At 57.9% G+C, this 57671-nt stretch carries 56 protein-coding genes and 2 rRNA genes (1 of these 58 running past the window's edge); 24 read left to right on the top strand and 34 right to left on the bottom strand.

Translation table 11 applies throughout. The features are described 5' to 3' along the window. Positions 1–765: the 3' portion of a carboxylating nicotinate-nucleotide diphosphorylase gene (gene nadC, locus ACQUWM_RS17880; RefSeq protein WP_428923013.1), read on the top strand. Its footprint begins 75 nt before the window's first position; the window shows 765 of its 840 coding nt (coding positions 76–840); its start codon lies beyond the left edge, outside the window; its stop codon occupies positions 763–765. A 7-nt stretch (positions 766–772) separates the two neighbouring features. Here nadC and ACQUWM_RS17875 read toward each other — a convergent pair whose 3' ends face one another. The 5 genes from ACQUWM_RS17875 to ACQUWM_RS17855 all read right to left on the bottom strand — a co-directional run bounded on the left by ACQUWM_RS17875 (position 773) and on the right by ACQUWM_RS17855 (position 4535). After that, complete coding sequence (locus ACQUWM_RS17875; protein ID WP_428923012.1) at positions 773–1117, bottom strand: YqcC family protein; 345 nt, start codon at positions 1115–1117, stop codon at positions 773–775. A gap of 13 nt (positions 1118–1130) precedes the next feature. Next, positions 1131–1928: a ParA family protein gene (locus ACQUWM_RS17870; protein ID WP_428923011.1), complete on the bottom strand. Its 798-nt coding sequence runs from the start codon at positions 1926–1928 to the stop codon at positions 1131–1133. Positions 1929–2013: 85 nt separating this feature from the next. After that, positions 2014–2730, bottom strand: a complete 717-nt coding sequence (gene hda / locus ACQUWM_RS17865; RefSeq protein ID WP_428923026.1) for a DnaA regulatory inactivator Hda — start codon at positions 2728–2730, stop codon at positions 2014–2016. After that, entirely contained in the window at positions 2709–3272 is a 564-nt protein-coding gene (locus tag ACQUWM_RS17860; protein ID WP_428923010.1) for a CDP-alcohol phosphatidyltransferase family protein, read from the bottom strand. The genes hda and ACQUWM_RS17860 overlap by 22 nt, the downstream gene beginning before the upstream one ends. 24 nt (positions 3273–3296) lie before the next feature. Then, positions 3297–4535 carry a DUF2066 domain-containing protein gene (locus tag ACQUWM_RS17855; protein WP_428923009.1) on the bottom strand — a complete coding sequence of 413 codons (1239 nt, stop codon included), beginning with the start codon at positions 4533–4535 and terminating at the stop codon, positions 3297–3299. 194 nt (positions 4536–4729) lie between these two features. Here ACQUWM_RS17855 and purM point away from each other — a divergent pair, with 194 nt between their 5' ends. From purM to ACQUWM_RS17840, 3 genes are all read left to right on the top strand, one after another. Beyond that, positions 4730–5794 (top strand): phosphoribosylformylglycinamidine cyclo-ligase, encoded by a 1065-nt coding sequence (purM, locus tag ACQUWM_RS17850; RefSeq protein ID WP_428923008.1) that lies wholly within the window; start codon positions 4730–4732, stop codon positions 5792–5794. Further along, on the top strand, positions 5791–6465 hold the full coding sequence (purN, locus tag ACQUWM_RS17845) for a phosphoribosylglycinamide formyltransferase (RefSeq protein WP_428923007.1): 675 nt from the start codon (positions 5791–5793) through the stop codon (positions 6463–6465). Before purM ends, purN begins: the two co-directional genes overlap by 4 nt. Before the next feature lie 78 nt (positions 6466–6543). Then, on the top strand, positions 6544–7332 hold the full coding sequence (locus ACQUWM_RS17840; RefSeq protein WP_428923006.1) for a DUF3108 domain-containing protein: 789 nt from the start codon (positions 6544–6546) through the stop codon (positions 7330–7332). Here ACQUWM_RS17840 and ACQUWM_RS17835 read toward each other — a convergent pair. The 4 genes from ACQUWM_RS17835 to apbC all read right to left on the bottom strand — a co-directional run bounded on the left by ACQUWM_RS17835 (position 7329) and on the right by apbC (position 11215). After that, the gene (locus ACQUWM_RS17835) at positions 7329–8600 is read right to left on the bottom strand and encodes a valine--pyruvate transaminase (protein WP_428923005.1); all 1272 of its coding nucleotides are present in this window, start codon (positions 8598–8600) and stop codon (positions 7329–7331) included. The genes ACQUWM_RS17840 and ACQUWM_RS17835 overlap by 4 nt on opposite strands. 65 nt (positions 8601–8665) lie before the next feature. Continuing rightward, entirely contained in the window at positions 8666–9265 is a 600-nt protein-coding gene (locus tag ACQUWM_RS17830) for a YjaG family protein (RefSeq protein WP_407000958.1), read from the bottom strand. Between the two features lie 40 nt (positions 9266–9305). Then, positions 9306–9872 carry a dCTP deaminase gene (gene dcd / locus ACQUWM_RS17825; protein WP_127331840.1) on the bottom strand — a complete coding sequence of 189 codons (567 nt, stop codon included), beginning with the start codon at positions 9870–9872 and terminating at the stop codon, positions 9306–9308. A 242-nt stretch (positions 9873–10114) separates the two neighbouring features. Next, positions 10115–11215 carry an iron-sulfur cluster carrier protein ApbC gene (gene apbC / locus ACQUWM_RS17820; protein ID WP_407000959.1) on the bottom strand — a complete coding sequence of 367 codons (1101 nt, stop codon included), beginning with the start codon at positions 11213–11215 and terminating at the stop codon, positions 10115–10117. A gap of 189 nt (positions 11216–11404) precedes the next feature. On the opposite strand from apbC, the gene metG reads away from it, so the two are divergent. The 8 genes from metG to nth are packed head-to-tail and all read left to right on the top strand — an operon-like array spanning position 11405 to position 19625. Continuing rightward, complete coding sequence (metG, locus tag ACQUWM_RS17815; RefSeq protein WP_428923004.1) at positions 11405–13438, top strand: methionine--tRNA ligase; 2034 nt, start codon at positions 11405–11407, stop codon at positions 13436–13438. 37 nt (positions 13439–13475) lie between these two features. Next, positions 13476–14057, top strand: coding sequence for an electron transport complex subunit RsxA (gene rsxA / locus ACQUWM_RS17810; RefSeq protein WP_127331834.1), 582 nt, complete (start codon positions 13476–13478; stop codon positions 14055–14057). A 27-nt stretch (positions 14058–14084) separates the two neighbouring features. Beyond that, the gene (gene rsxB, locus ACQUWM_RS17805; RefSeq protein WP_407000961.1) at positions 14085–14663 is read left to right on the top strand and encodes an electron transport complex subunit RsxB; all 579 of its coding nucleotides are present in this window, start codon (positions 14085–14087) and stop codon (positions 14661–14663) included. Continuing rightward, positions 14663–16486, top strand: coding sequence for an electron transport complex subunit RsxC (gene rsxC, locus ACQUWM_RS17800; RefSeq protein WP_428923003.1), 1824 nt, complete (start codon positions 14663–14665; stop codon positions 16484–16486). Before rsxB ends, rsxC begins: the two co-directional genes overlap by 1 nt. Before the next feature lie 22 nt (positions 16487–16508). Further along, positions 16509–17561, top strand: coding sequence for an electron transport complex subunit RsxD (gene rsxD / locus ACQUWM_RS17795; protein WP_407000963.1), 1053 nt, complete (start codon positions 16509–16511; stop codon positions 17559–17561). Positions 17562–17564: 3 nt separating this feature from the next. After that, positions 17565–18266, top strand: coding sequence for an electron transport complex subunit RsxG (gene rsxG / locus ACQUWM_RS17790; protein WP_428923002.1), 702 nt, complete (start codon positions 17565–17567; stop codon positions 18264–18266). A gap of 2 nt (positions 18267–18268) precedes the next feature. After that, entirely contained in the window at positions 18269–18985 is a 717-nt protein-coding gene (locus ACQUWM_RS17785; RefSeq protein ID WP_406985370.1) for an electron transport complex subunit E, read from the top strand. A 1-nt stretch (position 18986) separates the two neighbouring features. Continuing rightward, positions 18987–19625: an endonuclease III gene (gene nth, locus ACQUWM_RS17780; RefSeq protein ID WP_428923001.1), complete on the top strand. Its 639-nt coding sequence runs from the start codon at positions 18987–18989 to the stop codon at positions 19623–19625. 79 nt (positions 19626–19704) lie between these two features. On the opposite strand, the gene ACQUWM_RS17775 is transcribed toward nth, so the two are convergent. The 17 genes from ACQUWM_RS17775 to ACQUWM_RS17695 form a co-directional block, all read right to left on the bottom strand. Further along, positions 19705–20280, bottom strand: coding sequence for a chalcone isomerase family protein (locus tag ACQUWM_RS17775; RefSeq protein ID WP_407000966.1), 576 nt, complete (start codon positions 20278–20280; stop codon positions 19705–19707). A 202-nt stretch (positions 20281–20482) separates the two neighbouring features. Further along, entirely contained in the window at positions 20483–21481 is a 999-nt protein-coding gene (gene rpoS, locus ACQUWM_RS17770) for an RNA polymerase sigma factor RpoS (protein ID WP_407000967.1), read from the bottom strand. Between the two features lie 197 nt (positions 21482–21678). Then, a complete protein-coding gene (locus ACQUWM_RS17765; RefSeq protein WP_428923025.1) occupies positions 21679–22461 on the bottom strand; it encodes a peptidoglycan DD-metalloendopeptidase family protein in 783 nt (260 codons plus the stop codon). A 293-nt stretch (positions 22462–22754) separates the two neighbouring features. Continuing rightward, positions 22755–23645, bottom strand: a complete 891-nt coding sequence (locus ACQUWM_RS17760) for a DUF368 domain-containing protein (RefSeq protein WP_428923024.1) — start codon at positions 23643–23645, stop codon at positions 22755–22757. A 47-nt stretch (positions 23646–23692) separates the two neighbouring features. After that, a complete protein-coding gene (locus ACQUWM_RS17755; protein WP_428923000.1) occupies positions 23693–24349 on the bottom strand; it encodes a protein-L-isoaspartate(D-aspartate) O-methyltransferase in 657 nt (218 codons plus the stop codon). Then, positions 24349–25113 carry a 5'/3'-nucleotidase SurE gene (gene surE / locus ACQUWM_RS17750; RefSeq protein WP_428922999.1) on the bottom strand — a complete coding sequence of 255 codons (765 nt, stop codon included), beginning with the start codon at positions 25111–25113 and terminating at the stop codon, positions 24349–24351. The genes ACQUWM_RS17755 and surE overlap by 1 nt, the downstream gene beginning before the upstream one ends. Positions 25114–25180: 67 nt before the next feature. After that, entirely contained in the window at positions 25181–26281 is a 1101-nt protein-coding gene (gene truD / locus ACQUWM_RS17745) for a tRNA pseudouridine(13) synthase TruD (protein ID WP_428922998.1), read from the bottom strand. Then, positions 26278–26757 carry a 2-C-methyl-D-erythritol 2,4-cyclodiphosphate synthase gene (gene ispF / locus ACQUWM_RS17740; protein ID WP_407000972.1) on the bottom strand — a complete coding sequence of 160 codons (480 nt, stop codon included), beginning with the start codon at positions 26755–26757 and terminating at the stop codon, positions 26278–26280. Before ispF ends, truD begins: the two co-directional genes overlap by 4 nt. 30 nt (positions 26758–26787) lie before the next feature. Then, on the bottom strand, positions 26788–27489 hold the full coding sequence (gene ispD, locus ACQUWM_RS17735; protein ID WP_428922997.1) for a 2-C-methyl-D-erythritol 4-phosphate cytidylyltransferase: 702 nt from the start codon (positions 27487–27489) through the stop codon (positions 26788–26790). Between the two features lie 9 nt (positions 27490–27498). Beyond that, entirely contained in the window at positions 27499–27771 is a 273-nt protein-coding gene (locus ACQUWM_RS17730) for a septum formation initiator family protein (protein WP_428922996.1), read from the bottom strand. A gap of 203 nt (positions 27772–27974) precedes the next feature. Further along, positions 27975–29270: a phosphopyruvate hydratase gene (eno, locus tag ACQUWM_RS17725; RefSeq protein WP_428922995.1), complete on the bottom strand. Its 1296-nt coding sequence runs from the start codon at positions 29268–29270 to the stop codon at positions 27975–27977. A 116-nt stretch (positions 29271–29386) separates the two neighbouring features. Continuing rightward, the gene (gene kdsA, locus ACQUWM_RS17720) at positions 29387–30232 is read right to left on the bottom strand and encodes a 3-deoxy-8-phosphooctulonate synthase (protein WP_407000976.1); all 846 of its coding nucleotides are present in this window, start codon (positions 30230–30232) and stop codon (positions 29387–29389) included. A 2-nt stretch (positions 30233–30234) separates the two neighbouring features. Next, positions 30235–31863 (bottom strand): CTP synthase, encoded by a 1629-nt coding sequence (locus ACQUWM_RS17715; RefSeq protein WP_407000977.1) that lies wholly within the window; start codon positions 31861–31863, stop codon positions 30235–30237. Positions 31864–31951: 88 nt separating this feature from the next. Further along, complete coding sequence (gene tilS / locus ACQUWM_RS17710) at positions 31952–33310, bottom strand: tRNA lysidine(34) synthetase TilS (protein WP_428922994.1); 1359 nt, start codon at positions 33308–33310, stop codon at positions 31952–31954. Next, the gene (accA, locus tag ACQUWM_RS17705; RefSeq protein WP_407000979.1) at positions 33294–34247 is read right to left on the bottom strand and encodes an acetyl-CoA carboxylase carboxyl transferase subunit alpha; all 954 of its coding nucleotides are present in this window, start codon (positions 34245–34247) and stop codon (positions 33294–33296) included. The genes tilS and accA overlap by 17 nt, the downstream gene beginning before the upstream one ends. A 149-nt stretch (positions 34248–34396) precedes the next feature. Continuing rightward, positions 34397–37879, bottom strand: a complete 3483-nt coding sequence (gene dnaE / locus ACQUWM_RS17700; protein ID WP_428922993.1) for a DNA polymerase III subunit alpha — start codon at positions 37877–37879, stop codon at positions 34397–34399. Between the two features lie 44 nt (positions 37880–37923). Further along, a complete protein-coding gene (locus ACQUWM_RS17695) occupies positions 37924–38325 on the bottom strand; it encodes a TlpA family protein disulfide reductase (RefSeq protein WP_428922992.1) in 402 nt (133 codons plus the stop codon). Between the two features lie 135 nt (positions 38326–38460). Between ACQUWM_RS17695 and arsC the strand changes: the two genes are divergently transcribed. The 4 genes from arsC to ACQUWM_RS17675 are packed head-to-tail and all read left to right on the top strand — an operon-like array spanning position 38461 to position 41637. After that, a complete protein-coding gene (gene arsC, locus ACQUWM_RS17690; protein ID WP_407000982.1) occupies positions 38461–38814 on the top strand; it encodes an arsenate reductase (glutaredoxin) in 354 nt (117 codons plus the stop codon). Positions 38815–38827: 13 nt separating this feature from the next. After that, entirely contained in the window at positions 38828–39430 is a 603-nt protein-coding gene (gene wrbA / locus ACQUWM_RS17685; protein ID WP_428922991.1) for an NAD(P)H:quinone oxidoreductase, read from the top strand. A gap of 44 nt (positions 39431–39474) precedes the next feature. After that, the gene (locus ACQUWM_RS17680) at positions 39475–39843 is read left to right on the top strand and encodes a DUF2069 domain-containing protein (protein ID WP_428922990.1); all 369 of its coding nucleotides are present in this window, start codon (positions 39475–39477) and stop codon (positions 39841–39843) included. Between the two features lie 12 nt (positions 39844–39855). Further along, positions 39856–41637: a GspE/PulE family protein gene (locus ACQUWM_RS17675; RefSeq protein ID WP_428922989.1), complete on the top strand. Its 1782-nt coding sequence runs from the start codon at positions 39856–39858 to the stop codon at positions 41635–41637. An 8-nt stretch (positions 41638–41645) separates the two neighbouring features. Here the strand turns inward: ACQUWM_RS17675 and ACQUWM_RS17670 are convergent, their stop codons facing one another. The 6 genes from ACQUWM_RS17670 to smrA all read right to left on the bottom strand — a co-directional run bounded on the left by ACQUWM_RS17670 (position 41646) and on the right by smrA (position 45513). Continuing rightward, a complete protein-coding gene (locus ACQUWM_RS17670) occupies positions 41646–42686 on the bottom strand; it encodes a DUF3080 family protein (protein WP_428922988.1) in 1041 nt (346 codons plus the stop codon). Between the two features lie 60 nt (positions 42687–42746). Beyond that, positions 42747–43439, bottom strand: coding sequence for an acireductone synthase (gene mtnC / locus ACQUWM_RS17665; protein WP_428922987.1), 693 nt, complete (start codon positions 43437–43439; stop codon positions 42747–42749). Continuing rightward, positions 43439–43996: a 1,2-dihydroxy-3-keto-5-methylthiopentene dioxygenase gene (locus ACQUWM_RS17660; protein WP_428922986.1), complete on the bottom strand. Its 558-nt coding sequence runs from the start codon at positions 43994–43996 to the stop codon at positions 43439–43441. Before ACQUWM_RS17660 ends, mtnC begins: the two co-directional genes overlap by 1 nt. Beyond that, entirely contained in the window at positions 43993–44625 is a 633-nt protein-coding gene (locus ACQUWM_RS17655; RefSeq protein ID WP_428922985.1) for a methylthioribulose 1-phosphate dehydratase, read from the bottom strand. The genes ACQUWM_RS17660 and ACQUWM_RS17655 overlap by 4 nt, the downstream gene beginning before the upstream one ends. 43 nt (positions 44626–44668) lie before the next feature. Continuing rightward, positions 44669–44863, bottom strand: coding sequence for a hypothetical protein (locus tag ACQUWM_RS17650; RefSeq protein WP_428922984.1), 195 nt, complete (start codon positions 44861–44863; stop codon positions 44669–44671). A 68-nt stretch (positions 44864–44931) separates the two neighbouring features. Beyond that, entirely contained in the window at positions 44932–45513 is a 582-nt protein-coding gene (gene smrA, locus ACQUWM_RS17645; RefSeq protein WP_407000990.1) for a DNA endonuclease SmrA, read from the bottom strand. Positions 45514–45674: 161 nt separating this feature from the next. Here smrA and ACQUWM_RS17640 point away from each other — a divergent pair, with 161 nt between their 5' ends. The 8 genes from ACQUWM_RS17640 to ACQUWM_RS17605 all read left to right on the top strand — a co-directional run bounded on the left by ACQUWM_RS17640 (position 45675) and on the right by ACQUWM_RS17605 (position 57085). After that, positions 45675–47591 carry a putative nucleotidyltransferase substrate binding domain-containing protein gene (locus ACQUWM_RS17640; protein ID WP_407000991.1) on the top strand — a complete coding sequence of 639 codons (1917 nt, stop codon included), beginning with the start codon at positions 45675–45677 and terminating at the stop codon, positions 47589–47591. 17 nt (positions 47592–47608) lie between these two features. After that, positions 47609–48316: a 3'-5' exonuclease gene (locus ACQUWM_RS17635; protein ID WP_428923023.1), complete on the top strand. Its 708-nt coding sequence runs from the start codon at positions 47609–47611 to the stop codon at positions 48314–48316. A 209-nt stretch (positions 48317–48525) separates the two neighbouring features. Then, the gene (locus ACQUWM_RS17630; RefSeq protein WP_407000992.1) at positions 48526–48789 is read left to right on the top strand and encodes a DUF4212 domain-containing protein; all 264 of its coding nucleotides are present in this window, start codon (positions 48526–48528) and stop codon (positions 48787–48789) included. Between the two features lie 6 nt (positions 48790–48795). Further along, positions 48796–50562, top strand: coding sequence for a sodium:solute symporter family protein (locus ACQUWM_RS17625; RefSeq protein WP_428922983.1), 1767 nt, complete (start codon positions 48796–48798; stop codon positions 50560–50562). 98 nt (positions 50563–50660) lie between these two features. Further along, entirely contained in the window at positions 50661–51167 is a 507-nt protein-coding gene (locus ACQUWM_RS17620) for a hypothetical protein (RefSeq protein WP_407000994.1), read from the top strand. A 52-nt stretch (positions 51168–51219) separates the two neighbouring features. After that, positions 51220–54735: a PAS domain-containing hybrid sensor histidine kinase/response regulator gene (locus ACQUWM_RS17615; protein ID WP_428922982.1), complete on the top strand. Its 3516-nt coding sequence runs from the start codon at positions 51220–51222 to the stop codon at positions 54733–54735. Continuing rightward, the gene (locus tag ACQUWM_RS17610; RefSeq protein ID WP_428922981.1) at positions 54732–56375 is read left to right on the top strand and encodes a tetratricopeptide repeat protein; all 1644 of its coding nucleotides are present in this window, start codon (positions 54732–54734) and stop codon (positions 56373–56375) included. The genes ACQUWM_RS17615 and ACQUWM_RS17610 overlap by 4 nt, the downstream gene beginning before the upstream one ends. Positions 56376–56380: 5 nt before the next feature. Continuing rightward, positions 56381–57085 (top strand): sensor histidine kinase, encoded by a 705-nt coding sequence (locus ACQUWM_RS17605; protein ID WP_428923022.1) that lies wholly within the window; start codon positions 56381–56383, stop codon positions 57083–57085. 268 nt (positions 57086–57353) lie between these two features. Here the strand turns inward: ACQUWM_RS17605 and rrf are convergent. After that, positions 57354–57468, bottom strand: a 5S ribosomal RNA gene (gene rrf, locus ACQUWM_RS17600). Between the two features lie 96 nt (positions 57469–57564). Then, positions 57565–57671: ribosomal RNA gene (locus ACQUWM_RS17595) — 23S ribosomal RNA — on the bottom strand; the annotation flags it as partial.

Here is a 57671-nt window from a genome sequence, read left to right as displayed (position 1 = left end):
GGCGATATCACGGCACAACTCATTCCAGCTGACAAAATCAGCGCCGGGCGCGTCATTACCCGTGAATCAGCGGTGATCGCCGGGCGCCAGTGGGTCGACGAGGTGTTCCGCCAGGTGGATCCGACCCTTGAGCTGACATGGAATGTGCAGGACGGCGACCGCGCGGAGCCAGACAGCGTCCTGTTCAGCTTTCAGGGGCCGGCCAGGGGCTTGCTGACCGCAGAGCGGGCGGCTCTGAACTGGCTGCAGACCCTCTCGGGAACGGCAACGGCGTGCGCCTCGTTTGCGGATCAGGTTGCCCACACCGGAGTAAAACTACTGGATACCCGCAAGACGCTGCCCGGCTTGCGCCTGGCACAGAAGTACGCAGTCAGCTGCGGAGGCTGTTATAACCACCGCATTGGCCTGTGGGATGCCTTTCTGATCAAGGAAAACCACATCGCGGCCTGTGGATCCATCGCCCGGGCCGTCAGTGAAGCCCGACGGATTGCCCCCGGACGCCCGGTGGAAGTGGAAACCGAAAATCTGGAAGAACTCCAGCAGGGGCTGGACGCAGGCGCCGATATCATCATGCTTGACGAGTTCTCTATGGAGGACATGATCAAGGCAGTGACCATCACTGCTGGCAGGGCGAAACTCGAAGCATCCGGAGGCATCAACGCCAACACCCTGGTGCCTGTTGCGGAGACCGGCGTGGATTACATCTCGATTGGCGCGCTAACCAAGGACGTCAGGGCCATCGATCTGTCCATGCGCCTGGACTAAGACCTCGTCAGCCCTCCCCGGACAATAACCGGTCCATGGTCTCGAGCTCCCGGATCAGCGCCTCACCGGATTCGGGGCGCCCTCGGAAATGCTCTTCCGCCATGGGCGCAATACCGGATACCGCCGGCAGGGGGTGATCACTCTCGATCAGGATTTTCAGCCTGGCGACAAACACAAACTGCAGCCACTGCGTAAACTCCAGCGTATCGACGCAGAACGGCTGCGTGCTCTGGAATGCCTCCGGGGACGGCGGCTGATTTTCCCATACGCCAATACGCCTAAGCTCTACTTCTATTCTGAGCAGACTGTCCGCGACTTCTCCAATCTGCCCGTGAGCGGTTGATTGTGGCATACCCCCTCCGCGATCAGTCCGCAAGCGGTTCCAGCTCCACGGTCTCTCCGTGAAGGATCCGGAACAGGTCTTCGTACTGTCTGGTCAACGTGTGTTTTGGGGCCATGTGTATCAGTGGCTGCCGGCTCTGGTGTGACTCTTTCATCTTGACGGAACTGGACAGACGCACCGGAAGCACTGGCAGGCCCTCTTCCAACAGCTCACGGACAAGCTGCTTTGGCAGGCTCGCCCGCGGCTGAAACTGATTGGCGATAATACCTTCCACAACCAGATCCTCATTATGGTCTTCCTGCAGATCCTGGATTTCATGAAGGATGTTGTAGAGCGCCTGACGGGAGAAATCATCACAATCGAACGGAATCAGGCACCGCTGGGCGGCAATCAATGCAGAACGCGTGTAGAAGTTCAGGGCCGGCGCGGTATCGATGTATATGGCATCGAAGGACTCATCCAGCTTCTTCAAAGCCTCACGGAGCTTGTATATCTTGTGCTTGGCCTCCAGCTTGCGCTCAAGAAAATCCAGCTCCGGACTGGAAGGCATGACAAACAGGTTGTCGAACGGAGAGGCATGAACGAATTCGTCCGGACGGCGGTTGAATACCGTGAAAGCCACGGTCTGCTCCAGCATGTCCGCGACAGTATCCTTCAGATCCGCCGCCGGCTTACCCAGCAGGTAGTGCGTTGAATTCCCCTGGGGATCCAGGTCCACCACCAGCGTGCGCTTGCCCCGGGCCGCACTGATGGCCGCCAGGTTACAGGTAATACTGGATTTACCGACACCACCCTTCTGATTGAAAACGACTCGTCTCATTTCTCCCCCCCTGACCGTGGCATCCGGGAGCCCGCCATTTGTCTGCCCCGGTACACGTGACGTTATTATGAATACTGTTGCCCCTTCACCAGCCCATGACCGATTTAACGAAGGGTATGGTCAACCTGCGCTGCGCCTGCAGGGAATTCTCATCCAGACGGTCGAGAATTCCCAGCAACTCGCCCAGCCGGCGTGGTGCACGCCGCAGAATAAAGCCGGCCACATCATCACCCATCACCAGCCCGCGCTGTTCCGCCCTGGCCATCAGGATCCTCAGACGATCATCATCCCGGTAGATGCCCAGCTGAAGCAGCAAACCATGGGTAAGCCGCGATACCAGATCCGGCAATACAAACGGCACGGAACCGGGTACTTCCGATAAACTGACAAGCAACAGATGGTTGTTGTCCAACACGCGATTGTACAGGTGAAAAACAGCCTCTTCCCAATCGGCCCGGCCGGCGATGAGATCAACGTCATCAAGACAGATCAGCGCCTGGTTCTCAAGCCCAGACAGGGCTTCTGGCCCAAACGGCAACAATTCCTGGATACTGACGCAAACCGCTGCCTCCTCATGGCTCTCCATGAAATGACAGGCTGCCTGCAACAAATGGCTTTTACCCGTGTCCGCATCACCGCACACCACCACGACAGGCACACGGGCGACCTGACGACAGATCGCCTCCAGGCGGTTTGCCGCCACGGCGTTACGGTCGCCATGAAAGTTGTCAAACCTTGCGTCATCCCGCAGTTTGACTCCCAGAGTCATCTGTGACGAACTCACTGCCGTTTTGCCCTCCAGGCCCGGCCACCCCAGACAACCAGGTAGTGCCCACCACTGACAACCGCTGAAAACGCAACCAGCAGAATGCCAGCTTCCATTACCCATGGAGGTATCGGCATCGGCAGCCCCGCCAACAGTACAATGATAGCAAGTACCACCAGTATCTGGACCAGAGTGTTGAATTTTCCCGGAATGCTGGGCTCCATTTCGAAGCGTCCGACGCCGTAGTGGAAAGCCAGTCCACCAATAACGATCAGCAGATCTCTCCCGAGGACCAGGGCAAAAAGCCATATTGGCAGCACCCCGGTCAATGTGAGCATCAGGTAGGCGGTAATAAGCAAAGCCTTGTCCGCCAGCGGGTCCGCGATGGCCCCCAGCCTGGACTTCCAGTTGAACTGGCGGGCGAGAAAGCCATCAAAAGCATCCGTCGCGGCGGCCAGGAGAAATATTCCCAGAGCCAAGCGGTATTCAATCGCCAACAGCGCGGCGGCGAAAGGAATAATCAGCACGAAGCGCAAAAACGTCAGGGCATTGGGTATCCAGCGCCACCGTTCTGACATTAGCAGGCTCCCTCTCCCCTTGGGTTACTCGGCATCATCCGAACTGATCACCGAGGCTGGCTGCCAGCGATAATGGAGAATTTCGTACAGCGATTCAAAGGCTTCTTCGGATTCTTCTGCGTCCCCCAGCAGCGGCTGGTAGGCAAACAGCGGATCAGACATAGCATCCGGGGATTCCTCCACCGCCTGGTCAGTGGTCGCTTCCGGGACCTGCTCCGGAGAGGGCTCTTCGGAAGGCGCGCTATTCACCACTTCCGACTCGGATAATGGAACAAAGCGCGTATCCAGCGCAATGTATTCACGCAACTGCTCCAGTTCACCCGAAAACGCAACCCTGAGGGTGAGTTGATCACCGGCCACCCGGGATGCGCCGACATCCTGCACCGGGGTCAGATCATCAAGCACGTTGATGATATTGCCGTAATCCTGCAGCGTACCCACACCCCGAACAACAATCTCGACCTGCGGCAAATCCCCCACATCGCCAGCAGCGACGGCGTAGCGGCTGGCAAACGCGTCAGCCCAGAGACCAACCACTTTATCTGCCAACTCCCGCTCACTGGCTGCAGTCACGGACTGCTCACCCTCATCCATGCCCATGCCGTCAAAAATCCAGCCCGCACGCCACTGATTCCCGGAGCGGTTCACCCGAACCAGCGCCATCAGATCGTGATCGAAACGTTCGGACGCGGATTTCACTCTGCCGGTGAATTGCCCCCAGATATCGGACAACAGCTCACGATCGTCCGCCATCGACCGTGGCGGGAAAGTCAGCGGCAAACCCCGGTCCGCGGCAGCCTGCCGGAACGCTTCCGACCAGCGGCTGTCACTGTCTCCATCAAAGGCGGTCAGCAACGAACGGGAGCCCCGCTCTTCCACCGCGACCCAGGCCAGGGTCAGCGGCCTGTTCGCGCCCCATACCGGAGCATCGATTGAAGCCAGGGCGCGGTTGACGCCCACTGCCCCGAAGCTCATCCGCAGGCGATCGCCCTCCTGCCGGCGCAGCACCTGATAGGACTGGAGCAGAGACTCGGCATCCGCAAGAAGCTCCTGCACGCCGTCGTAACTCAGAATATCGCTGCTCCCGGATACCCGAACAAATACCTTTTCGAGGCCGTCGGCATAACCCTGCTTCAGCTGGCCTGGCTGGGATCCGGCCACGGGAACCTCAACGGAATACAATCCGGTCACCGTCACCGCGCCAGCGGGAAAGGCCGCCAGCGCCACCAGTGTGCCGACAATCGGCAGAACCCACCGAATCATTCGCGTTGCCCGTGTCGAAATTCGTCCTGATAATGACATGAAACACCCTGCAATTCGCCTGAATGGCGCATAGGATACACCAAGGCCCGAGTCGTGAGTAGCTAGCGGGGATTTCGGAAAATCAATTTGGAGCGCCACCTCTCACCTGTTAAAATCCGCCGCCTGTCCCACTGGCCAAAACGGTTAAGCACACCATGAGCGAACAGAAGCCCTCCCTTACCTATCGCGATGCCGGCGTTGATATCGACGCAGGTAACGAACTCGTCAATCGCATCAAGGACACGGCAGCCCGTACCCGTCGTCCGGAAGTGCTCGGGGGACTGGGCGGTTTCGGCGCCATGGTTGCCATTCCCGCCGGTTACCGTGAGCCGGTACTGGTATCAGGTACTGATGGCGTAGGCACCAAACTGCGACTGGCCATGCAACTGCAAAAGCACGACAGCATCGGCATCGATCTTGTTGCCATGTGCGTGAACGATCTGGTGGTCGGCGGCGCCGAACCCCTGTTTTTCCTCGATTACTACGCAACCGGCAAGCTGAACGTCGATGTCGCCGCCCAGGTGGTGGCCGGTATCGGTGAAGGCTGTGAACAGGCGGGCTGCGCACTGGTTGGCGGTGAAACCGCTGAAATGCCAGGTATGTACGAAGGGGACGACTATGACCTGGCCGGCTTCTGTGTGGGTGTCGCCGAGCGCAGTGAGATTATTGATGGCAGCCGGGTACAGAAAGGCGATGCACTTATCGCTCTGGGGTCGTCAGGCCCGCACTCCAACGGCTATTCGCTGATTCGCAAGATCATCGAGGTCAGCAAGGTCGACCTGAATCAGACCATGGGTGATGGCACCCTGGCCGAAGCGCTGATGGCCCCGACACGCATTTACGTTAAAAACCTGCTTCAGCTGTTCCGTGAAGTGGATGTCCGGGCCCTGTCACACATTACCGGTGGCGGCCTGCCGGAGAATATTCCCAGGGTGCTGCCGGACGGCTCCATCGCGGCAATTGACACCGCAAGCTGGACCTTGCCGCCCGTTTTCCAGTGGCTGCAGGATGCCGGTGGCGTTGCCAGCGAGGAAATGTACCGCACCTTCAACTGCGGCGTGGGCATGATTGTCTGTGTACCGGCCAACCAGAAGGACCTCGCCCTCGATACGCTCACATCCATGGGCGAAAAGGCCTGGCAGATTGGCGTCATCGAAAGCGCAGACGATGCCTCAGCCAACTCTGTCGTTCGCTACGCTCCGGGAATGCTTGCAGAATGAATGCCGATCCAGCTCCTCAGCCCCGCATCCTGGTTCTCGCCTCTGGCAGCGGCACCAACCTTCAGGCGTTGATTGATGCCAGCCGCGAACGGGACTTCCCGGGACAAATTGTGGCGGTTGGCTGCAACAACCCGCAGGCATTTGCACTGGAGCGGGCTGCCCAGGCCAACATCGACACCTTCGTGGTGAACCACAAGGATTACGGGTCACGGGAAGAGTTTGACGGCGCGCTGATGGCTGAGATCCGTCGCCACAACCCGGATCTTGTCGTCCTGGCCGGCTTCATGCGCATCCTGACCACCGATTTTGTGCGGGCATTGCGGGGCACAATGCTGAACATCCACCCCTCCCTGCTTCCCAAATACACCGGGCTGAATACTCATCAGCGCACACTGGATGCCGGCGACAAGGTTCACGGCGTTTCCATCCACTTCGTCACGGAAGAACTGGATGGCGGCCCGGTGATCGCCCAGGCCGAGGTCACGATCGATCCGGATGACACCGCCGACTCCCTTGCGGAGAAAGTCCAGGAGAAAGAACACCTGTTGTACCCGATCGTGGTTCGCTGGTTCTGCGAAGGGCGTATCCAATTGGGTACAGACTACGTCCTGTTTGACGGCGAACTGCTGAACAAACCCATGCGACTTCCCGACGAAAGGGTCGTACACTAAACAGATTGTCACCCTCCCTTGTGGCCAGGCGGGCTACACTGACTAGATCATGTAGCCTTGCGCAACAGGAGCGACACCATGACTGCGTCCCTTTTGGTCAGATTTCCCGCCGCCATCATTACCTGCGCGGCCCTGACCTTCTCCCAAACCCCCGCCCTGGCAGACGAGCCGCAGGGTGAAACCGAAAGTCCGCAGCAGCAAACCCGCGCCCAGGCATTTGATTACCCCCCTCTCCTGCCGCTGAAAGCCAGCTACAACGCGTCCATGGACAAAGGCATCTCCCTCAACGGCAGCGCCACCCGAAGTCTGACTGAACGGGATGACGGCACCTGGATCTATAGGACCGACGTTGACTCATTCATTGCGGATATTGAGGAATCCCTGATCCTGCGATGGAAAAACAACCGGGTTATCCCTCTCAAGTATCGCTATAAACTGTCGGGTTTTCTGATCAGGGATCGCAAGGAGGCTATCGATTTTGACTGGAACAACCGGGTTGCAAGCGGTCACCACGAAGGGGACAGGTTCTCACTGGAACTGGAGGACGGGACACTGGACCCCATGGGCCATCAACTCCAGCTTCATCAGGATATACGCGCGGGCAAAAGGGAAATGGAGTACCGCGTCATCGACAAGGGCGATTACGACACTGACCGTTTTGCAGTGATTGACGAAGAGACCCTGCAAACCGACCAGGGCGAGATGATGACTCTCAAGGCCGAGAAAGTCCGTGACGACGACAGCAAACGCCAGACCCTTATGTGGTTCGCCCCCGACCAGGAATACCTGCTGGTCCGGCTGCTACAGGTTGAGCCCGACGGCAGCCGTTACGAAATCAGGATTGATGACGCAGAAATCCGCCGCTAGCCGTTGTGGGCGGCCCACACCGCTTTGACCTCATCCGCGATAATACGCAGACCTTCCGCAACCCTGTCATCATCCTGTGAGTAGGTCACCCGCAGGCACTCATGGCGATGCTTCCAGTCTTCATCCGGCAAGCCCGGGAAAAAGTAATGACCGGAAACCACCAACACGCCCCGGGCCTTGAGGCGCTGATAGAGTTCCAGGCTGCTGATCGGCAAATCCGGGAACCACAACCACAGGAACATGGCGCCCTCGGGCTTGTGGACATACCAGTGGCAGCTGTCTTCACCCATGGCTTCCCGGAAAGCGGCCACGGCCTTCTCCATCTTGGCCTTGTAGAACGGGCACACCACATCCCGGCTCAGGGAAAGAATCTCTCCGGATCGCACCAGAGGTTCCGCCAGCATGGCGCCAAAGCTGCCGGTGGCCAGATTCATGATCGCATTGATCCCGGAAAGCGCCTTGATCACCGGTTCAGAGGCAATAACAATACCGGTGCGAGCTGCAGGCAACCCGAGTTTGGACAAGCTCAGGCACAGGATGATCTGGTCGTTCCAGGTCGGCGTAGCGTCGACAAACAGCAGGTTCGGGAACGGGGTGCCATAGGCGCCGTCCACGATGAGCGGCACGTCATGCTGGCGAGCCAGCTGCTCTAGCCTGGCCAGCTCTTCATCGGTAATGACGTTGCCCGTCGGGTTGGTGGGCCTGGACACGCAGATGGCGCCGGTTTCCCCGGTAACCTCGACCGCGTCAAAATCCACCCGGTACTTGAATTCATGGGCATCAGTAAACGAGATTTCCGGCTGCACGGCGTGGAACAGGCCTTGCTCAATGCCGGCGTCCGCGTAACCGATGTACTCCGGCGCCAGCGGCAGCAGGATGTGTTTGCGCTGGCCGTCGCCGTATTCTCCGCCGAACATGTTGAAGAGCATGAAGAAGGCAGCCTGGCTGCCGTTGGTGAGCGCAATGTTCTCGGGCTTGAGCCCCCAGCCATACTCGCGGTTGAGCAATTCCGCCAGGGACGCAATGAACTGCTTTTCGCCCTGGGGTGGATCGTAGATTCCCACCAGGCGACGCATGTCCGCCGGCGTCTGACAGATGTCCGCCAGTATCTCCTGAACCCTCTCCTGAATCTCGGGAATGTGCCCCGGGTTGCCGCCTCCCATCATGATCATGTCGTCACCGGAGGCCAGCGCATTACCCAGGTCATCCATCAATGAGGTAATGCCGGCATCGGCGGTGAATTTCCGACCAAAAGCTGAAAGTTTCATGAGGCTTCCCAAATTCAACAGGGGGTTACGGATTCAGTGTAGGACAGGAGCTGGGCAACCGCCGGCTAGTCTCCGAGGGAGACGCCCAGGTTGCTTACGCCGTCGTTGACGGCTTGCTGGCGCAGTCGCTCGACAAACTGACTGGTGGGTGTACGCTGTCGCTTGAGGTCAAGCACCAGATCCCGCTGGAACGCCTTGTCTTCTTTCATGAGCGGGTGCTGGTCCAACAACCTGACCAGTTCGTCCTCGTCGAGATCTTCGCCTTCGGACATTTCCACGAAGTTCATAACCGTGGTGGTGGCGATTCCGGAAGCTTCGGTTGCCCGGTGTTTTCCGGGGTTGAGCCGGTTCAGCAGTGCCTGCTCCAGCAGCTGGCAGAAATCAAACGCCGGGTAGACTCCGTAGGCATCGTAGGCGTTCACGTCCGGGGACAGGGCTTCCAGCTTCGCCAGTAATTGCGGTATAGCGGCTTCCGAGGCATCCTTCTGAAGCATGTCCCAGGCCAGGTCCATAAGTTGGCGCATTTTGGCACCGGTTTTCAGCTCTACGGCATCCGCAAACAGGGCGTAGTTGGGAAACGAGCGCTCGGCCAGCGCCAGCAGGAAGGCACATTCCCGCCAGCCCTGGAGTTGCGAGACCGCTTTGAGAAACTGATTGGCGTTCAAGTCAGCCTCCGGTAATGCTCAGGAAATCGGCAGGATTTCCTCATGTTTTCGGCAACGTAACGCCGGTTTGGCCAAGGTATTTGCCGCCCCGGTCCTTGTAGCTGGTTTCGCAGATTTCATCGGACTCGAAGAACAGCATCTGGGCCACACCTTCGTTGGCGTAGATTTTGGCTGGCAGGTTGGTGGTGTTGGAGAATTCCAGGGTGACCTGCCCCTCCCACTCGGGTTCCAGCGGTGTGACGTTGACGATGATGCCACAGCGCGCGTAGGTGGATTTGCCCAGGCAGATGGTGAGTACGCTGCGGGGGATGCGGAAGTATTCTACGGTCCGCGCCAGTGCGAAGGAGTTCGGCGGGATGATGCAGACGTCACCGGTGTAGTTCACGAAGCTGTTGTCGTCGAAATTTTTGGGGTCGACGGTGGCTGAGTGGACGTTGGTGAAGATTTTGAATTCGTTGCTGCAGCGTACGTCGTAGCCGTAGCTGGAGGTGCCGTAGGAGATGACTCGGCCTTTTTCGGTTTCACGGACCTGGCCGGCCTCGTAGGGCTCGATCATGCCGTGTTCTGCGGACATCCGGCGAATCCACTTATCGGATTTGATGCTCATGGGTGAAGTCTCGTTTTCGCTGGGAAAAATTGAGGCGTAGTTTACCTGTTCCCTCGGAGTCTGTCGAAGCCCTTCTACCTACTAAACTTGGGGGCTTCGGGGGCAGGAAGGGCGGTCCAAAAACCGCTACGAGCACATCCATGTGCGCTTCTCTCCGGCCGTCCATGGCCTCCGAGATTTTTGGACCGCCCTTCCTGCCCCCTCGATCAAACTGCTTAGCGAGCCATCCGGATTTTGCGGATTTAGTGTTCAGTCACCGATACGCTGGAGATTGATCCGCTCAGGTTACGCTCTCTGGTGGACAGCTCTGCCCCAACACGACGGGCAATATCCCGGTAACGTCGGGCAACCTCGGAATCCGGCTCGGCGACGACGGACGGAGTGCCGCCGTCGGTCTGTTCACGGATGGTCATGTGCAACGGCAGCTGACCGAGGAGTGTGGTGTCGTACTCCTCGGCGATGCGTTCTCCACCACCGTGGCCGAACAGGGGTTCTTCGTGGCCGCAGTTGCTGCAGATGTGGACGCTCATGTTTTCCACCACGCCCAGCACCGGGATGTCGACTTTGCGGAACATTTCGATGCCTTTTTTGCCGTCCAGCAGGGCGATGTCCTGCGGGGTGGTGACGATGACGGCGCCGGTGACGGGGACTTTCTGGGCCAGGGTGAGCTGGATGTCGCCGGTGCCCGGGGGCATGTCAACGATGAGGTAGTCGAGTTCGTTCCATAGAGTCTGTTGCAGTAGTTGCATGACGGCGCCGCTGACCATGGGGCCGCGCCAGACCATGGGGGTTTTGTCGGTGACGACGAAGGCCATGGAGTTGGCTTGCAGGCCGTGGGCGTCCATGGGGACGAAGTATTTGTTTTCGCGGGTGTCGGGGCGTTTGCCTTCGGGGACGCCGAGCATCATGCCGATGCTGGGGCCGTAGATGTCGGCGTCGAGGATGCCGACTCTGGCGCCTTCGGCCTGGAGGGCCAGGGCGAGGTTGACGGCGGTGGTGGATTTGCCGACGCCGCCCTTGCCGGAGGCGACGGCGATGATGTTTTTCACGCCGGGAACCGAAGGCAGGTCTTTCTGGACTTTGTAGGAGTGGATTTTCTGGCCGACGTGGACGTCCGCACTTTCCACACCATCAACATCTTCCAGGGCGTTGGTGACCAGTTGTTTCAAGGCGCCGGCGATGCCTTTTGACGGGTATGGCAGTTCCACCATGAGGGTCACTTTGCCGTTGTCGTCCGCGGTCAGGGACTTGACGGCGCCTAGGTCGTATAGGTCCTGATCACGATACGGGTCGCGGTACTGGCGAACCGCCGCTTGCAGCGCCTGTTCTGAAATCTGGGTCATCGGGTTCTCCGGAATAAGCTCATGCTTGATTTGCAGCACGGAAACAGGTGTTTCGGATGAAAAATATCTGTCCGGAAGGTATCATCTGTGCCCGTTTCTGGCCATACAGAGTCTTTACCCGGATCATCGGCAGACTCTGTGTTACTGATTTACGCCAAATCCTTATTCATTAAAGGTTCGGATATCAACATGACGCAAGCGAGTTCAAAGCAACAGCGCGATATTCTGGTCACCAGCGCCCTGCCTTATGCCAATGGCCCTATTCATCTGGGTCATCTGCTGGAATACATTCAGACGGACATCTGGGTGCGTTACCAGAATATGCGAGGCCAGAACTGTTACTACGTTTGCGCCGACGATGCCCACGGTACTGCGATCATGCTGCGCGCCGAGCGCGAGGACATTACTTCCGAGCAGCTGATTGATCGCATCCGTGACGAGCATCAGCAGGATTTCAGCGGTTTCCATATCCGCTTTGACAACTACTACACCACGCATTCCGAGGAAAACCGCCAGTTCTCGGAATATATCTACCGGCAGCTGCAGGAAAACGGGCATATTGCGACCCGCAAGATTACCCAGTCCTTTGATCCGGAAAAAAACATGTTCCTGGCGGACCGGTTTATCAAGGGCACCTGTCCAAAATGTAAGACCGAAGACCAGTACGGGGACAACTGCGAAGCCTGTGGTGCCACCTACACACCAGCCGAGCTGATTAATCCGCGCTCCGCCGTCTCTGGCGCCACGCCGATTGAGAAGGAGTCCGAGCACTATTTCTTCAAGCTGCCGGATTTTGCCGATTTCCTCGCCAAGTGGACCCGTAGCGGTACGCTTCAGCCGCAGGTGGCCAACAAGCTGGCCGAGTGGCTGGATGCCGGTCTGCAGGAGTGGGATATCAGCCGTGATGCGCCCTACTTCGGTTTCGAGATTCCGGATGCTCCGGGCAAGTATTTCTATGTCTGGCTGGACGCACCGATCGGGTACCTGGCCAGCTTCAAGAACCTGTGCAACCGGGAAGATATCGACTTCGAGCATTTCTGGAAGGCCGATTCCACCGCCGAGGTGTACCACTTCATCGGCAAGGACATTATTAACTTCCACGCACTGTTCTGGCCGTCGATGCTGCACGACGCCGGTTTCCGCACGCCGACAGCGGTCTGGGCCCACGGTTTTGTCACCGTTAACGGCAAGAAGATGTCCAAGTCCCGGGGCACATTCATCATGGCCCGTACTTACCTGGATCACCTGAATCCGGAGTACCTGCGCTATTACTTCGCTGCCAAGCTGACCGGCGGCGTGGATGACATGGACCTGAACCTGGAGGACTTCGCCTCGCGGGTGAATTCGGATCTGGTGGGTAAGGTGGTCAATATCGCCAGCCGCAGTGCAGGGTTCATCACCAAGCGTTTTAATGGCCAGCTTGGTCAGGTCACCGAGCACGACAAGTTGAAAGAGTTTATTGATGCCGGTGAGGAAATCGCCGACTTCTATGAGGCCCGCGAGTTTGGCCGCGCCATGCGTCGTATTATGGAACTGGCGGATATTGCCAACCAGTACGTGAACGACGAACAGCCGTGGGTGATCGCCAAGCAGGAGGGGCAGGAACACAATCTGCAGGCAATCTGCACCAACGCCATCAACATGTTCCACCTGTTGATGACCTATCTGGCTCCGGTGCTACCGGAGACCGCGAAAGCTTCCGAGGCATTCCTGAAGGCCGGGCTCGACTGGAACAATCGCGGCGAGCGCCTGGAAAACCATGGCATCAACAAGTTCAAGCCGCTGATGAGCCGGGTGGATATGGCGCAGATCGAGAAAATGCTGGACGCGTCCAAAGAGGAGCTGCCCGCAGCGACCGGAAAACCGGCTGAAACTGCCAATCTCGAACCGGTGGCCGACGAGATAGAATTCGGGGACTTTGCGAAAGTGGACCTTCGGGTGGCAAAAATTGTCAAAGCCGAACAGGTAGAAGGTGCCGACAAGCTGCTCCGGCTGACGCTGGATATCGGGCATGGTGACCGCAACGTGTTTGCCGGCATCAAATCCGCCTACAAGCCGGAGGAACTGGAAGGCCGGCTGACGGTGATGGTTGCCAACCTGAAGCCCCGTAAGATGAAGTTCGGAATGTCTGAAGGCATGGTTCTGGCAGCGGGCCCCGGCGGCAAGGACATTTTTATCCTGTCACCGGACTCCGGCGCCACCCCGGGCATGCGGATCATGTAAGGCACCTGCGTAAACGCAGTGTGATGGAGCAAGGCGAATGACCGAGTATTTGCTGATTCTGGTCAGCACCATTCTGGTGAACAACTTTGTGCTGGTTCAGTTCCTGGGGCTGTGCCCGTTCATGGGGGTGTCCGGCAAGCTGGAAACCGCCATGGGCATGTCTCTGGCGACGACCTTTGTGCTGACCCTTGCTTCGGTGTGCAGTTATCTGGCCTACACCTACCTGCTGGAGCCCCTGGATCTGGCGTTCCTGAAGACCATCACGTTTATTCTGGTGATTGCGGTGGTGGTTCAGTTCACCGAAATGGTGGTGCGCAAGACCAGCCCCCTGCTCTATCGGGTGCTGGGCATTTTCCTGCCGCTGATCACCACCAACTGCGCGGTGCTCGGCGTGGCGTTGCTGAACCTGAACAAGAACAACAACTTCGTGGAATCTGTCCTGTATGGTTTTGGTGCGGCCGCCGGATTCTCGCTGGTTCTCGTGCTGTTTGCCGCCATGCGTGAGCGTATCGCCGTTGCCGATGTGCCCGTGGCCTTCCGCGGCGCCGCCATTGGCATGGTGACCGCAGGACTGATGTCATTGGCGTTCCTGGGCTTCACCGGCCTGGTCGGCGTTTGACCGGGTAAGGTTTAGGGGTATCGATTTATGTGGACAAGCATCCTCATCGCCGTTGTTGTTCTGTTAGCCCTGGCCGTGGTGTTTGGCGGGCTGCTGGGTTACGCCGCTGAGCGCTTCCGGGTTGAAGGCAATCCCCTGGTGGAACAAATCGATTCCCTGCTGCCGCAAACCCAGTGTGGCCAGTGCGGCTACCCCGGTTGCCGCCCCTATGCGGAATCCATTGCCGAGGGCGGCCCCATCAACAAATGCCCTCCGGGCGGTGAAGGTACGATCAAATCCCTGGCCGACCTACTGGATGTGGAACCCGAGCCCCTGGACGCCGAGCATGGTATCGAGCAGGAGAAGCGGGTGGCGGTCATTCGTGAGGATGAGTGCATTGGCTGTACCAAGTGCATCCAGGCCTGCCCTGTCGACGCCATTCTGGGTTCCGCCAAGCACATGCATACGGTCATCGAAAGCGAATGCACCGGCTGTGACCTGTGCGTGGATCCCTGCCCGGTCGACTGCATCGACATGGTCACTATCGAACCAGACATCCGCGCCTGGACCTGGAATCCGCCAAAGACGGACATCATTGCCACTGATCGCCAGGGGGCCAGCGCCTGATGACACAACTCTGGGATTTCGCCGGCGGTATTCACCCGGCAGAGAACAAGCATCAGTCAACGGGGCGCGCCATCCGCCAGGCCGGCATTCCGCAACGGCTGGTATTGCCACTGCAGCAACACATCGGCGTTCCCGCAGAGGCGATGGTTGCGGTTGGCGACCGCGTACTGAAAGGCCAGCGAATTGCAGAAGTGTCCGGCGGCATGGGCGTGCCCATTCACGCACCGACTTCCGGAACCATTGAGTCCATCGCCCGCCTGCCGGTACCCCATCCCTCCGGCATGGACGACTGGTGCATTACCCTCATACCCGACGGCGAGGACCAATGGTGCCAGCGCCACCCGCTGCCGGATTATCGCAACCTGGACCGCGAGGAGGTTCTGGAAACCATCCGCAATGCCGGCATCTCGGGCATGGGTGGTGCGGGCTTCCCGACCAACATCAAACTCAGGCCGCCCAAGGATCGCAAGGTTGGTACCCTGATCCTCAATGGCGCCGAGTGCGAGCCGTACATCACCGCCGATGATATGACCATGCGCGAACGGGCGGATGAGATCATTGCCGGTCTGAAGATCATGGCCTGGATCCTGCGCCCGGAACGCTGCGTCATCGCCATTGAGGACAACAAGCCGGAAGCGATCGCAGCGATGAAAACGGCGGCCGAAGGCACTCAGATCGAAGTCGTCGTGGTGCCGACCAAGTACCCGTCCGGCGGCGAAAAACAGCTGATCCAGATCCTCACCGGCATGGAGGTGCCCAGTGGCGGCATCCCGGCAGACATTGGCGTTATGTGCCAGAACGTCGGCACCGCCATTGCCGTGGCCCGGGCCATTCTGGAGGGCGAACCACTAATCCGGCGCGTGGTCACCATTACCGGCGAAGCGGTTTCCGGGCCCGGAAACTTCGAAGCGCTTCTGGGCACCCCCATCCATTATCTGCTGAGCCAGGCCGGATTGCGGGAAGCCCAACTGAATCGGCTGGTTCTCGGCGGCCCGATGATGGGGTATACGTTGCATACCCCCGACATACCGGTGGTCAAGACCAGCAACTGCGTGATTGCCGCCAGCGCGCAGGAACTGCCCGAGCCTGAACCGGAACAACCCTGCATCCGTTGCGGCCAGTGCGCCGAAGCCTGCCCCATGGAGCTGCTACCGCAACAGTTGTTCTGGCATGCCAAGGCCGGCGAATTCGAGAAGGCGGAACACCTGAACCTGTTCGACTGCATTGAATGCGGAGCCTGTTCCTATGTCTGCCCCAGCTCCATTCCCCTGGTGCAGTACTACCGGTTTGCCAAGGGCGAAATTCGCATTCAGCAGGCAGAGCAAGTAAAAGCGGATCGCGCCCGGGAGCGTTTCGAGGCACGTCAGGCCCGGCTGGAACGGGAACAACAGGAGAAGGAACTGCGCCGCAAGGAACGCGCCAAAGCCGCAGCGGAAGCCCAGGCAAAGAAGAAAGAGGAAGCGGAACAAGCCGCTGCCAAAGGCGAAGCCGTCGATGAAAAGGCCGCCAAGGCGGCTCTGGTGCAGGAGGCGCTGGCTCGCAAGAAAGCCGGCACGCCAGCTGCGTCCGAACCGCAGGCTACCGGCGCGGAGAACACGGCATCGGCACCCGATATTCCCGCCCTGGAAAAACAGCTGACCCAGGCGAAGTCCAAGCTGGAGACCATGCAGTCAATGCTGGATGACGCCAAGGCACAGCAAGCGGACAACGTCGACAAGCTCGAGCGCGCGGTTGCCAAGAATCACGAACGGGTAAAACGGGCAGAAGAAGCCCTGGCTGAGGCCGGTGTGGACACCACCCCGGCGACCCAATCCACCGAATAACGGACATCAGGGCCAAGTCTTCATGGCATTAGTACAACAGTCTTCTCCCCATGCCCGTAAAGCCCGGTCGACTTCCCGGCTCATGCTCTGGGTGATTCTGGCCGCCGTGCCAGGCTTGCTGGCGCAGACGATCTTCTTCGGCTGGGGTAACCTGATCAATGTGGTGTGGTGTGTTGCCGTCGCCCTGGCTGCGGAAGCCGCCATGCTGTCGCTTCGCAGAAAGCCGCTGGCGTTTTTTCTCAGGGACAACACCGCCGCCGTGACTGGCCTGCTGCTGGGGCTGTCGCTGCCCCAGTTCGTTCCGCTGTGGGTCTCGGCCATCGCCGTGATATCAGCCATTGTCATGGCCAAGCAGCTCTATGGCGGGCTTGGTTCCAACCCCTTCAACCCGGCCATGGTCGGTTATGCACTGGTGCTGATTTCCTTTCCCGTGGCGATGACGACCAACTGGGCCCAGCCCGGCCTGCTCTGGGAGTCCGCACCCGGGTTTGGCGAAACCCTCAACCTGCTGGCATCCGGTCAGCAGGCCGTTGTGGATGGCTACACCATGGCCACACCGCTGGATGAGTACAAGCACAAGATAGCCACCCACACGGCCGCGGAAGTACTGGCACACCCCACCTTTGGCGACGGCATCGCCCACGGCTGGGAGTGGGTGAACGCGGCTTTCCTGCTGGGCGGCCTGGTTCTGATCGGCCTCAAGATCATTACCTGGCACATTCCCGTCAGCATGTTGGCCGCCATTGCCGTGATGAGCCTCGCCTTTGGCAGTAATCCCGACCAGTACGCACCGGTTTCCCTGCACTTGCTGGCCGGTGGGACCATGCTCGGCGCCTTCTTTATTGCCACCGATCCGGTCTCCGCCGCCACCAGCCATCAGGGCAAGCTCATATACGGGGCCGGTATCGGGGTGCTGATATACGTTATCCGCAGCTGGGGCAATTACCCGGACGCGGTTGCATTCAGCGTACTGTTGATGAATTTCGCCGTGCCCTTTATCGATCACTACACGCCGCCCCGCACTTATGGTCACCATAAGGCCCGGCGCGGCGTTCCCGGCAAGACTCAGGGGTAACTTATGGCCGCTATTGCACAGTCCGTCCGTCGCAGCGCCATTGGTCTTGGCCTGTTCGCGGTCATCACCGGCGGCACCATTGCCGTCACCCAGGTTATGACCGCCGATCGCATCGCCGAACAGGCCGCCCGCGCCGAAGCCCAGGCCCTGTTCGAGATTATTCCCGAGAGCCATCACGACAACGATCTGCTCAGGGACACCGTGCAACTGCCGGCAAGTGATCGCCTGGCCCAGCCTGACCCCATAACCGCCTGGGTAGCGCGCAAGGGTGAGCGGCCTGTTGGACTGATCCTTCCCGCAGTGGCGCCGGATGGCTATTCCGGGAACATCCGCCTGCTGGTGGGCATCGACCTTCAGGGCAATGTTCTCGGCGTGCGGGTAACCAGCCACCGGGAAACCCCCGGGCTCGGCGACGGAATTGAAACCAAGAAATCCGACTGGATTTATTCGTTTGACGGTCGTAGCCTCGGCGATCCGGCCCCCGACCGCTGGAACGTAAAAAAGAACGGCGGTGTCTTTGACCAGTTTACCGGGGCTACCATTACCCCAAGGGCCGTGGTCAAAGCGGTTCAGCGGACCCTGGTATACTTTCGCCAGAACCGGGAGGAAGTGCGGGATATTCTCAATGAGCCTCCGGAAAGGCGCAGCAACCCCATCAATCCGGACACTGTCGCTGGCGAACATCAAGACACGGAGCACTCCTGATCATGGCAACCAAGAGCAACCCGGAAATCATTCGTGAGGGCCTCTGGACCAACAACCCTGCCCTGGTCCAGGTACTCGGCCTGTGCCCATTGCTGGCGGTCACCAGCACCGTGGTTAACGCCATCGGACTGGGACTGGCGACCCTTATGGTATTGATGGGGTCCAACCTGGCCGTGTCACTGATCCGGAATTTTGTGAGCGAATCCGTGCGCCTGCCCGCGTTTGTGATGATCATCGCCTCCTTCGTCACCTGTGCCGAGCTACTGATGCAGGCTTTCACCTATGAGCTGTATCAGATCCTCGGCATTTTCATCCCGCTGATCGTCACCAACTGCGCCATTCTGGGGCGGGCGGATGCGTTCGCTTCCAAGAACGGACCGGTACCGGCCCTTCTCGACGGCGTGATGATGGGACTGGGATTCCTTGCGGTGCTGGTTGTGCTCGGCGCCATGCGCGAGCTCATTGGTCAGGGCACCCTGTTTACCGGCATGGATCTGCTGCTTGGCCCCATGGCCGCGGACTGGGGCATTCGCCCGCTGGAAAATTACCCGGACATGCTGTTCATGGTACTGCCGCCAGGTGCGTTCGTGGGGCTGGGGCTATTGATCGCACTGAAGAACGGCATCGACAACCAGATCAAGGAGCGCCGCAGCGCCGGAGTGACCGATCCGGTCAACACTGGCAGCAAGCGGGTTCGGGTTACAGGACAGGTTTCTTGAAATGAATCGGGAAAAACGCACTGAAATATTCACTCGCCTGCGGGACAACAACCCCAATCCCACAACTGAACTGAACTACTCAACGCCATTTGAGTTGCTGGTCGCCGTCACCCTGTCGGCCCAGGCGACCGATGTCGGAGTCAACAAGGCCACGGACAAGCTGTTTCCGGTTGCCAACACGCCGGCCGCCATCCTGGCCCTGGGTGTGGATGGTCTGAAGGAATACATCAAGACCATCGGCCTGTTTAACAGCAAGGCGGAGAATGTCATCAAGACCTGCCGGATACTGCTGGAAAAACACGGGGGCGAGGTACCCGATAATCGTGAGGATCTGGAAGCCCTGCCGGGCGTTGGCCGGAAAACGGCTAATGTGGTGCTTAACACGGCCTTTGGGCAGCCGGCCATGGCGGTAGATACCCACATTTTCAGGGTGTCCAACCGCACCGGAATTGCGCCCGGAAAAAACGTACTGGAAGTGGAAAAGCGCCTGATGCGCCTGGTGCCAAAAGAATTTCTTCTGGACGCCCACCACTGGCTGATTCTTCACGGCCGTTACACCTGCACCGCCAAAAAGCCCAAATGCGGCGCCTGTCTCATTGAGGACCTGTGTGAGTTCAAACAGAAGCGGGACTATCAGTAGTCAGACATAGAGCCCGATGATCACAATGGCAGGCAGCCGCCGGCACAGATTGCCCGGCGGCTGGTAATGGCTGGGCGACTTACCGCTGGCCCAGCATCCTGGCTTTCAGGTCTTTCTGGGCAGGCGTGTCGGACAGCCAGATACCGAACAGGGCCTTTTTGAATTCCAGATCACCCACGGTATCCCGGACCTCACCATTCTTGAGGACACGTACACCTTCAGACGGAAGGTAGACAAGATCGAATACGTCGCCCTCGGTGATCTCTTCTTCAAAGACTGACATGAACCGGTCCACATCGTCCTGGATCGCCGACATATCCCCATCGGTCGCACTGTCGAAACCTTCGAGGGTGGCTTCGGTCATGCGATCACTGGTGATCATGCCGGAAATGATGTGCAAAGTGATTGCCTGGGGTTCGTCGGCATTAATCACCGCCACACCATCATCAATGGTTTCCGGCACGTACAGACCACCCACATACAGGTCCATAAACCATTTTGAACGGGTACCGGCACCGTTGAGCTTGAGTTCGGTGTCCATGGCGGAATAGGTGTCCGGGACATCCACACCTTCCACGGTAAGGGCGGACACCGGAGCCGACAACGCGGCAGACAGTGCCAGTGACACAAAACCTGTTGATAGAGCCTTCTTCATCATCCTTTCCTTTTCAGTCGTTATTATTGAGTCGTTGTAGTTTTTATACCGGGTTTCGACAGCCTATCCCTGCCCGGGAAAAACATTCTAACAGGGGGAATAACGACGATTGCGCAACGTGGTTCTCATTTGGGCGCCTACTGAAACAGAAAAGCCGGCCATTTTCCATGGCCGGCTTTCGAGGATGACAGGACTCTAATGCTTACATGAACAACAGGGAACCTGACAGACCTTCCTTTTCAAGGATCTCCCGGAGACGACGCAGAGCCTCGACCTGAATCTGGCGTACCCGCTCGCGGGTCAGCCCGATTTCCTGGCCAACTTCCTCGAGGGTGCTGACCGGATAACCACGCAGACCAAAACGGCGGGAAAGCACTTCCTGTTGTTTGTCACTCAACTGGTCGATCCACTTCTCGACACAGGAGCACATGTTATTGTCCTGCAGAAGATCGGCGGGATCCGAGGCCCCCTCATCCGCCACGGTATCCAGCAGGGATTTCTCGCCACCAGCGCCGATCGGGGTGTCCATGGAAGCCACGCGCTCATTGAGCCCGAGCATCCGCTTTACATCATTCACCGGCTTGTCGACCATGCGGGCGATTTCATCCGCTGAGGGCTCGTGATCCAGCTTCTGGGTCAACTCACGGGCGGCTCGCAGGTACAGATTCAGTTCCTTGACGACATGAATCGGCAGGCGGATGGTGCGGGTCTGGTTCATGATCGCCCGCTCTATGGTCTGGCGAATCCACCAGGTTGCGTAGGTGGAGAACCGGAATCCACGCTCCGGATCAAACTTTTCCACCGCACGGATCAGACCAAGGTTTCCTTCCTCAATCAGATCAAGCAGCGTCAACCCCCTGTTGACATACCTGCGGGCGATCTTCACGACCAGCCGCAGGTTGCTCTCGATCATACGCTTACGACCGGATTCCTCGCCCTTGCGGGCCAGTCTGGCAAAATACACTTCTTCTTCGGGGGTAAGCAGTGGGGAAAAACCAATTTCGTTCAGGTATAGCTGGGTCGCGTCGAGCTGTTTCTGGCTGGTGAAGTATCGGCCCTGGGCCGGGATACCTTCTTCGACTTCTGCCACTTCGGTGTCAGAAGTGCTCTTGTCGACCTTGTCTTCCGCCAAAATCTGATCTTCGGCGTCTTCAATATCGCTCACACGATCGATGATGAGATCTTCTTGCTCTGCTGACATAACTCTTGCCCCGCCTCTCAATAATCCTGGTTATTCGCTCACGAATTCTTTTTATTGTGAGCTCCTGCTGCGTTCGCGTTCTTGTTCAGGACATTTAGTTGTTGGCTGGCTACAAACGTAACCATTATTTTTATTCTTTGCTGTCGGCTTTCTTGTCAGTGCCGGGACGTCTTCTGTGTCTGGCTGGCTTTTCTCGGTCAGCGTGGCGGCAAATAATGCATCGGATCCACCGGATTGCCATTTTTTCGAATCTCGAAATGCAATTTGGGTCGATCCGAACCGCTACTTCCGAGCTCTGCAATTACCTGCCCGGCTTTTACATCCTCCCCTTCCCGCACCAGAATCTTCCGGTTGTGAGCGTAAGCACTTAAATAGTGCTCATTATGATTCACAATAACCAGATTGCCGTATCCAAGCAATCCGCTTCCGGCGTAGACAACGTTACCGCCTGCGGAAGCTCTAACAGGATCTCCCGGTTTTCCTGCAATATCAACACCTTTATTGACTTTACCGGATGTTGAATAGCCTGCAATTACGGTGCCAACGTGTGGCCAGCGCCAATTGACATTCGACACCGTCTGGGTCTGACTGTTCAGCGGCGACTTTCGGTCCGGGGCCCTGGAAACCTTCGGCCTGGGCTCAGGCTTCGGGGCCGGCGCCTTGCTCGCCTGCCTTGACGGCGGCTTTGCCGTCGATGGCTTGGTACGCCTCTTATTCTCCACCGAAGATGTGACAGTTCCGCGAAGATCCAGGCGCAATACCTGACCGGCTTTCAGGTGCCACGGCTCACTTATACCATTTGCATTCCCCAGTTCCCGGTAATCCCGGCCATACCGCCAGGCTATGCTGTAAAGGGTTTCTCCGGGCTTGACCACATGCCGCCCCCAGTACACCGGAGGGTTATAGCGATCATCCTGATAGATCGCATGGGTGTTACAGCCGCTGATCAGCGGGGGCACACAGAGAAGGAGCAGTAGCAGGGGGAGCCAGGAAAGAGACGGGGCTGGCTTTTGTAGCCATAAGGATACCCGGGTACCGGAGGGGAACCGCAGGGATGCTGCACAATCGGTCTTGGGGGACCCAGGTAAACATCTCACAGGTATAAAAATAGCCCCGTTATAAGCAATCCGTATTAAAAATACGGCAGTTTCTAAAGTTCTTGGAGTAACTTGCTAATATATTGCACATTTTATAACCAAATCCAAGTTACTACACGGCCACATTTGTTACTGCTCGAAACATTCTTATTGCCCCAAAGTAACACCTGCGAACCCTATGGCCTGGTGCGACTTCCCAGCCATTCAACCAACAGCACCATGGCAAAGCCGAGGATAGCCACGCTTAGCGCCACCGGCCATTGGGAATCCAGACCGGTCAGCTCAGCGTAGTAGCCGGGGGTTACGCTGACCTCATTGAGTGGAACCAGCTCGCCCGAGCTGTTGGTGCGCCAGCTCACCGTTTCCTTCCAGGGCCACACCTTGTTAAGCGCACCGATCATAAACCCCGTCAGCAACGCCAGCACCGGATCATGAAACCGGTGAAATGCCCAGGTGATCAATCGAGCAACAGACAACAACCCGATCAGGCAACCGGACGCAAACAGCATCAGGAAACCCGCTTCCAGATTACGAATGGCATCCAGTACCGGCGCATACATACCGATAATAACCAGTATGAAGCTGCCGGAAATACCCGGCAGGATCATGGCGCATATTGCCAGCGCACCGGCGCCAAGGAAAACCAGACCAGAGGGATCCACCTGCCCCGCCGGCAGCGTGGTCACCCACCAGGCAAAAGCGATACCCGCCAGCAGCGGCCCCAACAGGACCGGAGAAAGTTCACGCACCTGACGCCCAACATGCCAGACTGACGCCACGATCAGTCCGAAAAAGAAGCTCCAGATCAGGACCGGGTAGGTTTCCAGACCGTAGCTGATAATGGAGGCCAGTGTCGCAATACTGACCAGGATACCGACCAGCAGGCTGATCAGGAACGTGCCGTCACACCGGCCCCAGAATCCTTTCAGGTCGCCACGAAACAGATACCCTATAACAGCTCCCGGGACGGCATTAATAGCCTCCAGCAGTCGGAAGTAGATACCCGAAATGAACGCAATAGTACCGCCGGAAACGCCAGGGACTATGTCTGCCGCCCCCATTGCCATACCACGGAGAAAAACGGCAAAGGGGTGATGCTGGCGCGAGCTATCCGTCAACGGACCACCCCGCCCAACAATGGCACAAAATTAACCGCTTCGATTTCAGTGGTTTCAAAGCTGTCTCCGTAACGCACCATTTTCACCAGGTTCTGATTCACTTCTCCAACGGGCGCTACAACGACACCACCATCGGCGAGCTGGGCGCGCAATTCCGGCGGAATTTCCTTTGGCGCGGCTGTCAGCATAATGCCATCAAATGGCCCGCGGTCAGGCCATCCCATGCCGCCATCGGCGTGCTTGAGCACGACATTTCGCATGCCCAGCTGGCGCAGCCTGTCCCGCGCCCGGTCCTGTAGTGGCTTGATTCGCTCCACGCTGAACACTTCATCCACCAGCCGCGACAGGATAGCGGTCTGATAGCCTGAACCAGTGCCAAGTTCCAGCACGCGGGACGGCGCATGCTGCATCAGGATCTCGGTCATCCTGGCGACAATGTACGGCTGGGAAAGTGTCTGGCTGTAACCGATCGGCAGGGAGGTATCCTCATAAGCCCGGTGTGACAGGGCCTCGTCCAGAAAAATATGGCGCGGTACCTCGGCCATCACATCCAGTACACGCTGGTCCTCAATGCCTGCGTCCCTCAGACGCTGAATCAGGCGCATGCGGGTTCTGCGGGAGGTCATTCCTATACCCTGGAGCTCTGCGACCATTAGTGCGCCTCCCCGGAAGTTACGTCATCAACCCACTCCCGGAGCGAAGACAACGCTTCGTGTCGGGTCATGTCCACATGAACGGGGGTAATCGAGACGAAGTTTTCACGAACGGCATGAAAATCGGTCCCCGGTCCGGCATCGCTACCCTGACCGGCGGCGCCAATCCAGTACCGCTCTTTGCCACGGGGACACGTCATCGGAACAGCGCCTTCGGCCCGGTCACGATGCCCCAGGCGTGTTACTCGGAATCCCGCGATATCCTCCCAGGGCACATCCGGCACATTCACGTTGAGGATACATCTCGGCCCCAGGGCCAGTGCTTTCCTGCCCTCCAGGAGAACCCGCACCACCCGGGCCGCGGTTTCATAATGGAAGTGTCCGTTATTGACGAGAGATACCGCTATGGCGGGCAGGCCGAGGTTCCGGCCCTCAGTCGCTGCCGCGACGGTACCGGAATAGATGATGTCATCGCCCAGGTTGGCATGGGTATTAATGCCCGAAACAACCCGATCGAATGGCTCACTGAACAAACCATTCACCGCCAGGTGAACGCAGTCCGTCGGCGTTCCGTCCACAGACCTGAAACCGTTCGGATGCTGCTCTACCGTCAGCGGTCGGTTCAGCGTCAGGGCATTGCTGGCTCCGCTGTGATCCCGGTCGGGAGCAACCACCTCCAGCTCTCCGATGCCTTCCAGGCCTTCGTGGAGAGCCTGAAGCCCCGGTGAATGAACACCGTCATCATTGGATAACAGTATGCGCACAATTTTCTCCGCTAGCCTTTATGTTCCGGATCATCACACCTGATAACAGGTTGTCCGCCCGGACATTTTATTGATCGGGGTCTTTTGCCCCTTCATACAATTCAAAGATGTCTGCCAGGATGGTGGTTGCGTATTGCCCCGGCGCGAGCCAGAAACCGATCCGCAGCATGTCCTCCGCCAGCCATTGCCAGCGCAGCTGTTCCGGCCTGGCAATCAGGGGACGACGCTCCGGCTTCATCCGCGTGGCTGAAAACAACCCTTCCAGCCCGGGGTTTCCGGCAACAACTTCACGCTCCAGAGCCCCCTGCTCCGATACCGCTTCGGTACCGCCATCTCCCCACAAGGGACCGGTCGGAACCAGTTCCAGGTCCGGGCCCAAACCGGGTTCTCCGTCCAGAAGCTGCCTCCAGTTGCCAGCCTCGACCCGACGGCCAAGAACCTCATTGAACAGCCATGACCGGGCAGCAGAAAAGTACAATACGTTTTTACTGTCCTGACTGCCAGAGCCTGAATGCCTGCCGCCCCTTTTTTTACCGCCCTTCCGGCCACCCCGGTTAAGTTTCGACGGATCGATGGTGAGGGCACGGTCGAGGTTGGCACCACCATGGCCGAATCGCTGGGGACCAAAATAGTTGGGGGCGCCCGACACAGTCAGCTCAGACAAAGCTTCGTCAATGTCATTTGTAGTGCCAGTCACCCGGCGAAGGGTTATCTCAAAGTGGTTTCCCCGGTGATCTCCCCGGCGAAGTTTACGGGCAGAGCGCGTCCACGCAAGAACCGGCCAGCGCTCCACCACCTGCGCAATGAAGGCATCATCATCGAGCTCCATACCCGGGCGATAGATGCTGAACCATTGCCGGGTTACGGCGTGGCGGTCTTTCAGGCCGCAAAACCCCACATCGAAATGGCGGCACCCGGACAACAACGCCAGCTGGCGCGCGACATATTCGGTATTGTCGCCGGTCTTTTCCAGCAGCAGACAGAGATGCTCGCCACCGGTGGCGTCATCTCCTGGCGGGCCTTCAGCGGGAAATCCGGGCAACCCCAGGTCCTCGAAAACCCTGAAATCCTCCGGCATGTGTTTCAGTTGTGCCCGCGCAATCCGGCCCCCTCGCGACGTGGGCCAATCCAGTGTCCAGTTGCCGGTGTTTACAGGTTGATCACTCATGAGGACGCCGGCTCCAACAGGCAAATAGCCTGGCAGGCAATACCCTCACCACGCCCGGTAAAGCCGAGCTTTTCGGTGGTGGTGGCTTTCACGCTGACCCGGCTGGCCGGGATGGCCAGATCTTCCGAAATATTCAGGCGCATGGCCTCAACGTGGGGAGCCATTTTGGGGGCCTGGGCAATGAGAGTCGCATCCACATTCACGACCGAAAACCCTTCCTCGGCCACCCGGGCCATGACACGACGCAGCAGATCCCGGCTGTCGGCTCCGGCCCACTCATCACTGGTATCGGGAAATAAATGCCCGATATCACCGAGTGCCACCGCCCCCAGAAGCGCATCCGCCAGCGCGTGCAGCAGCACATCGCCATCAGAATGGGCTTTCAGGCCGTGATTATGGGGAATCCGGACACCACCGAGAGTGACATAACTGCCTTCACAGAAGGCATGGACATCAAAGCCCTGACCAATACGCATATAGACTTTCCCGAAACCGTGCAGGCAAATTCAGAGCTGGCTGAGGATAAAACCCGCCAGGGCGAGATCCGCCGGGACAGTCACTTTGATATTGTCCGGGCGCCCTTCCACCAATACCGGCATGTTACCTGAAAATTCCATGGCAGAGGATTCATCCGTCACAGGCTGACCATTTTCCAGGGCCTGCTCGAGGGCATTAACCAGTTTGGCGTACCGGAACATTTGGGGAGTGAGGGCTCGCCACAGGGAACTCCGATCCACTGTCTCCAAGGCTTCCGGAGGGGTGGCGTTGCTCCCCCTTTTCAGAGTATCGGCAACGGGAGAGGCCAGCAGGCCGCCGACATCATGGTTCTGCAGCGAAGTTATCAACCGGGTCAGATCGTCCCGGTGGAGGCATGGACGGGCAGCATCGTGGACCAGCACCCAGTCATCCGCACCCGCATGAGGTGTCAGCGCACGAAGAGCCGAAAGAACCGAGTCTGCCCGTTCGGAGCCACCACGGCAGGTTTGAATCCGGGAATCGCCACTGGCCTCGGTGTCCGGCCACCAGCAGTCGTCCGGATGGAGGGCGACCATGCAACCATCAAACGGAGCAGAATCGAGGGTACGTGACAGGGTGATATCGAGGATATAACGACGATCAATCCTGAGGTACTGCTTGGGGCACTCGGCCTGCATGCGCTGGCCAATACCGGCGGCAGGCACGATCAGCCAGAATCGTGGATTCGTCATCGGCTTGTATCAGTTTTCAACAACCAGGAAGAAGGTTTCATCGTCACGGATAAGCCCCAGATTCATCCTCGCACGCTCTTCCACCGCACCCTGCTCGTTATGCAGGTTACGGACTTCAGCGTATAGGCGTTCGTTGCGGGCGGACAATTCGGCGTTCTCTTCCCGCTGCTCGAAAATGGATTGCTGCAGGGCCCATACCTGCGCGAAGCTGCCCTCCCCGATCCACAGGCGCACCTGCAGCAGGAGTATCAGCACAGCCATGATGGACCAGAGCAACTTCATTGCTAATTCCGTTTAATAAAAGCCGAACAAAAAACCAACACCGAGTGCTGAGTATAGACCTTAGAGTAGATTAACAACAAATTCTTCTAAATGGTTGTGTAAAAAGGCCATCGTGACTGAATGTTCATCCAGATCACGATGGCCTTAACATTTTGTTACCTGGATTGAGCATTAATACAGGTAAAAAATGACTCCGTCAGACCTCAGCCCTGACCCTTGATTTCGGTCAGGCCACGGTAAGGCGCCTTACCGTCCAGGGCTTCCTCGATGCGCAGCAACTGGTTGTACTTGGCAACGCGATCCGAGCGGCACAGGGAACCGGTCTTGATCTGGCCGGCGCAGGTGGCCACCGCCAGGTCGGCAATGGTGGTGTCCTCGGTTTCACCGGAACGGTGGGAGATCACTGCCGTGAAGCCTGCGTCCTGAGCCATTTTGATGGCGTCGAGGGTTTCGCTCAGGCTACCGATCTGGTTGAACTTGATCAGGATGGAGTTACCAACGCCCTTGTCGATACCCTGCTTGAGGATTTTGGTGTTGGTTACGAACAGGTCATCACCCACCAGCTGAACCTTGCTGCCCAGCTTGTCGGTCAGCACTTTCCAGCCGTCCCAGTCGCTCTCGTCCATGCCGTCTTCGATAGAGACGATCGGGTAACGCTCGCTCAGGCCTGCCAGATAATCCGCGAAACCTTCGGAATCGAAGCTCTTGCCTTCACCGGACAACTGGTACTGACCATCCTTGTAGAACTCGGAAGACGCACAGTCCAGAGCCAGGGTCACATCAGAACCCAGCTTGTAACCGGCCTTCTCGACCGCTTCCTGAATTACCGCCAGCGCTGCTTCGTTGGACGGCAGGTTCGGAGCGAAACCACCCTCGTCACCCACTGCAGTGTTCAGGCCCTGGGCCTTCAGCACCTTCTTCAGGCTGTGGAAGATTTCGGCACCAATACGCAGGGCTTCCGCAAAGCTCTTGGCCGCCACCGGCTGAACCATGAACTCCTGGATATCAACGTTGTTGTCGGCGTGTTCGCCACCGTTGAGGATGTTCATCATCGGCACCGGCATGGAGTACTTGCCGGACGTGCCGTTCAGGTCCGCAATGTGCGCGTACAGCGGCTTGCCCAGAGACGTGGCTGCCGCCTTGGCCGCAGCCAGGGAAACCGCCAGAATCGCATTGGCGCCCAGATTGGCCTTGTTTTCGGTGCCATCCAGTTCCAGCATTACATTGTCCAGGGCACGCTGATCAGCTGCGTCCTTGCCGACCAGGGCTTCACGGATTTTGGTGTTTACCGCCTCAACGGCCTTCAGCACGCCTTTACCCAGATAGCGGTTTGCGTCCTTGTCCCGAAGCTCCAGGGCTTCACGGGAACCGGTGGACGCACCGGAGGGCGCACAGGCACTGCCAATGGTGCCGTCTTCAAGAATCACATCCGCTTCAACCGTGGGGTTCCCGCGGGAATCCAGTACTTCACGGCCTTTGATGTTGGCAATTTTTGTCATTCGTCCGAATCTCCGTATTTTCAATGTCTAGAAGGTTATGATTTATAGTTCGATCAAGAGCAGTCGGGGTATGACTGCTCGCTCCCCCCGAGCAATACAAAAACAGAAACCGCCCTTCAGGCGGTGTCGATAGGTTTAAAACTCTTAACGAGATCATCCACGGCCTTGACCCGCTGAAGGAATGGCTCCAACTGGCTCAGACGCAAGGCGCAAGGGCCGTCGCATTTGGCATTATCCGGGTCCGGATGAGCCTCCAGAAACAGGCCGGCCAGGCCCTGGGACATACCCGCAAGCGCGAGATCGGTTACCTGGGCACGGCGACCGCCAGCGGAATCCGCGCGACCACCGGGCATTTGCAGTGAGTGCGTCACATCAAACATCACCGGCACATTCATGGACTTCATGATGCCGAAGCCGAGCATGTCGACCACCAGGTTGTTGTAACCGAAGCTGCTGCCCCGCTCGCACAGGATGACCTTGTCGTTACCGGCTTCTTCGCACTTGGTGATGATGTGTTTCATTTCCTGGGGCGCCAGGAACTGGGCTTTCTTGATGTTGATCACGGCGCCGGTTCTGGCCATGGCGACCACCAGATCGGTCTGGCGGCTCAGGAAAGCGGGCAGCTGGATGATGTCGCACACCTCTGCCGCTGGCGCTGCCTGCGCTGGCTCATGGACATCGGAAATAATGGGGACACCGAATTTGCTCTTGATGTCTGCCAGTATCTGCAACCCTTTGTCCAGGCCAGGGCCACGGAAAGAGTTCACGGAAGAACGGTTTGCCTTGTCGAAGGAAGCCTTGAAGACATACGGAATGCCCAGCTTGCCGGTGGCCTCCACGTATGCCTCGGCCACTTCCATGGCCAGCTCGGGAGATTCCAGCACATTCATGCCGCCAAACAGCACGAACGGTTTGTCGTTGGCGACCTCAATTCCGGAGACGTTGACCGTGCTCTGCGCCATGCTCAGGATTCCTTCTTGTGGGCCAGTGCCGCCTGGACAAAGCCCTTGAACAGGGGATGCCCGTCACGGGGTGTTGACGTGAATTCCGGGTGGAATTGGCACGCCACGAACCAGGGATGATCCGGAGCCTCGACAACTTCCACCAGACGGCCATCGGTCGAGCGACCGGACACCTTCAATCCGGCGCCTTCCAGATTTGGCAGGAAATGGTTGTTCACTTCGTAACGATGGCGATGACGCTCACGGATGGTTTTCTTGCCGTAGCAGTTGGCAATGGTGGAGCCTTCGGTCAGCACGCAGTCCTGTGCGCCGAGGCGCATGGTACCGCCCAGGTCGGATTCCTCGGTGCGTTCCTCACGCTCACCGCTGGCATCCAGCCATTCGGTAATCAGGCCAACTACCGGTTCCGGTGTGTGCTGGCGGAACTCTGTGCTGTGAGCGTCCTTCAGGTTGGCCACGTTGCGCGCATATTCGATAACCGCTACCTGCATGCCAAGGCAGATACCCAGATACGGCACCTTGTTTTCGCGGGCATACTGTACCGTGCGAATCTTGCCTTCCACGCCGCGCTCACCAAAGCCGCCCGGCACCAGGATGGCGTCGGCACTGTCGAGCGCTCCGGTACCGTCACGCTCGATGTCCTCGGAATCGATGTAGTTGATCTTCACCTTGGTACGGGTCTTGATACCGGCGTGCAGCAAGGACTCGATCAGCGACTTGTAGGCATCCAGAAGCTCCATGTATTTGCCCACCATGGCAATGGTCACTTCGTCTTCCGGATTCATCAGGGATTCCACAACCGCGTCCCACTCACTCAGGTCAGCGGCCCGTGCATCCAGGCTGAAGCGTTCGATCACTAATTGATCGAGACCATGTTCATACAGCATTCGTGGAATGGCATAGATGGACTTGGCGTCCTGCAGAGGGATGACCGCCCGCTCCTCCACGTTGGTGAACAGGGCAATCTTGCGGCGGGAGCTGGCATCGACCTCATGCTCCGAGCGGCACAGCAGGATATCCGGCTGCAGACCGATGGAGCGCATTTCCTTCACGGAGTGCTGGGTCGGCTTGGTCTTGATCTCGCCGGCTGTGGCAATGTAAGGCACCAGCGTCAGGTGCATGAACAATGCCCGCTGGGGGCCCACTTCCACCTTCAACTGACGGCAGGCTTCCAGGAACGGCAGCGATTCGATATCACCCACGGTACCGCCGATTTCGATCAGCGCTACGTCGGAACCGGCGGCCCCCTCCACCACACGACGCTTGATTTCGTCGGTGATATGGGGGATGACCTGCACGGTGCCGCCCAGATAGTCTCCGCGACGCTCCTTGCGAATCACCTCTTCGTACACACGGCCGGTGGTGAAGTTGTTGCGACGACTCATGCGGCTACGAATGAATCGCTCGTAGTGTCCCAGGTCGAGGTCGGTTTCCGCGCCATCTTCGGTGACAAATACTTCACCGTGCTGAAACGGGCTCATGGTACCGGGATCCACGTTGATGTACGGGTCCAGCTTGAGGATAGTGACCTTCAGGCCGCGTGCCTCGAGGATCGCAGCCAGTGAAGCGGATGCGATACCTTTCCCCAAGGAGGACACGACACCGCCGGTGACGAAAATATAACGCGTCATGCAGATTCCATGATTGTCTGGTTCGGTGAAGAGAGGGAGATTGTCATCTCAAGATGGGACGCCAGACTACCAGAAACCCCCACCTTACTCAATCAAATTCCCGCTCCACAACAATGCGCCAGCCTGCGGCTGGGGCCTCCCCACAGTATTTACCGGAAAGCCACAGGTCGCCAACGGCGACCAGTTCCTCACCGTCTTCCTGGCCCTCGAAAACCAAGGGGATCCGCGCTCTTTCCCAGGGTGGCACCTTCTGTTCCTGCAACCATTTCTTAAGCGGTTTCGAGGGCCCATCAGGACGGGTCCGTATGCGCTCGCCACCCTGCCTCGTAGATATTCGTATTGGCGGAGGAGCATTATCTGGGGTAACGGTCGCACTCAGAGTGAACCGCCAGGCACCGACCTGAACCGGATGCCCGGGCGCCAGGGACTGCGGCACCGGCAGGTCCCCGGGCTGATCGGGCACCAGGTAGATCCAGCCATGGAAACGGCGCAGTGAAAATCCTTCACCACGGAACTCGGGCTCCCTGTCTGCTGCGGACAGTAACAACTCATCCAATACCTGTTGCCAGTTTGCCACCGCCGGATACCGGTAACCTGACCGGGTGACCCACCAGTGCACAAGGTTTTTCTGCTCCGCAAGACTGAGACCAAGCATCTGGGTGACCCGCAGTCGCCCCTCACCCCCCGCCACCGAAGCGTAATGAATCTGGGCCAGGGACGCCGCCAGCTCGCCCTGATCATGGCAGGCCGAGGCGCTGTGCCCAAGCCGCTTGATCAGTGATGGCCAGCGGGATTTGAGCAGTGGCATGACCGAATGGCGCAGGAAGTTACGATCGTATTTAAGGTCGGTATTGCTGGGGTCTTCCACCCAGATCAGGCCTGCCTGATGCATCCAGTCCTGAATCTGCTGGCGACTGTAGGCCAGGAGCGGCCGATGCAGCTCCCCGTGGCCAAGAGCCCGGCTGGACGGCATACCCGCAAGGCCAGCCACGCCGCTGCCCCGCAGCAGGCGGAACAACACGGTTTCGGCCTGATCGTCACCATGGTGCGCCATCAGCAACAACTGACCAGGCTCCAGAATGCTTTCGAACACATCATAACGGGCTCGGCGCGCGGCTTCCTCGACACCACCGGTCGTCGACTCTTCGGTGGCGCTGGCCTCGACGGTGACACGCCTGACGGTCAGAGGAATCGCCAGGCTTTGACACTGGTTCCTGCAGAATCGTTCGGTCTCTTCAGCGTTGGACTGGAGCTGATGATTGACGTGAATCGCTGCGATCGCCCGATCACTGCCCAGACATCGGGAGACGAGATGAAGAAGAAATACCGAATCGAGCCCGCCGCTAAGGGCAACCCACACACAGGAGGCATCGGGAAGGCGCCTGACCGACTCGCACAATTCCGCCGGCCAGGAAAAGTCCGGGGCGGATTTACCGCCCGGTGTCATATCGGGTCAGCCGCTCGTAACGGCGGGATACCAACTCATCGACGGGAAGACGGCTCAGCTCGGCAACCCCTTTCCGCAGGGTCTCACGGAGCGACTCGGACATCTTCTCGGGATTTCGGTGAGCGCCGCCCAGTGGCTCGTTGATGACATTGTCAGCCAGCCCCAGGTGTTTCAGGCGATCCGCCGTCACACCCATGGCTTCCGCTGCCTGGGCTGCGTACTCGGCGCTCTTCCACAGAATGGACGCACAGCCTTCCGGGGAGATCACGGCGTAGGTTGAGTACTGCAACATGTTCAACTGATCACACACACCAATGGCCAGCGCACCACCGGAGCCGCCCTCGCCGATCACCGTGGAAATGATTGGCGTTTTAAGACGCGACATCACCGCCAGGTTAAACGCGATTGCCTCGCTCTGGCCCCGCTCCTCGGCGCCGATACCGGGATAAGCCCCTGGCGTATCAATGAAGGTGAGGATCGGCATGCGGAAACGTTCGGCCATTTCCATCAGACGCAGCGCCTTGCGATACCCTTCCGGACGCGGCATGCCGAAGTTACGCTTGACCTTGTCACGCACTTCCCGGCCCTTCTGATGACCGATAATCATCACCGGCTTGTCATCCAGGCGGGCTGTCCCACCAACAATTGAGAGGTCATCCGCATACCGACGGTCGCCGTGCAGCTCGTCAAAATCATCGAAGATCATTTCGATGTAGTCGAGCGTATAAGGCCGGCGTGGATGACGCGCCAGACGTGCCACGTCCCAAGGCTGCAGATCGGAAAAGATGCTCTCCGTCAGGCTGACGCTTTTGCTTTTCAGCCGATTGATTTCATCGGAGATGTTGATGTCGGTGTCGTTACCCACCATGCGAAGCTCTTCGATCTTCGCTTCCAGGTCGGCAATAGGCTGTTCGAAATCAAGATAGTTAGGGTTCATGATGTTCCATCATTTGATTGCAGGACGGAAATTTATCCCGTCAAACCAGAATTTTGGACAAAGATAGCAGTGCCCGCTCCGAGGCTAAAGCGGACATTGGTATGAGTCCGCAGTCTGACAAACATTTAACGTTAAACCTGCTGCATCCCTCAATCATAGACCAGTTCCACGGACTGGTCGCCCACAAGGTAGCGTAACTCCAGCAACAGGTCGTCATCTGGCTGGATCCTCCAGGCTTCTCCCAACTCAATGCGTGTTCTCGCTTCCGCGCTACTGTACTCGATCCACACCGGACTACCTTCGCAGCGGAAGGGGTCAAGGGTGTTACCCAGTTTGTCCAGCAGCCCGTTTTGCAACTGGTCGGCATGCAGCGACAATTTCAGCCCGCGGCTGAATTGCTGGCGCGCGGTTCCGACGTCCATGACGGAATTAACCCGCATTTTCATTTGCCCGGAATAATCATCGTGGCTGACCTGACCTTCCACCACGATCACCTGGTCCGATTGCAACAACTCACGGTTCTCGAAGAACGCTTCCGAAAACAGCGTGGCTTCGATGCGGGCACTGCGATCATCCAGGGTTATAAAACACATGGTGGAGCCGGTACGGGTTTTCATGGTGCGCTGGGCAACCACGAGCCCGGCCACCCGCTGGGGTGACTTGTTGGGCTTGAGGTCAGAGATGGACGAACGCACAAACCGACGCACCTCCTTCTCGTATTCATCGAACGGGTGCCCGGTCAGGTACAGACCCAGGGTGTCCTTCTCCCCCTTCAGCCGCTCTTTCTCCGGCCATTCCCGGACATGAGCCACGTCTTCGTAGGGATCGGTGTCGCCGCCCGCTTCCAGGGTTTCCCCAAACATGTCCATCATGCCCACGGCGTCGTTACGGGACTGCTGCCCCGCCTGTTGCACCGCCTTGTCGATGCTGGCCATGAGCTGTGCCCGGCCGGCCCCCATTTTGTCCATGGCACCGGAGCGGATCAGCGCTTCCATGGCCCGCTTGTTGACTTTCTTCGGGTCCACCCGGCGACAGAAATCGAAGATATCCTGATAGGGCTCGCCATCGGCCCGGCCTTCCACAATACTCTGGATCGGCCCTTCCCCCAGCCCCTTGATGGCGCCGAGACCATAAACGATCTGGCCGTCGTCGTTAACGGTAAAGGTATATTCCGAGCGGCTGACGTCCGGCACCAGAAGGTCCAGCTTCATGTTCCGGCACTCTTCCACCAGCGTTACGACCTTGTCGGTGTTCTGCATATCGGCAGTGAGTACCGCGGCCATGAATTCGGCCGGGTAATGGGCCTTCAGCCACAGCGTCTGATAGGACACCAGGGCATAGGCGGCGGAGTGCGATTTGTTAAAGCCGTAACCGGCGAACTTTTCCACCAGGTCGAAGATGTTCTCCGCCAGGACCTTGTCGATGCCATTCTTTTCGCAGCCGTCAAGAAAGAACTGTTTCTGCTTGGCCATCTCCTCGGGTTTTTTCTTACCCATGGCCCGACGCAACATGTCGGCGTTACCGAGACTGTACCCAGCCATCACCTGGGCGATCTGCATGACCTGCTCCTGGTACAGGATAACCCCATAGGTGGGCTCCAGTACCGGTTTCAGGCCATCGTACTGGTAATCCGGGTGAGGAAACGAGACCGGCTGCCGGCCATGCTTACGGTCGATAAAGTCATCCACCATCCCCGACTGCAGCGGGCCCGGACGGAACAGCGCCACCAGGGCGATCATATCCTCCAGGGAATCCGGCTGCAGTCGCCGGATCAGGTCTTTCATACCACGGGATTCCAGCTGGAACACCGCCGTGGTTTCCGCTTTCTTCAGCATGTCGAAAGACGGCACGTCGTCCAGCGGAATCTCGTTGATATCCAGCGGTGGCAATCCACGCTTTTCCCGACGTGGATTGACCATTTTCAGGGCCCAGTCGATGATCGTCAGGGTCCGCAAACCCAGAAAGTCGAACTTCACCAGACCGGCGTCTTCCACGTCGCCCTTGTCGAACTGGGTGACCAGGCTGCCGCCTTCGTCATCGCAATACAGCGGCGAGAAGTCGGTAATCTTGGTGGGCGCGATGACCACGCCCCCGGCGTGCTTACCAGCATTCCGGCACACACCTTCCAGTTTCAGGGCCATATCCCAGATTTCCTGGGCTTCCTCATCCTGCTCGAGGAAATCGGTCAGCTGAGGTTCCTGCTCAAGAGCCTTCTCCAGGGTCATCCCCGGCTCAAACGGAATCATCTTGGACAGTTTGTCCGCCAGGCCGTAGGACTTGCCCTGCACACGGGCCACGTCCCGCACCACCGCCTTGGCGGCCATGGTACCGAACGTGATGATCTGGGATACCGCCTCACGGCCATATTTCTCGGCCACGTAGGCAATCACCCGGTCCCGGCCTTCCATACAGAAGTCGACGTCGAAGTCGGGCATGGATACCCGTTCCGGGTTCAGGAAGCGCTCAAACAGCAGGTCGTATTCCAGCGGGTCCAGATCTGTGATCAGCTGCGCGTAGGCTACCAGGGAGCCGGCGCCGGAACCCCGGCCAGGGCCCACCGGCACGCCGTTGTTCTTCGCCCATTTGATAAAGTCCATTACGATGAGGAAGTACCCGGGGAACCCCATCTGGATGATGATATCCAGCTCAAAGTTGAGACGCGTGTAATAGGCTTCGCGCTTGGTGTCGTATTCGGGATCGTCTTTGCTCAGGGTTTTGGCCAGGCGTTCTTCCAGGCCGTCTTCCGACACCTTGCGGAAGTATTCGTCCATGGTCATCCCGTCGGGGATCGGGTAGTTGGGCAGAAAGTATTCGCCCATGCGAACCTTGACCGAGCAGCGGCGGGCAATCTCGACGGTGTTCTCAACCGCTTCGGGAATGTCCTCGAACAGCTCGATCATCTCTTCCGCACTGCGGAGGAACTGCTGATCACTGAACCGGCGGTCACGGCGGGGATCATCCAGAGTCCGGCTTTCGCCAATACACACCCTGGCTTCATGGGCCTCGAAATCTTCGGTCTCCAGAAAATGAACATCGTTAGTGGCCACCACCGGAATCGCCAGGGATTCCGCCAGCTCGACGTTCAGGTGCAGGCAGTCTTCATCGCCAGCGCGGCCGGTGCGCTGAAGCTCCAGGTAATAGGCATCCGGATAGAGATTCATCCAGTATTCGGCCCGTTCCCGGGCCAGCTCCGGCTTACCCGCCAGCAACGCCCTGCCCACATCACCGAGCTTGCCCCCCGACAGGGCGATCAGGCCTGCTGAACGGGCTTCCAGCCACGCCCGCTGAATGATGGGCTTACCAAAACGCTGGCCTTCCGTGTAGCCCTGACTGATGATTTCAGTCAGGTGAAGGTAACCGTCATTGTTACGGGCCAGCAGCGTCAGACGGAAGGGGTTTTCCGGCTCCTCAGGATTCTCCAGCCACAGATCGGCACCAATAATGGGCTTGACGCCCGCTCCGGTGGCGGCCTTGTAAAAGCGCACAAGCGCGCACATGTTCGACTGATCGGTGAGGCCCACGGCCGGCATGCCGAGCTCCGCAACCCGGCTGACCAGCGGCTTGACCCGCACCAGTCCATCCACCATGGAGTATTCGGAGTGTACGCGGAGGTGTACAAAGGTTTGCGCCATAACGTCAGGCTATTCCTGCTGTTGAATTCCAGTTGCGGGCGATATCAGCCGCCCGTCAGTTCTATCACTTCTGCTTCCGTCACGGGTCCGAAACGGGTCTCGCGCAGCTCACCCTCAGGATTCACCACAAAGGTAGCAGGCAATCCCACCGGGGTTTTCCAGCCAAACTCAGGGCCCGGATCTTCCGCCAGCATGGTATAGCGGATACCCATGGTTTCGCCCAGATCGACCAGCGCCTGCCCCTTGATGCCGTCAAAATTCACGCCCAGCACAGTAATACGGCTACTGCGGTCCAGCTTATTCAATTCGGGTATTTCTTCCAGGCAAGGCTTGCACCACTCGGCCCAATAATTCACCAGGACCCACTGCCCCCGAAGACTGTCCCAGTCGACAGGCTCACCTTGTGCCTGCTCGAACGCCACCTTCCCACAACCAGACAGTGTCAACAGCGAGATCACCACGACCAGAGGTGAAAAGAGAGTTCGACAACGAGACCTTGCAGGGTACTGCACGGGGAGTCCTCCTGTTAGACTACGGGGCATCCGAAATTCAGGAAAGCCATTTAAAACTCAGGCCAGAAGATGACAGAACCGACCCGTATTTTCCACAACCCCCGCTGCTCAAAATCCAGACAAACTCTTGAACTGCTTACCGATCGCGGTATCGAGCCGGAGATTATACGCTACCTTGAAACCCCACCGACAGAGCAGGAACTCATACACATTCTGGATGTGCTCGGTTGTGAACCCCGCCAGCTGATGCGCACCAAGGAAAAGGAGTACCGGGAACTTGGCCTGGATAGCCCGGAACTGGATCGTGATGCATTGGTCAGTGCCATGGTGGCCAATCCCAAACTGATTGAACGCCCTATCGTGATCCGTGGCGACAAGGTCGCTCTGGGTCGTCCGCCGGAAAACGTACTGGCCATTCTCTGACCGGAGCCTGTTGATGTCGTCTGACACCCCATACGTACTGGTGCTCTACTATAGCCGAACCGGTCAGACCGCCGAAATGGCCACCCAGATTGGCCGCGGTGTATCGCGGGTGAACGGTGTGGACGTTCGCATTCGCACGGTGCCACCGGTGTCTCCGGATACCGAGTCAACCCTGCCACCGGTTCCCGACAGCGGCGCCCCCTACGCCAGCAAGGACGACCTTGCTCATTGCGCCGGCCTGGCCATTGGCAGCCCGACCCGTTTCGGCAACATGGCGGCGCCGCTCAAGCACTTTCTGGACAACACCGGGGATCTGTGGCTGAACGGCACCCTGTCTGGCAGGCCCGCCGGAGCGTTTACCTCCACCGGCAGTCTGCACGGCGGCCAGGAAACCACCCTGCTCAGCATGATGCTGCCCCTGTTGCACCATGGCATGGTGTTGTGTGGCGTGCCCTATTCAGAGTCAGCGCTGAATGAAACCTCGTCCGGAGGGACGCCCTATGGCCCTTCTCACTGGGCGGGCACTGGCGAGCAGCAGCCACTGACAAGCCATGAAAAAACCGTTTGCCAGAGCTTTGGTGAACGGCTGGGCACCCTGGCACTGAAACTTTATTGAGCCAGCATTCAAGACACTGACAAGATCATAAACGGAAAGCACCTATGCTCCACAACCCGAAAGCACGCATAACAGCCAGACTGACCATCGGTCTTTATATTGCGGTCCTGGCGACCCTTCTGATTACCACGTTTTATCCAACCCAGGTCGAGGGCGTGTCGGTTCCGCTGATGCTCACAGTCAAACTGCTTCCCCTGCTGGCCTTTGCAGTTCCTGTCTTTCGCGGTCATAACCGGGGATATATCTGGATGGCCTTTGTGGTGATTTTTTACTTCACCCAGGCGGTGGTCTCTGCCTGGCTAAGCGAAGGCGCCGCTGCCCCGCTCCTCCTGACGATTCTGACGTTCCTGCTGTTCACGGTTGCCATGGTGCATCTGAAAGTGAATCGACCGCTTCCGGCCCCGGGCGCATGATGGGATCTTCTTATGGGTAATCTCCGCGCGCCAGCACCGCTCAGAAGCACCCTGACCCTTCGCGACCTGGCAACGGCCCTGGTCTCCAGCGGTGAAATTTCCCAGCAGGATGCTGATCGCATTCTGCAGGCCAATATCGGTGCGGACACCGACCGCCGACACCCCCTTGAGCTGTTTGCCATCGCCAGCCTCAAGAGCCTGAATTCCGGCCGCACGCTGGATCTGGATCGCCTGACCCAGTGGCTGGCGGAGTGGGCGGGCCAACCCTGGTACCACATTGATCCCCTGAAGATTGATACGCCCTCCATCGCCAGGGTAATGTCCTACGCCTTTGCCCAGCGCCACGGCATACTGGCAGTCGAGATACACCCGGACGAGGTGCTGATCGCCAGCGCCGAGCCATTCAAGGGTGACTGGGAAAGCAACCTCCGCCAGGCGGTGCAGAAAGACATTCGCCGGGTTGTGGCCAACCCGGAGGATATCCGCCGCTATACGGTCGAGTTCTACCAGTTGGCCAATTCCGTCAGCAAGGCCAGCGGCCGGCAGGGGGCCGGTTCTGCCGGTAACCAGAATTTCGAGCAGCTGCTGGACCTGGGCGCCAACGAGAACCCCGATGCCAATGATCAGCACGTCGTCAAAATCGTGGACTGGCTATTGCAGTATGCGTTTGACCAGCGTGCATCCGATATTCACATCGAGCCGAGACGCAACGTCACTCAGGTACGCTTCCGGATCGACGGCGTGCTGCACAATGTGTATGAATTCCCGGATCAGGTAGGTGTGGCCGTCACCAGCCGCCTGAAAATCCTGGGACGCCTCAACGTCGCGGAAAAGCGCCGCCCCCAGGACGGCCGCATCAAAACTCGCAAGCCGGACAACAGCGAGGTGGAATTACGCCTTGCCACCATGCCCACGGCGTTTGGCGAAAAAATGGTGATGCGGATTTTCGATCCCGAGGTGCTGCTCAAGTCCTACGAACAGTTAGGCTTCTCCCGCGAAGACCGGGAGCGCTGGCACGATATTACCGATCGCCCCCACGGTATTGTCCTGGTCACCGGCCCCACCGGATCGGGCAAAACCACCACACTCTATTCGACGCTCAAGCAGTTGGCCTCCTCGGAGGTGAACCTCTGCACCATTGAAGACCCGATCGAGATGGTGGAGCCTGCCTTCAACCAGATGCAGGTCCAGACCAACATTGAGCTGACGTTTGCCTCCGGTGTCCGGGCGCTTCTGCGCCAGGATCCGGACATCATCATGATTGGCGAAATCCGCGATCTCGAAACCGCTGAAATGGCGGTACAGGCAGCGCTGACGGGGCATCTTGTGCTCTCTACCCTGCACACCAACGATGCACCCAGCGCAATCACGCGGCTGATGGAGCTGGGCATTCCACCTTACCTGATCCGTGCCACGGTTCTCGGGGTAATGGCACAGCGCCTGGCACGCACCCTCTGTCCTCACTGCAAGGCGCCCGGCCCCGTGGATGACCAGGCCTGGAAAAGCCTGACGCGCCCATGGAAAGCCCCGACGCCAGAGCAGGTGTACCAGCCGGTAGGCTGTCTGGAATGCCGGAACACCGGCTATTATGGCCGTGCCGGGGTTTATGAAATCCTCAAGTTGTCCGGCGACCTGAGCGCCCGGATCACCGATCAGTGCGAACTGGAGCAGTTGCGACTCGAGGCTTACAAGACCGGCATGAAATCCTTGCGATTAAGCGGCGCTCAGAAAGTGGCCGCGGGCCAGACAACAATTGAGGAAATACTGCGGGTTACCCCCGAAAGTCAGCGCTGATCGTCGGCTCAGGCGCCCGGCCTCAGACCACACTGTCCCAACAGTTGCTGCCAGCTCTCCGTGTGCTCTGCCATTGCACGATCCAGCGCCTGCCACAGACTGTCATCCCCGGTTGTGGCCAGGTAGCGGCGAGACCATGCCCTGAAGGAATCCGGCATTATCTCCTCCTGAGCGACGGACAAAGCCGCCAGCGGACGGATCAGGTCGTCCCGGGCGCGACGAACGTCACTCATATAGGGCTGGATCCTGTCGATGTAGACACTGAAAAACATGTTCCGGACGATATCGGACTGGTTGTTGGGCTTGCCATCAATACACAGCGGGCGACTGCCCAGCCGTGACCGGATAATAGCCGTGGCGTCGTCCAGCCTGGCTATCAGCAGGCGCGCACTGTTCAGCAACTGACCAGCCCGGTGCTCTGCCTGCCAGCGCTGATGCACTTCACCCACATAGTCCAGCGAGTGGTCGAGTCGGCCTTCCAGGAGGGATCGCACCGTTGAGTTGAGGCGGCTGACATCAGCGGAAAGGTCCGATACCGGGTTTCCATCGGCAGCAACGGGGAAATACCCCTTGGACAGGGTGAACAGTGTTTCAATTTCTTCCGTCGCCCAGGTTGCGTTCCAGATAGCTACTGGCAACGATTCCAGCTTGCTGTCTATCGCCTGTTCAACGCTCTTTTTCAACTTTTCGCGGCCGATATCCGGCAGGCAGTCACGGGCGGCTTCAATAAAACGGAGTTCGTAACGAAGTCGATTCAGCGGATCCATGACCCGCCCCATCACCGAGTTGCGCTCACCAACGACATACTGCAACTGACAGCCGTAGAGCGACAGGAAATCCAGGATGCCCAACTCCAGATCGGGCATGTCCATACGACGGTCGCGCCGACGCGGCATACGCTGGATCTCGGGCAATTCCGACAGCGCCCCCTCGCCATCGAGCACCCTGGCGACCCGCTCAACGTATTCATCCATCATCGACGGGGCTTCAGAGAAAGGGTTGCAGCCGGCGGTCACCAGAGCCAGGAAAGCAACAATCAGATGACGCACAATCACTGCGCAGATACCCCCTGAATCAGGACGAACGGCCTGCGTAGCGGCAGCAAGTCCTCAACGCTTTCTGAGCAGGTCGTCCACCTCGGCAAAGTTCCGGGCCACCACCCGGTCAGTGTCCGGCAGCTCCCCTTCCCGAACCAGCCAGGCGGTCTGGATACCGGCTTCCTCCGCGGCTTGCAGTTCCGCTTCCACATCGGAGAGAAACAGCACCGTTTCCGGCTCCACACCCAATTGCTCCAGGATATTGCGATAGGACTGGGCTTCCTTCTTGCCCCCTACCCGGGTATCGAAATAACCGGAGAAGAAGGGCGTGAAGTCCCCTGCTTCGCTGAATCCGAAAATCAGCTTCTGGGCCTTCACCGATCCGGAGGAATAGACGAACAACCTCAGCCCCCGGTCATGCCAGCGCTGAAGGTAATCCGCGGCATCCGGGTAGATATGGCCATGGAAGGCACCCTGCTGGTAACCCTGTTCCCAGAGCATGCCCTGCAGAGCCTTCAGGGATGTTTCCTTACGGTCATCGCGGATCCATGACTGGAGAACGGCAATCAACCCTTCGATGTCACCGCGATCAACCCCGGAGCGCTGCGCAACGGCATCAAGCTGCTCGGAAACTGCGGGATTATCCGCCGCCCCCTCACGGACAAAATCCGCGATATGCTCCGCCGCATAGGGAAACAGCACTTCGTGGACAAACGATATGGAGCTGGTGGTACCTTCAATGTCAGTGAGAATCACCCGGATCATCAAGCGACCCCAGCCAGTTTTTCATAGCGCGGCAGTCGGCTGGCGATGTCTTCACCGGTAAAATTCGCAACCCAGCCTTCAGGGTTTGAAAACAGGCGGATACAGGTGAAGCGGGGCTCAGGGCCCATATCGAACCAGTGGCGGGTACCGTCAGGCACACTGATCAGATCGTTTTTCTGGCACAGCACGGCAAATACCTGATCGTCCAGATGCAGATAGAACAAGCCCTGGCCGCGCACGAAGAAACGCACTTCATCTTCACTGTGTACGTGTTCATCCAGAAATTTCTGGCGCAGTGTGTCTTTCTGCGGGTTGTCGGGATTCAGGCTGATCACATCGGCGGTCTGAAACCCACATTCCTGTTTAAGCGCCGCTACCTCCGTCTGATAGGCTTCCAGAATCGCATCCTGGGCGGCGTCCTCTGGCAGATCTCGGGTCGGCCATTGCTCGAATCGAATGCCCTTTTCCCCCAGCAACCGTTGGATCTCGCTGGCGTCTTCCGTCACCGTCTGAGGTTGCTCTGGCTGGTTCTGGTTAAAAATGCTCAGGGTAGTCATGGACGAAGCCTCATGGTTGCAAGTTCACACTCAAACAGGAATTCAAACGCCTCAATATGCCTCAGGCAGTCTGCCATGGTCCTGCCCCAGGTATAAAGACCGTGGCCCCGGATCAGGTAACCGGGCTGTTCCGGATGGTCCCGGAACCATTGTTTTGTCCGCTCGGCCAGGTGCGGGATGTCCTGAGTGTTGTCGAAGACCGGCACGACCAGCGTGTCTTCATGGGTGTCGTGGCCGGGAAAGGCCTTCTGCAGTTCATAACCCTGTAGCTCCAGTGACTGATCCGGAGGCAGGATCCGACTGAGAACCGTCGCATTGACCGAGTGGGTATGAAGCACCGCCCCTACGTCAGGAAACTGATCGTACAGCACCGTGTGCAGCAGGGTCTCCGCAGACGAGCGGGCCTGGCTCTGAACTGCCTGGCCGGCCAGATCCACCACCATGACATCGCCAGCCCCCAGTTCGCCCTTGTGGCGACCGGAAACCGTAATGGCGATATGGTTGGCATCAATACGGGCAGAGTAGTTACTGCTGGTCGCCGGTGACCAGCCACGACCATACAGGAAGCGCCCGGCGTCAATAATGGACTCGGCCGCCCGGGCGTATCGGGTTACATCGAACAAGGGCATTCTCCAGACTCAGCCAACGCTGGGGCAGCGGGCAGTTTCAGACCTATTTTACGACAGCTTCGCCGTCCTGATCATTCCAGATCTTGCGGTCATCACCGTCCATTTTGCCTTTGGTATCCCAGACTTCCCGGTTTTCCGTGGCTTCATCCACCTTGCCATTGTCATTCCAGATCACCCGGTCCTTACAACCGGCCATCGCCAGGGATACACACACTACAAAGAACAGTTTCTTAGCCATAGCTTTCTCCAGAGTCCTGTCTTACCAGGCCGTATGATTGGTTCAGCCTTAGTATACAGGCGGCGCCGTTACCGGCTGCCATGTATTTCGCGATTATGTTGCTTGTCCCGCTCACTCTTGCGAACCATGACATAGACCGCGCCCGTGCCGCCATGGTGTTTCCGGGCCGAATGGAAGGCAAGCACGCTGTCCAGTTCCGGCAGCCATTTCGCGAGGTAACTTTTCAGTTGGGCAATACCATCCGGGTTGCGCTCGCCTTTGCCATGAAGAATGATGACCGAGCGAAGACCGTAGCGGACGCAATCGTTGATGAAACCGAAGACCTCCCGCCGGGCTTCCTCAACGGTCATGCGGTGCAGGTCCAGCCTCGCCTCGATCGGATACTGGCCCAGCCTCAGTTTGCGGAACACGCCATGCTGGACGCCAGGGCGCTGCCAGCTCAGAATATCGTGTGCCGTCAGGGGGTCCACCATATCGGATGTCAGATGATTCGCATCTTTCACGGGCTGGTCCACTGCAGACCGCTGGCGCTCCATATGACCGGGCGTCAATTCCCTCGGCGCTTTAACTTCCGCACGATTGGGCCTGCGGATGCGCCGGACATCCTTCATTTCTTCCAGAAAGCTCAGGCGCTCTTCTTTGGTCGTCATGATAATGTTGTTCAACGTTGGAGTTAACGGAACTGTACCACCCGGCCCTACGGGCATAAAGCCAGACAGTCTCAGTGTAGCTACCTGCGACGAACATCGTAGGGCTGCCCCACAGGGTCTGATCTACACTCGAGATTACAATATACAGGACGGACGATAGTATGGTTGCCGCCTCGACGAACACCCCCCGCCCCCAGAACACCCGTGCGATCATGATGTTTCTCCGGGAACACGCCCCGTTTTCCAGCATGGATGATACTCATCTTGCGCACTTTGCCGAGCATGCCTCACTACGCTTCTATGCCGATGGCGACATAGTGCTGTCTCCCGAGGATGGTCCGGTTCAGCGTTTCTATGTGGTGAAGCAGGGGCGGATTCGCGGCGAGCGCCACAACAGCAAGGAAGACAAGACTGAAACCACCTTCGAGATCAGTCTGGGTGAATGTTTCCCCCTGGCGGCGCTCGTTGGCGAACGCCCCACCAGTACCCTTCACCGTGCCTCGGGCGACACTTTCTGCCTGAGCATCGAACATGATGCCTTTGTCACCCTGCTTTCGGAAAGCGACCCATTCCGCGATTTTTGCCTGCGAGGGGTCAGCAGCCTGCTGGACCAGGTCAACCAGCGAATTCAGTCCGGTGCCATGGCGTCCATCGGTTCCAGCAGCTCCCTGGACACCCCTCTGGAGCGGTACGCCCTCAGGAATCCGATTGTCTGCTCCCCAGACCTCCCGGTTCGCAAGGCCGTCGCCCGGATGCACGAAAACAACGTGGGGAGCATCATCATTACCGATGATGTGCGGCGCCCCACCGGCATTTTTACCCTGAGGGACCTGCGCACCATGGTGGCGGAAGAAAAAGGCCCCCTCAACACCCCGATCAGTCAGTTCATGACCAGGAATCCTATTTGTCTGACCTCCAACGCCGATGCCTTTGAGGCCGCCATGCTGATGGCCGAACACCATTTTGCCCACCTGTGCGTGGTCGATGAGGAGCATCGCCTGATCGGAGTGGTTTCCGAACGTGACCTGTTCTCCCTCCAACGCGTGGACCTGGTCAATCTGGCCAGGACCATCGGAACCGCCGCCCATTTACGAACCCTCGTCAGCCTGCGCTCGGACGTATCCCGCCTGGTGGATGCCATGCTCGCCCATGGCGCCGACTCCGGCCAGGTGGTCAAAATCATTACCACTCTGAATGACGTAACTGTGCGGCGGGTGCTGGAGCTCAACATCAAGAAAAACGACCCCGGCATTCCCTTTACCTGGCTGACCTTCGGCAGTGAAGGAAGGCAGGAGCAAACGCTGCTGACCGACCAGGATAACGGCATTCTGTTTGAAACACCGGAAGGCATGACGGAAGAACAGGTGCGGGAGAAGCTTCTGCCGTTTGCAGAGCAGGTGAACAGGGAACTGGCAGAATGTGGCTTTACCTTGTGCAAAGGCAACATCATGGCCAGCAACCCGAAGCTTTGTCTGAGTAGTAGGGAATGGGACGACTGGTTTATTCGCTTCATCGACGCATCCACACCGCAAAATCTGGTGTATTCCTCCATTTTCCTCGACATGCGCGGGGTATTTGGCCCCACAGGGCCTCTGGAAGATCTGTACGGCAAGGTACTGACACGTATCCAGAAAAATGCCCTGTTCCAGAAAATGCTGGCTGGCAACGCCATGAACCGGCGACCGCCGCTCACTATGTTTCGCAATTTCCGTTACGCGCCAGACGGCAGGAAACACACCATTGACCTCAAGCGTCAGGGACTGGCCCCCTTTGTGGAGGCCGTCCGGGTGTTTGCCCTGGCAAACGGGGTAGAGGAAGCCAACACCCTTGAACGAATGGACCGGCTCGTTGCCAAGGGAGCGTTTGATCCCAAGGATGCCAATGCCTGGAAAGAAGCCTACAGCCTTATCCAGGCCATTCGCATGCGGGCCCACCAGGAAATGCTGAATCGCGATGAACCGCTGTCCAATTATATTGACCCGGATGACCTTAACCCGCTTGACCGTCGGATCCTGAGGGAATCGTTCCGACAGGCCCAGCGTCTCCAGCAAAAGCTGGAAGTCACCTACCAACTATGATGAAAGGGCTTGGCGATATGCTGGAACAGATCCGTCACTGGATTGATCAACGCCGCGCTGGAACGCGCGGGGCATATGACCCCGAGCACCTTCCCTCCCCCAGGGCCGCCGGTGATCAGGCGTTGTCCGACTGCCGGCTGGTTGTGCTGGATCTGGAGACCACCGGCCTTCACCCCGGAAAAGACCAGGTCATCGCCATCGGCGCCGTTGCCATCACGGGGAGCGTCATTCACCTGGAAGACCAGTTCGACCTGATTCTTCGCCGCCCTGAACTTGATATCAGCGAGACCGTGCTCATCCATGGCATCGGCCCCGAAGCCCTGACCCGGGGACATGAAACCGAAGACGCACTGGTTCACCTGCTGGAATGGATGAACGGTGACCCGATCCTGGCTTACCACTCGGCATTCGACCAGAAGTTCCTGGAGAAAACCCTGAGACAAACACTGGGCTACACCCAAAGCCACACCTGGATCGATGTGGCCGATTTGCTACCGGCTTTCTTCCCGGACGCCAAACCCGGCGGCCGCGGCCTGGACAACTGGGCCGATTTCTTCGGCCTGGAAGTCAGCGAACGCCATCACGCTGCTGCAGACGCGCTGGCGACTGCAGAATTGACGCTGATTGCACTCAATAAGGCACAAAAAAATGACGTTTCAACGCTTGGAGAGCTGACCAACAAGCTGCATTACTACCGGCGTCTGAAGAGGATGCAGCGCTTCTGAACCGATTCCCTTCGGGCTATGGAATCGTCCGATTCCGAGGCAAATGACTGAGAATTAGACCTTTTGCCAATATCTATATATCCCTTGACCAGTAAAGTCAGAGAAGACAACAAGTCGGAGAAGCACTTATATGAATAATAAATTCTCTAGCAATCGTATCTCTCCAGTAACACACCCAACCTCCACAACAACAATACAGGAGTGATCCTATGTCAGGTCATAGCTACGACGCTGAAAAGTACTGGAAGGCGAACCTCCGTCTGATATTCGGAAGTCTGATTGTCTGGGCTCTGGTATCCTACGGCTTCGCAATTCTGCTCCGCCCACTGCTCGCCGGTATCCCCATCGGCGGAACCGACCTGGGTTTCTGGTTTGCCCAGCAGGGCTCCATCCTGACGTTCATCGCTTTGATCTTCCACTACGCGTGGCGCATGAACAAGATCGATGAAAAATTCGGCGTGCACGAGGAGTAAGAACGAATGAGCCAATTTGCAATCAACATCATGTTCGTCGGGGGTTCGTTCCTCCTCTATATCGGCATCGCCATCTGGGCGAAGGCCGGAAGCACCAGTGATTTCTACGTTGCCGGTGGCGGCGTTCACCCGGTCACCAATGGTATGGCGATCGGTGCCGACTGGATGTCTGCTGCATCCTTCATTTCCATGGCGGGTCTGATTGCCGCCGGTGGTTACGCCAACTCCTCGTTCCTGATGGGGTGGACTGGCGGCTACGTCCTGCTGGCCATGCTGCTGGCGCCGTATCTGCGTAAATTCGGCAAGTTCACCGTTCCTGAGTTTATCGGTGACCGGTTCTACAGCAAAAATGCGCGGCTGGTGGCGGTTGTCTGTCTCATCGTTGCCTCAGTAACCTACGTCATTGGCCAGATGGCTGGCGCCGGCGTTGCTTTCTCCCGCTTCCTGGAAGTTGATGCAACCCTGGGGCTGATCATTGCCGCTATTGTGGTGTTCGTCTACGCGGTTCTCGGTGGTATGAAAGGCATCACCTACACTCAGGTTGCCCAGTACTGTGTACTGATTACCGCTTACACCATTCCGGCCGTATTTATCTCAATGCAGCTGACCGGTAACCCGATTCCACCTCTGGGCCTGTTCTCTACCCACATCGATTCCGGCATGCCCATCCTGGACAAACTGAATCAGGTCATTACCGACCTTGGTTTCAACGAGTACACCGCTGACATCGACAACAAGCTGAACATGGTCCTGTTCACCTTGTCATTGATGATCGGTACCGCGGGTCTGCCACACGTTATCATTCGTTTCTTCACCGTTCCGAAGGTAGCGGATGCACGCTGGTCTGCGGGTTGGGCATTGGTGTTCATTGCACTGCTGTACCTGACAGCGCCTGCCGTTGCTTCCATGGCTCGACTGAATCTGATGACCACCATCTATCCGGACGGCACCGCCGCTGAGCCCATTGAGTATGATGCGCGGCCATCCTGGGTCAGAGATTGGGAAGTGACAGGTCTGATTCAGTTCACCGACAAGAACGAAGATGGCCGGATTCAGCTGTACAACGACACACCTGAGTTCGAACCCCAGGCCCAGGCCCGTGGCTGGGAAGGTAATGAGCTGGTCGTCAACCGGGATATCTTGGTACTGGCCAATCCGGAAATCGCCAACCTGCCGGGCTGGGTCATCGGCCTGATTGCAGCCGGTGGTCTCGCTGCAGCGCTGTCTACGGCAGCCGGCCTGTTACTTGCGATTTCCTCCGCAGTCAGTCACGACCTGATAAAAGGCTCGATCAATCCGGCGATCACAGAGAAAGGCGAGCTGTTAGCAGCACGTATTTCGATGGCCGTTGCGATTGTTGTCGCCACCTACCTGGGTGCCAATCCACCGGGCTTTGCGGCACAGGTTGTTGCTCTCGCATTCGGTATAGCGGCGGCTTCCCTGTTCCCGGCCCTGATGATGGGTATCTTCTCCAAACGAGTGAACAACACCGGTGCCATTGCCGGTATGCTTAGCGGCCTGACGTTTACTCTGGTATACATCTTCGTATACAAAGGCTGGCTGTTCATTCCTGGCACAGCAAACCTGCCAGATACTCCGGAAAACTGGGTACTGGGCATCTCCCCGCTCTCTATCGGTGCGGTTGGTGCAGTCGTCAACTTTGCGGTAGCCTTCGTGGTATCCAACGCCACTGAAGAACCGCCCGTTGAGATTCAGGAGCTGGTTGAGAGCGTCCGTTACCCACGTGGTGCCGGTCAGGCTCAGGACCACTAAGCAACAACTCAACCTGATTCATTCGCAGAATTGACAGGTTGAACCTGGACGGGCTTCCTCAATGAGGGAGCCCGTTCTTTTTTTGAGGAAATGATTTTATGTTCTGGACACTAGTTGCCACTGTTTTTTGCGGCCTGGGTGCAGCCGGTATTGCTCTTGGCATTCGCGCAGCCACCCGAAACAAAGCCCCACGATGGATCATTCCCGTTTTCGCAGGAGTGGGCATGCTCGCCTACCTCATTCAGGGAGAATACACATGGTACGACCATAAGAAGGCACAACTCCCGGAAGAAGCGGTCGTTGTGAATACGCAGGACGACGGTATCTTCTGGCGACCCTGGACATTTGTCTTCCCTTACACCACATCCTTCACAACGGTGGATACCAAAAGCATCGTCCGTGATAGTGACAATCGTAACGTTGTCCGATTTACACTCTATCGGTTCGAGCAAAAGATGACGGATGCGGTATCCCACCGTATTCATATTATAAACTGTGCCACCCAAGAGCTTGTTCCATTGGGTTCCGACGGCAGACCCCGTGTTGATAACCTGAAAACACTTGTTTCCGGGGATCCCCTGCTGGAGACCGTTTGCTCCGGCTGACACGCCGTAAACTGACTGCCCAACCCGCCAGAGGTAACGGGAATGCGTAACGATGATTAGTGCCTGGCTGCTGGTTTTAATTTCCATAACGTACATTTCGATTCTGTTTGTCATTGCCTGGGCAGGCGACAAGCATCCCGGACTGTATCGCCGCAAACTGGCCAGAACACACATTTACGCCCTTTCACTGGCGGTGTATTTCACCTCATGGACCTTCTATGGCGCAGTCGGACGCGCCACCCAGGAAGGATTGGGTTTCCTTCCCATTTATCTCGGGCCACTGATCCTCTTTGTTTTTGGCGCCCCTCTGTTGCGCCGAATCATCTACATCAGCAAACGCAACAACAGCACATCGATTGCCGACTTCATTGCCTCCCGCTACGGCAAGTCCCAGGTTCTGGCGGCCATGATCGCTACATTCGCGCTGATTGGCAGCGTTCCGTATATTGCACTTCAGCTCAAAGCCATCTCCATGGGGTTCACCGTCTTATCCGAGAACGGTAGCGGCTACCAAGAACTCAGCACCGCAGCCTGGAACGACTCTGCCTGGTATATCACTCTTGTGCTCGCCGTATTCACCGTACTGTTCGGGACGCGGCACCTGGAGTCCACGGAACACCATCGGGGGATGATTCAGGCTGTTGCTTTTGAATCATTGATCAAGATTGTGGCTTTCGTGGCTGTGGGCCTGTTTGTTGGCTACGGCCTTTATGGAGGGTTCGGAGACTTGCTCGGCAGGGTACGGGAGGCCGGACTTACCGGAACCCTGACAACCGATGGTATCGAGGCACCTGCCTTTATTACCCAGACCCTCGTGGCCATGCTCGCGATTATCTGTCTGCCCCGACAGTTTCACGTCATGGTGGTGGAGAACACAGACCACCGGGATTTCGAGACAGCCCGCTGGGCTATGCCAATCTATCTCATCATTGCCAGCGCCTTCGTGCTTCCCATTGCCGCCGCAGGTCTGCTCCATCCGGAAGCCGGCATCACCGACCCCGATATCCTGATCCTGAAACTGCCCATTCTCGCCGGCGAGGAGTGGCTTGCCATTCTCGCCTTCCTGGGTGGCGGCTCGGCTGCGGCCGCAATGGTGATTGTGTGTTCCGTCGCCATTGCCACCATGGTCAGCAACGAAATCATCATGCCAGCACTGCTCAAGTTCTTCCGTCCCAGGATGAATCAGCGTGCCGACCTCAGCCACCTCCTGCTGAGCATTCGCCGTGTGGCCATCTTCGTGGTGTTGCTGACTGCTTACGGTTTTTACCGGATGGCGGGTGAAGACTACAGCCTGACAGCCTTTGGCCTGCTGTCTTTTGCGGCAGCGGCCCAGTTCGGTCCGGCACTCGTGGGTGGCATTATCTGGCGACAGGGCAATCTCACCGGGGCCAGCTGGGGCCTGGGACTGGGTTTCCTGATGTGGTGTTACACCATGCTGTTGCCGGCCCTCGCCTCCACCGGCTGGCTCACCGATACGCTGATAGACCAGGGTATCTGGGGAATGGCCTGGACACGTCCGACGGCACTGTTCGGCACAGAGTTCGATCCAATCAGCCACGGTATTATCTGGAGCCTGGGCATCAACACTCTGACCTACATTGTGCTGTCAATGCTGACGCGCCAGCGTGTACGCGAGAAAATCCAGATCGCGTCCTTCTTCCACGACCCCCAACCCAAAGCTGAAACACCCCAACAACAGACATGGCAGGGAGAGGTCCTGACATCGGATCTTCAAGCCCTTACTGATCGTTTCATGGGGGATGAACGTTCCGAAACCATTCTCCGAAATTACGAGCGCCGGAACGCCATTCGCCTGCACCCTCACCGACCAGCATCGTCACACTTGATGAGGTACATTGAACGGCAGCTGGCCTCGGTGATCGGCGCGTCAACCGCTCGGGTGGTTCTCGAATCAACACTCACCGGTCGTGACATGCAGATCGAGGATGTGGTCAGCATTGTCGATGAAGCCTCACAGGCGATGACGTTCAGCCGTGAGCTGCTACAGTCTGCCATCGAGAACATCAGCCTTGGGGTGTCGGTAGTCAATCACCAACAACAGCTTGTGGTCTGGAACCACCGGTATCTGGAGTTGTTCAACTATCCCAAAGGCTACGTTCGTGTCGGGCGTCCGGTCGAAGACCTGATGCGCTACAACCTGACCAACGCCAACCTGTCCGCCCGTCGGATTGACGAGATCATTGCCGACCGCTGTGGCAGCATGCGCGACGGACTGCCCATGTCCTACGAGCGCCAGCGCCCCGATGGCACCGTCTTGCGGGTCGATGGCAGCCCCATTCCCGGCGGGGGCTATGTCACGACGTTTCAGGATATTACCGCGATGAGGCGCACGGAGCAGGCCCTCAAGGAAACCAATATCTACCTGGAGCAACGGGTTAAGGAACGGACCCAGGAACTGCAGGTCATCAACGAACAGATGCTGAAAGCCAAGTCCGTTGCGGAACAGGCAAACCAGAGTAAGACCCGCTTCCTCGCATCGGCCAGTCATGATTTATTGCAACCGCTGAACGCTGCCCGCCTGTTCACCTCCGCCCTGGCCGGCAAAGCCGACGGGGACATGAAGGATCTGGTGGAACACATCGACAGCTCACTGGGCGCCGCTGAGGAAATTATCAGCACTCTGCTGGACATCTCGAAACTCGACGCCGGCGCACTGGAGCCGGACATCGGCGCTTTCCCGGTTAACGACATGATGCGACACCTGGCAACGGACTTCTCAGCCATCGCCATAGACCAGGGGCTGGAGCTACATGTGGTACCGAGTACGGTATGGATCCGCTCTGATGCAAAACTGCTGCGGCGGGTAGTACAGAACTTCCTGTCCAACGCCATCCGGTATACCCCGGAAGGAAAGATTCTGCTGGGCTGCCGTCGACTGAAGGGCTATGCCCGTATTGAAGTCTGGGATACCGGCCCGGGGATTCCCGAGGATCAGCTTGCCCATATCTTCGAGGAATTCCGCCGCTTCCAGCACGGTCGTGACAAGAAAGGCCTGGGGCTTGGCCTGGCCATCGTGGACCGGATCAGTGGCATGCTCAATCACCCGGTCAACGTTCATTCTGTTCAGGGGCGAGGCAGTGTCTTCAGTATTACCGTTCCGGTTGTCCCCGCGGAACAGCCCCAGATAACGGCGGTAAAAAGTCAGGCCAGCTCTCGTCGTGTATCGAGCCTGGGAGGACTCCAGGTCCTCTGCATCGATAACGACCCCGCCATCCTCCAGGGTATGGCCGCGCTGCTGGGCAACTGGCAGTGTGAGGTAACCTCAGCGGAAAGTCTCGACGACGCCCGCCACAAGCTGGACGGACAGCAACCCGATATTATACTTGCTGATTATCAACTTGATGATAACAGGAACGGGCTGGACGCCATGGACGCGCTGAGAGACGGATTCAGCAATGACGTCCCCGGTATACTGATTACCGGTTACATGGCGCCCGAAGTCAGGGAAGATGCAATAGCGCGAGGCTACCAGATTCTCTACAAACCGGTGAAGCCCGCCGCACTGCGGGCACTGGTTAACAAGCTACTGAAGCAGCAGCGTCCATGACAGACAAAACGAGATCCAGCGGGGGCAATCCTTTTGGAAAGCTCCATTACCTGATCATCGATGATTTTGAGAATTTCCGGCTCTCCATGCGCCAGATGCTACGCAGTTGTGGCGCCGACAAGATAGAGCTGGTCGCTCATGGCGCCCCGGCGATTCAATACTGTGCCTACAATCACGTTGATGTGGTTCTGTGTGACTACAATCTTGGTGAAGGCAAGAATGGCCAGCATATTCTGGAGGAACTGAGACACAAGAAACTGCTCAAGCGATCGTCCCTGTTCCTGATGGTGACTGCGGAAACCTCCAAGGAAATGGTGATGGGGGCGAGGGAGTACCAACCTGATGCCTACCTGACCAAACCGATTAACCGCGCCATGCTGGAAAAGCGCCTCAGTGGCATGATCGACCAGCGCAATGCACTGCTCCCCATTAACCGTGAGATCGACCGGGAAAACTACCCGGAGGCGATTTCACTGTGTCTGAAAACCCTGCCCAAGCAGCCCCGTTATAAAACCTGGCTGATGAAAACCCTGGCCGACCTCTACTATCAGGTCGGCGACTACAGCCACGCCCTCAAGATCTATACAGATGTCCTCAACCAACGGGATCTGTCATGGGCAAGACTTGGCCGGGGCAAGATCCTCCTGGCCACCCAGAACTATGATCAGGCCGTCTCAGTCCTCAGGGAACTGCTCAGCAAGCACCCGGATTATATGGAGGCCTATGACCTGCTCGCCGATGGCCTCGAACGCCAGGGCCGCGTGACACAGGCACAGCAGGTACTGGAAAAGGCCACGGAACGCTCACCCAATGCGCTGCTGCGGCAGAAACAACTGGCTTGCCTCGCTACGTCTAACCAGGACATGTCCACCGCTTCCGATGCCTGGCGTCAAACAGTGAACCTTGGCACCCACTCCATCCATGACAGTTCAGACCATTACCTCTCGCTGGGTCAGACACTGTCTGACCTGAGTGAAGGTGACTCCAGCGACGAAGGTTCGAAGCATGCAGACGAAGCCATCAAAGTGTTATCCAGAATGGAGAAACGCTTCTCTGATGACGACGGCGTACAGGTACGAAGCCGAATTGTTCAATCCAGGATATATGCCGGGCAGGGAAGGATAGGAGAGGCTGAAAAAGCACTTGAGTCCGTGGCAGAGGCCTTGGCCGATCCGGATCTGATTGACGCCGACACCGGCATTGATTATGCCAAGACCCTTTTCCGACTCGGCCGTGAGGACCAGGCCAAACATTTGTTGGGACAGTTAGCCCAGCGCTTTAGTGAGGAACCGGACACTCTGCAGAAAATAGAAAACCTGCTGGATGAACCTGTTGGCTTCCGCCAGAAACTACAAGCCAGAGCCCAAAACCGGGATGGAATCAAAGCATTCGAATCCGGCGACCTGGAAGCAGCTATTGATCAATTCTCCGCTGCGCTCGCTATCGTGCCAGCGCACGCCGCACTCAACCTGAACCTGGTTCAGGTCCTTATGAAAAAGTACGCGGATGGCGAGAACGATCCACAATTATTGCAGCGGTGCCAGCAACACCTGGACAGACTTGCCAGCTTGCCGGAACAGCACCGGCAATATCGTCGCTATCTCGCATTGAGCAAAAAACTGAAAGGAATGATGGCATGAACAAGATGTCTGACCAGAGTACCGATAGTCCCCGGGACAATCATATCGACTTTTCCATGGTTCTGGCCTCCGCTGTCCATGACATGAAAAACTCCCTCGGCATGTTGCTCAACTCCCTCGATGAATTACGGGCGGATCATGCCGACAGCATGGGCGAATCGTCCCGTTTCAACACTCTGCAATACGAAGCAGAACGCATGCACAACGATCTCGTACAGTTGCTTGGCATATACCGGCTTGGTGAAAATAACCTGTCAGCACACATCGAAGAGCATTTTGTGCCGGATTTCCTGTCAGATCACCTCGCCCGTCACACGCCCTTGCTGGAAGGGCTCGGGCTTGAGTACTCCGTAGAAGCGGATGATATCAACGGTTTCTTTGACGATGACCTGCTGACCGGGGTGCTGAATAACACCATCAACAATGCCATCCGATACACCAAAAGCCGAATACGGCTGACTGCTGGCGAAAAAGACGGATATCTGGTGATCGGCGTTGAAGATGACGGCGAGGGTTATCCGGAAACGATGCAACATAACGGAACTCCGAATTTCAAATCCCTGGACTTCAAAAGCGGCAGCACCAGTCTTGGGCTGTTTTTCGCCTCTTCGGTCGCCAGACTGCACAGCGAGGGGGAGCGCACAGGCTCTATCCGGCTCCATAACGGTGGCAGTTTGGGTGGCGGGGTGTTTGAGATCTGGCTGCCTTAAAGCAGCCTGTCGACGAGTTTTCTTTCAGGCAATAAAAAACCCCAACATCAAGGATGCTGGGGTTTTCGGTATTAGGAGCCTGACGATGACCTACATTGCTCAGGCCTGCGGCCTTCGGCCCTACGGGCCCGCCGTCGCTGCGCTCCCGCGTCCTGCGCTTGCCTGCGGCAAGCTGGTCACATGGGGGCCGTTGTAGTGCACAGCAGGGCCTCGATCCAAAATAAAAAAGCCCCGGCAGCATACGCTGTCGGGGCTGTTTTATTTAGGAGCCTGACGATGACCTACTCTCACATGGGCAACGCCACACTACCATCGGCGCAGGTCTGTTTCACTTCTGAGTTCGGGATGGGATCAGGTGGTTCCAGACCGCTATGGTCGTCAGGCAAAACGGTTGATCACTGGGTGGACGAGAAGGAACGTGTGTCTTTCGACTGTGATATTGATTTCGTTGCGTTATCCGCAATTGTCTTGGGTGTTATATAGTCAAGCCGCACGAGCAATTAGTATCGGTTAGCTCAACGCCTCGCAGCGCTTACACACCCGACCTATCAACGTCCTGGTCTTGAACGGCTCTTCAGGGACCTCA

Source organism: Marinobacter sp. DUT-3, from assembly GCF_050379435.1.
GTDB lineage: Bacteria > Pseudomonadota > Gammaproteobacteria > Pseudomonadales > Oleiphilaceae > Marinobacter.
This window is presented reverse-complemented; position numbering and strand designations above follow the sequence as displayed.

Coding starts and splice junctions, on each gene's coding strand:
- ACQUWM_RS17875 (WP_428923012.1), bottom strand. CDS start 1,117: ATGCCACAATCAACCGCTCACGGGCAGATTGGAGAAGTCGCGGACAGT.
- ACQUWM_RS17870 (WP_428923011.1), bottom strand. CDS start 1,928: ATGAGACGAGTCGTTTTCAATCAGAAGGGTGGTGTCGGTAAATCCAGT.
- ACQUWM_RS17860 (WP_428923010.1), bottom strand. CDS start 3,272: ATGTCAGAACGGTGGCGCTGGATACCCAATGCCCTGACGTTTTTGCGC.
- ACQUWM_RS17855 (WP_428923009.1), bottom strand. CDS start 4,535: ATGATTCGGTGGGTTCTGCCGATTGTCGGCACACTGGTGGCGCTGGCG.
- purM (WP_428923008.1), top strand. CDS start 4,730: ATGAGCGAACAGAAGCCCTCCCTTACCTATCGCGATGCCGGCGTTGAT.
- purN (WP_428923007.1), top strand. CDS start 5,791: ATGAATGCCGATCCAGCTCCTCAGCCCCGCATCCTGGTTCTCGCCTCT.
- ACQUWM_RS17840 (WP_428923006.1), top strand. CDS start 6,544: ATGACTGCGTCCCTTTTGGTCAGATTTCCCGCCGCCATCATTACCTGC.
- ACQUWM_RS17835 (WP_428923005.1), bottom strand. CDS start 8,600: ATGAAACTTTCAGCTTTTGGTCGGAAATTCACCGCCGATGCCGGCATT.
- dcd (WP_127331840.1), bottom strand. CDS start 9,872: ATGAGCATCAAATCCGATAAGTGGATTCGCCGGATGTCCGCAGAACAC.
- apbC (WP_407000959.1), bottom strand. CDS start 11,215: ATGACCCAGATTTCAGAACAGGCGCTGCAAGCGGCGGTTCGCCAGTAC.
- metG (WP_428923004.1), top strand. CDS start 11,405: ATGACGCAAGCGAGTTCAAAGCAACAGCGCGATATTCTGGTCACCAGC.
- rsxA (WP_127331834.1), top strand. CDS start 13,476: ATGACCGAGTATTTGCTGATTCTGGTCAGCACCATTCTGGTGAACAAC.
- rsxB (WP_407000961.1), top strand. CDS start 14,085: ATGTGGACAAGCATCCTCATCGCCGTTGTTGTTCTGTTAGCCCTGGCC.
- rsxC (WP_428923003.1), top strand. CDS start 14,663: ATGACACAACTCTGGGATTTCGCCGGCGGTATTCACCCGGCAGAGAAC.
- rsxD (WP_407000963.1), top strand. CDS start 16,509: ATGGCATTAGTACAACAGTCTTCTCCCCATGCCCGTAAAGCCCGGTCG.
- rsxG (WP_428923002.1), top strand. CDS start 17,565: ATGGCCGCTATTGCACAGTCCGTCCGTCGCAGCGCCATTGGTCTTGGC.
- ACQUWM_RS17785 (WP_406985370.1), top strand. CDS start 18,269: ATGGCAACCAAGAGCAACCCGGAAATCATTCGTGAGGGCCTCTGGACC.
- nth (WP_428923001.1), top strand. CDS start 18,987: ATGAATCGGGAAAAACGCACTGAAATATTCACTCGCCTGCGGGACAAC.
- ACQUWM_RS17775 (WP_407000966.1), bottom strand. CDS start 20,280: ATGAAGAAGGCTCTATCAACAGGTTTTGTGTCACTGGCACTGTCTGCC.
- rpoS (WP_407000967.1), bottom strand. CDS start 21,481: ATGTCAGCAGAGCAAGAAGATCTCATCATCGATCGTGTGAGCGATATT.
- ACQUWM_RS17760 (WP_428923024.1), bottom strand. CDS start 23,645: ATGGCAATGGGGGCGGCAGACATAGTCCCTGGCGTTTCCGGCGGTACT.
- ACQUWM_RS17755 (WP_428923000.1), bottom strand. CDS start 24,349: ATGGTCGCAGAGCTCCAGGGTATAGGAATGACCTCCCGCAGAACCCGC.
- truD (WP_428922998.1), bottom strand. CDS start 26,281: ATGAGTGATCAACCTGTAAACACCGGCAACTGGACACTGGATTGGCCC.
- ispF (WP_407000972.1), bottom strand. CDS start 26,757: ATGCGTATTGGTCAGGGCTTTGATGTCCATGCCTTCTGTGAAGGCAGT.
- ispD (WP_428922997.1), bottom strand. CDS start 27,489: ATGACGAATCCACGATTCTGGCTGATCGTGCCTGCCGCCGGTATTGGC.
- ACQUWM_RS17730 (WP_428922996.1), bottom strand. CDS start 27,771: ATGAAGTTGCTCTGGTCCATCATGGCTGTGCTGATACTCCTGCTGCAG.
- eno (WP_428922995.1), bottom strand. CDS start 29,270: ATGACAAAAATTGCCAACATCAAAGGCCGTGAAGTACTGGATTCCCGC.
- kdsA (WP_407000976.1), bottom strand. CDS start 30,232: ATGGCGCAGAGCACGGTCAACGTCTCCGGAATTGAGGTCGCCAACGAC.
- ACQUWM_RS17715 (WP_407000977.1), bottom strand. CDS start 31,863: ATGACGCGTTATATTTTCGTCACCGGCGGTGTCGTGTCCTCCTTGGGG.
- tilS (WP_428922994.1), bottom strand. CDS start 33,310: ATGACACCGGGCGGTAAATCCGCCCCGGACTTTTCCTGGCCGGCGGAA.
- accA (WP_407000979.1), bottom strand. CDS start 34,247: ATGAACCCTAACTATCTTGATTTCGAACAGCCTATTGCCGACCTGGAA.
- dnaE (WP_428922993.1), bottom strand. CDS start 37,879: ATGGCGCAAACCTTTGTACACCTCCGCGTACACTCCGAATACTCCATG.
- arsC (WP_407000982.1), top strand. CDS start 38,461: ATGACAGAACCGACCCGTATTTTCCACAACCCCCGCTGCTCAAAATCC.
- wrbA (WP_428922991.1), top strand. CDS start 38,828: ATGTCGTCTGACACCCCATACGTACTGGTGCTCTACTATAGCCGAACC.
- ACQUWM_RS17680 (WP_428922990.1), top strand. CDS start 39,475: ATGCTCCACAACCCGAAAGCACGCATAACAGCCAGACTGACCATCGGT.
- ACQUWM_RS17675 (WP_428922989.1), top strand. CDS start 39,856: ATGGGTAATCTCCGCGCGCCAGCACCGCTCAGAAGCACCCTGACCCTT.
- mtnC (WP_428922987.1), bottom strand. CDS start 43,439: ATGATCCGGGTGATTCTCACTGACATTGAAGGTACCACCAGCTCCATA.
- ACQUWM_RS17660 (WP_428922986.1), bottom strand. CDS start 43,996: ATGACTACCCTGAGCATTTTTAACCAGAACCAGCCAGAGCAACCTCAG.
- ACQUWM_RS17655 (WP_428922985.1), bottom strand. CDS start 44,625: ATGCCCTTGTTCGATGTAACCCGATACGCCCGGGCGGCCGAGTCCATT.
- ACQUWM_RS17650 (WP_428922984.1), bottom strand. CDS start 44,863: ATGGCTAAGAAACTGTTCTTTGTAGTGTGTGTATCCCTGGCGATGGCC.
- smrA (WP_407000990.1), bottom strand. CDS start 45,513: ATGACGACCAAAGAAGAGCGCCTGAGCTTTCTGGAAGAAATGAAGGAT.
- ACQUWM_RS17640 (WP_407000991.1), top strand. CDS start 45,675: ATGGTTGCCGCCTCGACGAACACCCCCCGCCCCCAGAACACCCGTGCG.
- ACQUWM_RS17635 (WP_428923023.1), top strand. CDS start 47,609: ATGCTGGAACAGATCCGTCACTGGATTGATCAACGCCGCGCTGGAACG.
- ACQUWM_RS17630 (WP_407000992.1), top strand. CDS start 48,526: ATGTCAGGTCATAGCTACGACGCTGAAAAGTACTGGAAGGCGAACCTC.
- ACQUWM_RS17625 (WP_428922983.1), top strand. CDS start 48,796: ATGAGCCAATTTGCAATCAACATCATGTTCGTCGGGGGTTCGTTCCTC.
- ACQUWM_RS17620 (WP_407000994.1), top strand. CDS start 50,661: ATGTTCTGGACACTAGTTGCCACTGTTTTTTGCGGCCTGGGTGCAGCC.
- ACQUWM_RS17615 (WP_428922982.1), top strand. CDS start 51,220: ATGATTAGTGCCTGGCTGCTGGTTTTAATTTCCATAACGTACATTTCG.
- ACQUWM_RS17610 (WP_428922981.1), top strand. CDS start 54,732: ATGACAGACAAAACGAGATCCAGCGGGGGCAATCCTTTTGGAAAGCTC.
- ACQUWM_RS17605 (WP_428923022.1), top strand. CDS start 56,381: ATGTCTGACCAGAGTACCGATAGTCCCCGGGACAATCATATCGACTTT.